This window comes from Pseudomonas sp. HY7a-MNA-CIBAN-0227 (assembly GCF_040310325.1).
In the GTDB taxonomy this organism is placed as follows: Bacteria; Pseudomonadota; Gammaproteobacteria; order Pseudomonadales; family Pseudomonadaceae; genus Aquipseudomonas.
In genome coordinates, this window is sequence record NZ_JBEOPT010000007.1 from 1 (window position 1) to 57,671 (window position 57,671).

Here is a 57,671-nt window from a genome sequence, read left to right on the forward strand (position 1 = left end):
ACTTTCGCGCTTTTCGAAAGTGAGTCGCTGTAAGAGCGAAACCGCCAGCAGCCGTTACCGCAGCAACGGATATGTACACGGCAAGCCCCCCCCTAAAACAACCCCCCTCCAGCCATCAGCAACCTCAACAGATGTGTCGATACCTATGCTGCGATAGCGATAGCGATAGCGATAGCGATAGCGATAGCCATCGACATCGACATCGACATCGACATCGACACAACGTCCACTCAATGGCCCATATGGGACATCCCCACCGGCTGCTGCAACAACGCCAAATCAATATCACCAAACCGTAACACCCTCCCGCCAGTATCCGCCGCTACTTTCTGCGCCGCGGCCTCATCAGCAAACGAGGCCAATACCACGCCCATGGCGCCCTTGAGCCCGGTGCCGAGTACATAAAACGCAATTTTGGCATCGATCAAATGAGCGTCATCTGGGGTGTCCCAGTGACTTTTGCCCATGTCATGCACGTACAGCTTGGCGTTCTGATGATGATTTTCAGGCTGCATCCACCAGCCGATCATTTCCGCCGTAGAACAGAATTTTTTCACCCCGCCCTGCTCTACCACTTCGCCCTTGGGGCCGGGAAAATCGCTGATCACCATGCCACACACGTGGCACTCATCACTGCGATGAAAACCCACTGGCCCCTCGCTGGCGGTGGCTTGTACCGGCTTGTCACAGCCCGCCAGCATCAAGCCCATCACCACGGCCAATAGCGTCGAATAAAATCTCTTCATGCTCAATTGCTCCATCAGTAAAAACCTCATGCCGCGCGCCGACGAAACAGCCCATAGGCCAGGGCCAGCGGCACTGCAACCCATGCCACCAGGCACAACCAAAGCGCGGCAACCGGCACCGCCAGGTCACCGCCCAAGGCCATCACGCCGACGGACGCCGGGCCAGACTCAAAGCCCGACAGATTGATCAGCCGGTAAACATCTGCCGGATTGAGCAGCAGCAACCAGGGCAGCAGCGTCGGGCTGAACTGGCCCTCGCTCAGTACCAGCAGGGCCAGCAACGCCAAGTCGAATACCAGAACGAAGAAGAACCACACCCCGAGCGCCAGCCCAGCCGCAGTGGATTTCTCCGCCGAGACGCTGCTGAGCACATAGGCCATGCCGAGAAACCCCCAGCCGAGCAAGGTCGAGGTCAGCATGAAGCGGCCAAAGGCCCACAGCAGCAGGCTGAATTCGACGTCATCCACCAGCACGGCGATGGCAAGCATCGCGCAGCCAAAACCAATCAAAGTGGCCAGCGCCAGAATCAAGCCGTGGCCGACAAACTTGCCCAGCAGGATATGCCCGCGTCCCAGGGGATAGGTCAACAACAGCAACAACGTGCCGCTTTCGTCCTCACCGACAATCGCGTCATAGGCCAGCAACAACGCAATCAGCGGCATCAGGAAGGTCGCCAGGCTGGCCAGGCTGGCGATGGTCGCCGGAATCGAAGTAAAACCCAGTTGCCCTGACGCCGCAGCCCCCAGCCAGGCGATGCCGATGGCGAGTACGGCGAACAACACACTGATGGCCAACAACCAGCGATTGCGCAGACCGTCGCAGAACTCCTTGCGGGCCATGTTCCAGATCGGGTTCATAGGGCACGCTCCATGGCGCTGTTCATGTAGTAGCGGTAGATGTCTTCCAGCGACGGCGGATGGATTTCCACGTCGCTGGGGCTGTCCTGCTCCAGCAACTGACGCAACAGCTCGACTTTGTTGCCGTTGAACACCTCCACTTGCAGGCCTTGCACGCCCCAGCGTTGGGTGACATGGCCCGCCTCACTCCAGCGTTTTTGCAACAGCTCCCCACGTTGCAGACCGCTGCTGCGAATCAGCGTCGGCAGCCCCGCCTCTTCGCGCAACGTCGCCAGGGTGCCGAGGGCCAGCAGGCGGCCCTGGGTCAGGATCGCAGCGCGGTTGATATGGGCTTCGACACCCGGCAGTACGTGGGAGCACAGGATGATGCTGGTGCCTTGCTCCCGCAGGCGGTCGAGCAGGCGATACAGATCCTGAGTCGCGATCGGATCGAGGCCCACGGTGGGCTCATCCAGCAGTAACAAACGCGGTTTGCCGAGCAACGCCTGAGCCAGCCCCAGGCGCTGGCGCATACCTTTTGAGTAGGTCTTGACCCGTCGCCGAGCCGCCCCTGTGAGGCCGACGTCTTCCAGCAAGGTAGCGACCTGGGCCATGGCGGCGCCCTTGAGCCGGGCAAAATGCTGCAAGGTTTCCAGGCCACTGAGCTGCGGATAAAACGTCACGTTCTCCGGCAAATAACCCAACAACTGCCGCACATGGGGGTCGCTGGGCTGGCGACCGAATACCCGCACCTGGCCGACACTGGCCTGCAACAGGCCCAATATCAACTTCATGCTGGTGGTCTTGCCGGCGCCGTTATGGCCGAACAGCCCAAGTACTTCACCGGGCGCCAGGCTCAGGTTCAAGTCATGCAATACGGTGGTGTCCCCGTAGCGCTGGCTGACGCCTTCGATCTCGACGACATTCATCATGCGGGCTCCTTGAGCAGGGAAAGCGTGGGGTCTTTCATCAGCGGATGACTGTCCATCACCCCCGGCGACTTCATCACCGGAAACGCCCGTTGCACCCAGCGCAGTAGTTCGATGCCGGGGCTGTTCATCAACAGTCGCACCTGGGGGTAAAGCCACAGCAGGCGGTCGACGTTGTCGTTGGGTTCATAGGCAACATCCCCCAGGCCATCGTTGTTGCGGTCCCAGCCCAGGTAGTCGCTCCAGTAGTTGCCGCGACCTTCCACCGACCACTCTTGCAAACGGGTGGCCACGTATTTGACCTGGCGCTGGTTGCCGACAAAAGCGTTGTCGGCAATGCGGTTGTCTTCAGAGCCCGCGGTGAGGTGAATGCCCACAGCGCTGCGTTCGAAGTGGTTGTGCTCAATGCTGTTGAACAGCGAGTTGTAGATGAACAATGCCTTGCCCTCGGCACCGGTGATCATGGTGTCGCCGGTGGAGCCGTCACGCACCTCGCTGACGAAGTTGTCCCGCAGGGTCGAATAGGTGATGTAGTTCATCAGGATGCCGTAGTTCTCATCCTGCTCGGAGCGGTTGCCGATCACTGTCAGTTTGCGGCTCTGCATCAAGGCGTAGCCGGTGCGGGTGCGGCGGGTGATATTGCCCAGTACCTGGTTGTCGTTGGCGAACATGTAGTGAATGCCGTAGCGCAGGTCTTCCAGGGTGTTGCCTTGCAGCAGGTTGCCGTTGGAGGTATCGATGTAGATGCCATCGCGAGCGTCACGTACCTGGTTGCCGATGACCTTCGCGCCGTGTACCGCGTACAAATGAATGCCGTTGCCACGGTCCTGGGAGCGAATCGTCGGGTCACCCTGGATCTGGTTGTCGATCAGGCTGACATCGGCGGTGCCATCGACCCAAATGCCGAAGCCTGGGCCTTGCAGGTGGTTGTTCTTGATCAGGGCGCCATGGGCCTTGGATTGGATGAACACGGCGGCGTTCATGGCGGTGAGGTCGTGGCCCCAGTCAAGGAAGGTGCAGCCTTGAACGGTGACGTCAGGGGCGTTTATGAGCAAGCCATTGCCCTGGCCTTGGCCTTGGAAGGTGGCGCCGGGTTCGCAGGTGAGTTGCATGGGTTGATCGATGCTGAAAGAGCCCTGGTATTGACCGGCGGGCAGGCGCCAGTGTTGCGCGCCGTCGGTTTGCAGGGGCAAGTCGGTGATGGGGAGTACCAAGGCTTGGGCGCTGGTGCATAACACCAGCAATACAAGCCCAATGAACAGGGTCCGTGATCGAGCCACAGTATTTTCCTTGTGCGCCTGTAGAGCGGTGCCCCTCTGTGGTGAGGGAGCTTGCTCCCGTTGGGCTGTGAAGCAGCCCCAGCAAGGTCACCGCACTTTTTCAGACTGAACTTATCGGCAGGCTTCAGGGCTGCTGCGCAGCCCAACGGGAGCAAGCTCCCTCGCCATAACGTCAGGCCCGTTCGACCAACATCCGCCCGACCATTTCCATATGCAGCGCATGGCAGAACCAGCTGCAGTAGTACCAATGCAGGCCGGGCTTATCAGCGATAAAGGTGATCGATGACGTCTGCTGCGGGCTGATTTCCATGCTCACGCCGTGGTTGGTCATGACAAAGCCGTGGGTCACGTCTTCAATCTGGTCGATGTTGGTGATGGTCACGGTGACTTCATCGCCGTGCTTGACGGTGAACTCCGTCAGGCCGTAGGTCGGGGCCATGGAGGTCATGTACACCCGTACTTTCTTGCCGTCGCGGATAACCTTGTTGTCGGTCTCCAGCTTGATACCGTCCTTGGCCGCGATGGCCACGGTTTCGGCGAAGAACGGGTCGTTACGGTCCCAGATTTTCTTGGTCTTGATCTGGTCACGGCGGGCCATGACGCAGTCGTGGGGTTCGGCAAAGGCCGGGCCGTCGTGGACCAGCTTCATCTCGTCGCCGGAAATATCGATCAACTGGTCATTTTCCGGGTGCAGTGGCCCGGTTGGCAGGAAGCGGTCCTTGGAGAACTTGCTGAGCACCACCAGCCATTGGCCGTCGGCATCACGGGTTTCCGTCAGCGAGGCGTGGTTGTGGCCCGGTTGGTAGTGCACATCAAGTTTCTGCTTGATGTAGTTGACCTTCTCACCACCGTAGGCGCGGATGGCTTCGGCGATGTTCCACTTGACCACCTGGCTGTCGATAAACAGCGTGGTGTAGGCAAAACCCCGCCCGTCGTAGGTGGTGTGCAACGGGCCCAGGCCCAGTTCCGGCTCGCCGACCACTACGCCGCGCGGGTCCTTGATCTTGTCGCTGAACAGGTCGTCAAGCTTGTCGATGGCGATGATGGTGCACGTCGGCGACAGCTTGCCGTTGGCGATAAAGTACTTGCCGTCCGGCGAAGTGTTGCAGCCGTGGGGGTTCTTCGGTACCGGGATGTAGCGGGTGAATTCGCTGTTCTTGCCGTCGTCGCCCTTGCGTCCGTCGACCACCGGCACCTTGACGCCATCGAGGTTGATGAACTTGCCAGCCTTGATCGCCGCTTCGATGCGCGGGATGTTGAACACCACCACCCAGTCGCGCTCGTTGCGCATCATGCCGCCCAGGTCGGAGGCTTTCTCCGAGTTGTAGCAGGTGGCGGCCGCGTACTTGCCGGTGTAGTCGGCGTCGGCGTTGTCGAGGTTGCCGTCGACGATGACTTGGAAGGCCATCTCCATTTTCTCGGCATCGATGACGTTGAACATGGTGAAGCTGTTCTTGTCCTGCAAATCGAAGGAGTGGCCGTCGTTAGGGTGCGGGATGATGAACTCGGCACTGCAGAACACGTACTTGGTGTACGGCACCTTTTGCAGGCGCAGGCCATGAATGGCCTGGGCATTGGGCACAGTGAGAATCTTGTCGCACTTCATGATGTCCAGGCGAATCCGTGCGACCCGGGTGTTGGCCTTGTCATTGATGAACAGGTATTTGCCGTCGTACTGGCCGTCAGTGGTAGACAGGTGCGGGTGGTGGCAATCGCCGTTCTGGTACTTGGCGCCCTCCCCCAGGATGCGTTTGCTTTCGTTGGTCAGGCCCCAGCCGGTGGCGGAGTCGACGTTGAATACCGGAATACGTATCAGCTCGCGCATCGACGGAACGCCCATTACGCGCACTTCGCCCTGATGGCCGCCGCTCCAGAAACCGTAGTACTGGTCCAGCTCCCCTGGCCCGACGTGGATTTTCGACTTGGCTTCCTTGGCCGCGGCGGCGAAGGACTCACGAGTAAACACTGTGCCGCCGAGCGCTGTCGCGCCCGCCAGTACCGCGCCGGTGATGGCACCAGTGCCGAGAAAACCACGCCGGCTCAGGCCTTCGGGTTCTGGGGCTTGCCCTAGTTTTTTCGATTCTGTGTCGTTCATGGGATGCTCCTTGAGAGAATAAAAACAATCACTGAGATTCGGCCGCAGGCACCTGTACCACCGGTATCAACTGCGCGCCGACGGCGGCGGCCTTGTTGCGTTTCTTGCGCTTGTTGATCAGTGGCGGGCATTTGTTGTCGTTGTGCCAGGTCATCTGGCAATCGAGACAGTAGTGGCATTCATTGGCGTTGATATGGCCGTCGGGGTGGATCGCCTGGATCTCACATTCCTTGGCGCACAGCTGGCAGGGATCGCCACATTCCTTGCGTCGTTTCAGCCAGTCGAACAAGCGGAACTTGCTCGGAATCGCCAGCGCCGCGCCCAGTGGGCAGAGGTAGCGGCAATAGACCTTGCGGGTGAATATGTTGATCACCAGCAGCGCCACGGCGTAGAGCACAAACCACCACTGGCGGTCGAACTTGAGGGTGATGGCGGTCTTGAAGGGTTCCACTTCGGCAAACATTTCGGCGCTGGACATCGACTCCAGGGAAATGCCAAACAGCAGCAACAGGATCAGGTACTTGATCGCCCACAACCGTTCATGGACAGCAAAGGGCAACTCGTATTGGCGAATCTTCAACTTGCGCGCTGCTTCGTTGATCAGCTCCTGCAAGGCGCCGAACGGGCACAACCAGCCGCAAAACACGCCACGGCCCCACAGCAGGATGCTGGCGGCGGTGAACACCCAGAGCATGAAAATCAACGGATCGGTGAGGAACAGCTCCCAGCGAAACTGCTGGAACAGCGCATGGACGAAGGTCAGTACGTTAACCACCGACAACTGTCCCAGGGCGTACCAGCCGATAAACACCACGGTGAACACCAGGTAGCCTCGGCGCACCCAGTGCAGCAAGCGGGGCCGGCGCGCCAGGCTGTCCTGCAGGAACAGGATCACTGTGAGCAGCACCAGCGCCGCGCCGAGCACCAGGATCTGGAACTGCTTCTGGTACCAGATGGTCAGCCACATCGGCCGGCTGGCTTCCTCGATGGCGGCCTGCTCGGCGGCCGTGGGCAGTGGCCGTTCCAGGTACTGCTCAGGCATCTGGTAAGACAATTCGAAACTGCTGAACGTGCCGCTGACCGGGCCAGTCTGACGCCGCACCAACAGCTCCAGGGTCCAGGGCGAACCGGGATCGAAACCGGCTTGGGGCCGCACGGTAAACACCGACATTTCGTCGAACTCAGGCATGCCTTGGGCGAACACGTCGTAGACCCGCTGGTGGTCCATGTCGCGGAAGCTGATGACGTTGCCAAACTGGCGCAATTGCACCCGATCGAAAATCCCGCCGCGCACATACCCCGAGCCCTTGAAGGAAAACAGCCCGCGCCCTAGCACAGCAATGGCCTGCTCGCCGGGCTTGAGGTCTTGCATCAGCACACGGTATTGATCATCCCCCAGCAGGTTGCGGCCGATGCTCGGCGGGTTGATGTCAGCGACGTACAGGTCAATGAACGTCTCATCGACCTGATCGCCGCTGGCAACTTCGACACCTTCGGCTTCGGTGCCCTTGAACGCGGTGTCCACCTGGCCACGAGTCAGGTTGAGGCGGCGGATGGCGCCATTGCCGGTCAGTTGCTGCCAGGTGGCGGGTTCGTAATTGTCGGTGCGTATGAGGGCGACTTTTTGCGCCGTGCTGGCCTTGTCTTCGATCAGCTTGAGGGAGACGGCTACCTCATGGGCGGCACGCATGATCACTTCGTTGACCACCATGGCCGTCACCGTTGCACCGGCGATGGCATCTACCGTCACCGCCTTCACATCACTGGAACGCCCCACCACCACGCGCTGGTTGACCTTGATGCCGGAGTAATGGGCGGTGAAATCGTGGAGTTTGGCTTCGGGAATGCCGATCAGCAGGATCGGTTCGTGGTGTTCCAGCACAAAGGCATCGCGGATCGTGCCTGTCGGGTCGAGGATGACTTGGGTGTTGATGGGTTTGCCGGAATAGGCCGGGATATCCACCACGTCCAGGCTTTGGAACACGTAGCCGATGATCTTGCCCGCGGCTGACAGCGTGCGGACGTTGAACTTGCCTTCGGGGGTGGAGACTGTGTCGACCTGGGGGAAGATCTTTTCGATGCGTTGTTGTTCGATGTCGCCGTAGGGTTTGGCCTGGGCGGGGTCGAAGGCCGTGAAGAGCAGCACCAAGAAAACCAGCCAGGTGACCGGGCTTGAAGCCACTTTACCGAATAACGAGGGTTGGAGGCTGCTCATGAACTCACTGACTTCAACGGCCGGAATGTGAGATCAATGGTAGGTGGCAGGAGGCCGGGGGCACTTGATTGAAATCAAGTTAGGGTCACTACCCGGGGATTGGCGGTGCGGCTTTTTGGCGCATGGCGGCTTGGTAGCCGACTGCCAATCAGACCCCTGTAGGAGCGAGCTTGCTCGCGAAGGTCGTGAACGCTAACGCGGGTTTGCGGGTTAACCGCGGCGCTCTCGAGTTTTTCGCGAGCAAGCTCGCTCCTACAGTAGTGGGGTTAACTGATCGGCTTTAGCCCAACTACCGGTGTTTTTCAAGGTAGCTACAAAGCCGCCAACCCCTTCCCCGCCCGCTCCAGATTGCGCCACAGCCAGGGTGGCAATACATCGGGGTCCAGACTGTCGATAAGGTTCTTGAGCCCCAACCCCAACTCCGTATCCCCCTCAATCACCAACCGCCGCCGGAAAAACAGCGTATCCGGATCCTCCTGCCGACTGGCCAGCAACAAAAACTCCCGCCAGTTGCCACTGATCGTGACCTGGGCCTCAGCCCGTTCGGCAATGCGCAATCCGTCGTGTCCCAGGGTCAGGTACCAGCACAACCCCAGGTCAGGAATGCGCAGGCACATCCAGCGCCCGCGCAACAGCTCAAAACCACCGTCACGCAACGGCTCCGCCAGGCAACGATTAAGACCCTGCTGCAACGCCAACCGCTGCACCGCAAACGGTACCTTGCGTATCAGCGGCAATATCCGGTCGGCGCCTTTGAGCAGCCATTGTTTGCGACTCAACACAGGCCTACCTCCTCAACCCGCAACATTCCGGCCTGGCCATGCCAATAGCCATTGCAGCCTTCGACAAACAGCGGCGGCGTGGCGCCCTGACGTACCTGGTCAAACGCCTCGACGATACCCACCATGCCCTGGGCCCTGGGACTCAAACGCAGCATGTCGGCACCACCACTCACCAGCCCCGGATAGTCCGCCAGCAGGTTGGTCACCTCTGCCGACATGGTTTGAATGCCATTGAGGGTAAACAGCGCCTGCCCTTCCTGGCTGGTCAACGCCATGCCGTCCGGGTAATTGATGCAGCAGAACAGGCAGTCATCCTTGGGCCGGTTTTCCGCACGTGCAGTGAAGCAGCGCGCCGAATAGGCCAGGGGCAAATGCCCGTAGGCGAAGATTTCCACTTCAGGCAGCGGGCGCCCCAGTTCGCTGACTTGTGCCAACACGTCGCGGATCAAGTCCCGGGAGCATTCCACTGGCGGCACCCAACGCACCATGCCGGCATCCAGCAACTGCACCAGCGCATGGCCGTTATACAAATTGAGCGCGGGGCCGCCCACGAAGGGCAGCTTGCGGTCAGCAAGAAATTGCACTGCGCCCATGTCGTTGGCTTCCACCAGCAACTGGCCGTTGTCGCACAGGCGACGCAGGCTCGACAGCTCCGAAGCCGCCTCAATCAACGTCAGGCTCGACAGCACGATTTGCGCCGAGCCTGCGGCCTGTAGCTCTCGCCCCAGGCCCAGCCATTGATCCAGGTTGAATGCCCGGCGCTTGGAGCACACGGTTTCCCCCAGGTAGATCACGTCCAGAGGCAGCTCAGCCATCTCGCTGTAGAACTGCCCCAGCTGTTGCTTATCCCAATAAAACAGCACCGGTCCCAGGCTGAGTTTCATGTCTGTGCCCTCATTGCCACGATCGATGATAGGCGCCCAGGGTGGTCTGGCTGCCTTCGGATAAACCCGCCAGCACCTGGCGCCACTGGTCCTTGACCACAAAGTTGGCGGGCGCGCTGCGGTGGGCGTCCAGCGCGGCGCGCCAGACTCGGGTGACTTGCTCGACGTAGGCCGGGCTGCGTTGTCGGCCTTCGATTTTTATCGCCTGGACGCCGATGGCGGTGAGTTCCGGCAACAGGTCCAGGGTGTCGAGGCTGGTGGGTTCTTCCAGGGCGTGGAAGCGCTTGCCGCCCACCATGAAGCGGCCCTTGCACAGGGTCGGATAACCGGCGGGTTCGTCCGGCGTGTAGCGGTCGATCAGCACTTCACTGAGGCGCGCCGTCAGGCCCTCCGCATCGTCGCTCCAGCGCACGGCCTTGGCCGGCGAGCACACGCCACACAGGTTTGGTGACTCCCCGGTGATGTACGAAGACAAGTGGCAACGCCCCTCGGCCATGATGCACAGGCTGCCAAAACCGAACACTTCAATGGGCACCGAGCTGCTGGCGGCCACTTGTTTGACCTGGGCCAGGGACAACACCCGAGGCAGCACCGCGCGTCGAATACCGTAGCGCTCGGCGTAGAACTGCAACGCGGCGGCATGGGTTGCCGAACCCTGGACCGACAGGTGCAAGGCCATCTGCGGATGCCGTTTGCTGGCGTAGTTGAGCACCCCAGGGTCGCCGGCAATCAGCGCGTCGACGCCATGGTCCGCCGCCCGGTCCACCGCCCGTTGCCATCGCTCCCAGCCCTTGGGTTGCGGGTAGGTGTTGACCGCGACATACAGCTTGCGCTGGTGCTCGCGGATATGAGCGACGGCACCGTCGAACTGTTTGTCGTCCATGTTCAGCCCGGCGAAATGCCGAGCGTTGGTGTCGTCGCGAAAACCGACATACACCGCATCGGCACCTTGGCGTACCGCCGCTTTAAGCGCAGGCAGATTCCCTGCCGGGCAGACCAGTTGCATGGTTACTCCTCATCGAAAAATTCATCGTATAGCCCATGTAGGAGCAAGCTCGCTCCTACATCATCAATTCGGCGAAGGACATGAATCGCACCAGCGCCCCCTTGTCGATCAACTGCTCGCGCTCCACCACCGCCAGGCCATCGGCCCAGCAAGCGGCGCTCAACATGGCCGAACTTTGCCTTGGATGCAGCGTCACCTGTGCCTGGCCATCTGTGCCCGGACTCAGCCGCGCGCGCAGGTATTGCCGGCGCTTGTTGCGTTGGGTCCACTCGAAATCGGCTGGCAACAGCAGCGGCAGCGGCGTGACGTCAGTCACCCCTTGGGTCCGCAGCAGAAACGGACGTACCACCACCAACGCGGTGATCAGCGCTGCCGACGGATTACCTGGCAAGCCGATCCACGGCTTGCCGGCGACGTCACCAAAGGCCAGGGGTTTGCCGGGCTGGATTGCCAGGCGCCAGAAGTCCACGCGGCCCAATTCCTTGATCGCCTGTTTCAGATGGTCTTCCTCACCCACCGAAACGCCGCCAGAGGTCAGCAGCAGGTCGCATTCCGATGAGGCCAGGCTCAGGGCGTCGCGGCTGGCGGCCAGTTCGTCGGCCATGACGCCGTAGTCATGCACTTCCACGCCCCAGCCCTTCAACAACGCCGCCAGACAATAACGATTGCTGTTGTAAATCTGCCCCGGTGCCAGATGATCGCCGGGGTCGCGCAGTTCGTCGCCGCTGCTCAGCAGGCACACCCGCAAGGGCCGGTAGACCTTGATATGGCCCAATCCAGCCGCCGCCAGCAGGCCCAACTCCTGTGCCCGCAGACGCTTGCCGGTTGCCAACAGCAACTGGCCCTGATGCACCTCTTCGCCCTGTTTGCGCACATGCTCACCGGCACGCATCGGCGGGCACCAGATGCGCTGGCCGTAGACTCGGCAGCGCTCTTGAGGTACCACGGTGTCGGCGCCGACCGGCAATGGCGCGCCGGTAAAAATGCGCATGGTTTGCCCGCTGGACAATCCCGTGGCCGCTTCCGTTCCGGCGGCAATGCGCCCGGCCAGGCATAGATAGCCGCCCTCGGCCGGCAGATCAGCGGCGCACAGGGCGTAACCGTCCATGGCGCTGTTGTCCCAGGCCGGCAGGTTCACCGGGGAAAAAATATCGCAGGCCAATACCCGGCCCAACGCCTGGTCCAGCTTTATTTGTTGAGTCGAAGGCGCCAGCGGCGCCAGGGTCAACAACCGTTCGATGGCGTCGTCCACCGGGGTCAACTCACCGCTTTCACACACAGATGTGCTCATGGTCGCGTCTCACAGGGTTCAAGCTGCTGCTGTGCCTGGATTTTGAGGTGCGGGGCGAAATTGCACGGCCCGGTGCGGCTGTCCAATTGCCCCGAGAGGATTTTGTCCCATGCCGTACGGCAGGCACCCGGCGAACCCGGTATGCAGCACACCAACACGCCATTGCTCATACCCGCCAGGGCGCGGGACTGCAGGGTCGACATGCCGATCTCCGCCAGGGAAACCTGACGGAACAGTTCACCAAAACCGTCGACGTGCTTGTCCAGCAGCGGCAGTACCGCTTGCGGGGTGTTGTCTCGGGCAGTGAAACCGGTGCCGCCGGTGGTGAGGATTACCTGCACCTGCGGGTCGGCGATCCATTGTGAGATACGCGCGCGAATCTGGTAGATATCGTCCACCACCAAGGCCCGGTCGATCAGTTCATGACCTGCACCTTGCAGCCGATCACACAGGGTCTGCCCGGAGGTGTCGGTGTCGACGGTGCGGGTATCGCTGATGGTGAGTACTGCGATGTTCAGTGAAGCAAAGTCGCGTTGGGTCAAATGTGCCATGGTCAAAATCTCGGGATAAATGAGCAATGGGACCAGCCTGCACTGCATCCGCGTACGGGCCTATTCCTCCAAGGAGGTACCTCCGCTGGGTTCAGGGTGCCAATCGCGTGCGCTGCCATGCGCCTTGTTGCAGGCGATAGTCGAGGCGGTCGTGGAGGCGGTCGGCGCGTCCTTGCCAGAACTCCACCCGCTCGGGGTGCAGGCACCAGCCGCCCCACGCCTCGGGACGCGGCGGCTGGTGCCCGGCAAAGCGTTGGGTCACTTCTCGAAGGCGGCTTTCCAGCTCGGTACGATGGGTCAGAGGCTGGCTTTGCGGTGAGGCCCAGGCGCCTAGCTGACTGGCCATCGGGCGGGCGTGGAAGTAGTCATCGGACAGCTCCGGCGCCAGGCGCGAGATCGTGCCTTCGATGCGCACCTGGCGCTCCAGGCCGGGCCAGAAGAAGGTCATGGCGGCGCTGGGGTTGCTCGCCAGCTCAAAGCCCTTGGCACTCAGGTAATTGCCGAAGAAGGTAAAACCCTGGTCACTGAAGCCCTTGAGCAAGAGGATTCGGCAATGGGCGCGGCCTTCGCTGTCCACCGTGGCCAGGGCCATGCTGTTGGCTTCCACCGGGGCTGCTTCAGTTGTGCGTGCCTGCTCCAGCCACTGGCCAAACAAGGTGATGGGATCGTCCTGCGCCAACTCGTCCCGCAAGCCATACAGGGTGTAGTTGCGGCGCATTTGTGCGAGGGAAAGGGGCATGGGGCGAACCTCCAAAAAGTTCACCGCAGTCTGATCAGCCCACGTGCGCAGCACCTTGACCGCGATCAACTGCGCGCTGCGTCATGGGGTCGCAGGAAGCTACTTGAGCCCCAGGCGCCGGGCCAGTTTGTGCAGGTTACTTGAGTCCAGCCCCAACAACCGCGCGGCACTGGCCCAGTTGTCGCCGGACAGGCCCAGGGCCTGGCGGATTTTCTGGCGCTGGCATTCGTCCACCGCCTCTCCCAGGGATTGAAAGGCTTGCGGCGGCGCCTGCTGAACCAGGGCCTGAGGCGCTCCAGCAGTGCTGTCGAGGTCCAGCAGGCCGGCTTCCAGGGTCATGATCTCGCTGCGATTGCCACCACGGCTCAGTTGTTTGAGGGCAGCACGGCTGATCACATGCTCAAGCTCACGCACATTGCCCGGCCAGCCATAACTGAGCAGCGCCTGTTCGGCTGCCGGCGACAGGCGCAGGCCGCGCAGGCCAAGCCGGGCACGATTGAGCTCGAGGAAATGCCCGGCCAGCAGCAACACGTCGTGGCCGCGCTCACGCAGCAGCGGAATCGGTACCGGGTACACCGAGAGCCGGTGGTACAGGTCGGCGCGAAACAGCCCGCTGCGGATACTGTCAGGCAGATGGCGGTTGGTAGCGGCGATGATGCGCACGTCCACATGCAACGGCTTATCGGCCCCCAGGCGCTGGATCTCGCCATTTTGCAAGGTACGCAACAGCTTGGCCTGGACACTGAGGGGCAACTCGCCGACCTCATCGAGAAACAACGTGCCGCCATTGGCCGCATCAAAACGTCCGGCGCGGTCGCTGGTGGCACCAGAAAAGGCACCTTTGACGTGACCGAACAGCTCGCTCTCGGCCAATGATTCCGGCAGTGCCGCGCAATTGACCTGGATCAGCGGCTTGTGGCTGCGCCGCGACAACCGATGCAGGCGGCGGGCGAACAGCTCCTTGCCCACTCCGGTTTCCCCCAGCAACAGCACCGGCAAGTCGGAATCGGCGAGCACATCCAGTTCGTTGAGCAACTGGTGCAGGATCGGGCTTTGCCCGAGGATTTCGCCGTCTTCGACGTCGGGCAAGCCCTCGCCGAGGTCGCTGCGAGACAGGCGCAGGCTGCGGTTTTCCTGCTCCAGGCGCGTGACCCGCACCGCCGCTTCGATCTGCAGGGTGCAGCGCTTGAGCTGGTCGCGGGCACTGGCGTCGAATGTGCCGGCGTGCAGCGCATCGAGGGTGATCGCGCCCCAGGGCCGGCCTTCGACAAACAGGCTCACGCCCATGCAGTCATGCACCGGCAGCGGCTCGCCGACCAGGGTGTCCAGCAGGCCGTCGTAGGGGTCAGGCAGGCGGCTGTCGGGTTCAAACCAAGTGGGCTCGCGGGACGCCATGATCGCCGCCAATCGTGGATGCTGGGCGATCACAAAACGCCGGCCAAGGGCTTCATGGACCAGGCCGACGGTGGCCACCGGGCGCAGGCTGTCGTCGCCATCCAGGCGCAGCAGGCCGACGGCGCCGCTGTTGAAGTATTCACGCAGGGTCTGCACCAGCCGTTGCAGGCGCACGGCATTGGGCAGTTCGACAATCAGGTCGGCCGACAGACTTTCACGCAGCATGGTCATAATTACCCTTGTGTGGTCGGTTCTACCCTGCAGCATCAGGGTGATCCTGACCACCACAAAAAAATAAGCGCTAATTTTCAATAGGTTGGAGGTGGCACAGAGGATGCAATAACGGACTCATTAGTCCACATTCATGAGGAAGCCTGATGAACCCGACCACCCTGCCCCAGGAACAATTGATCGAGCATCTGCTGGAGCGTTATCACACCCGCCACCGTGAGCAACTGCCGGAACTGATCCGTCTGGCCTGCCGCGTCGAACAGGTCCACGGTGAGCACAGCCATTGCCCCAACGGTTTGGCCGACCTGCTGCGCGACATCCTGCAGGAACTAGAGGGCCATATGCTCAAGGAGGAACAGGTGCTGTTCCCGATGCTGAAAATGGGCATGGGGGCCCAGGCCGCGCCGCCGATTCAGGTGATGCGTTATGAGCATGAGCAACATGGCCAGGCCCTGGAGCAACTGCTGGCACTGACCGACCAGATCAAGCCGCCGACCGGTGCCTGCAATACCTGGCGCACCTTGTATCAAGGGCTCGAGGTGTTTCACGGCGACCTGCTGGAGCATATTCATCTGGAAAATGATGTGTTGTTTGTTCGGGCGTTGAATCCAAGCATATGAGCCACCCGTGGCGAGCGAGCTCGCCACAATATGCCCGCGCTCAGCGCATCATCATCTTCGCCAGGATAACGATCAGCAGCATATGCCCCAGGATACTGCGGCGTATCCACATCGCCCGCGCGGGGCTTAGATGATCGCGCCCCAGCCAGTAAGCCAGCAGCAGGTAATGCCCGATGATGCTCACCGCCAGCACAATCTTGAGGCTCAACAGCGCCGCAAAATGACTGGCCCACGGCAAGCTCAACACCCCGCGGTATTGCCACGCCATTGCAATCCCGGCGCCGTATAACAGCATCACAACCCCGTGCAGCACCCGCCGCGAACGCCGGGCAATGGCCTGGTCCGAGGTCAGTTGCGCCGACCAGGCCAGTTCCTTACGGGCGCTATGCCAGATAAACACTTCGAAAAACAGCGTGCCAATAAAGGCAATCGCCGCCAGCAGATGCAAAATCAGTAACCCCGAATACAGCATTGTCGATCTCCTAGCCCGGATGGCCGTCAACCCGCGCGCGCCACAGCATCGGGCCGTAGCGCCATACATAGAGGCCAAGGCCTGCGGCCCAGCACAGGCCGGCCAGCCACAGCGCGGCGTAGGGCCAGAACAGCACCAGCACGACCCGGCTCAGACACGCAACGTTGAGCAGCACAAACGCCAGGGTCATGCCCGAGGGCGGCGTCAGGGCGCGGCCGGTATGGCCCAGGCTGACCCGGGCGATCATCGCCAGAATCAAGCCACCCATCGCGCCGATCGTCAGTGCATGCACCGCCAGGCTGGGATTGAGCGGCACACCCACATGCCACAGCGCCATGCCCAGGCACGCCACCGCCAGCCAGGCATAGGCCAGGTGCAATGACCAGAGCAGCGGTACACGCCATAGGCCCCGGTCATGCCAGCGCACCAAGCGCAGCAGGTGGCCCAGACCCAGCAGCGCGAACAATATGCCTATCCAGACACTGGCAACCGACGCTAGCCCGACGGCATACAGCAGCGCTACCAGGGCTGAGCCTATTAACAACAGATGATCGAGCCAGGGCCAGGGTTTTACCGCGTCGGTACGACCCAGGCCACGCTTGGTGAAAAACGGAATCACCCGCCCGCCGATCAAGCCCATCATCGCCGCCACCAGCCACAAGCCGGTTAACACTGACTGGCGCTGCCAGCCTTCATCGCCGCGCAGCAAGCCATACAGGGACAAGCCGTCGGCCAGGGTCAGCAACAGCAATACCAACACAATCGGGTAGTTGCGCTGTTGCCGAACCTGCCACAGGGTCCAGCCCATCAACCCGGCGACCGCCAGGGGGAACGTCAATTCCAGCACCGCCAGCAGCGGCCACGGCAGGTTGAACAGCCAGGCCAGCCGTGCGGCCAGCCATATCGCCGCCAGCAGGCCCAGGGGCGTGCCGCTCAGGCCGGGACGACCGGTCCAGGTCTGCACGGCAGTCAGCAGGAAGCCGGCGATGATCGCCAGGGCGAAGCCGAACAACAGCTCGTGACGGTGCCAGGCCAGCCAGCCACCCGCCGGTTGCCAGGCGCCGGTAGTGCCGGCCAGGGCCAGCAGCCACAACGGGATTGCCAGCAACGCCAACAGGCAGCCACCAAGGAAAAATGGCCGAAAGGCCAGACGAAATAACGGGGTAATCGACATTGCCTTGCGCCGATCCAGCACTTGCATACAGCCACTCCTCAATTCGTTGCCGGCCCGATCATCCGGTATTGCCCGCGCATGGCCCTTGTCGCAGATCAAGCTGGGTCAAGAGCGCAGGGATTAACCTTGGGGCCGTTGCCTGATGAGGTAGCAAGGGCTGGGCCACCCTGATCGGTATCGCTCCTGCTACGCGCGTTAAGGTTCAGGCTACGCTGATTAGGGTAAAAATGACCATAAAATGGTTATAAAAACCATAAACATCAAGGTCATTTTTACCCTAGTTCCGCTGCAGCCCTCCAATTACAAGGCTCGCCCCCTGGCCCGCCTCTTGCTCTACCCGGTTATCCCGTTAATACCTTGCCTCTCGGAGTTTCCATGAAAAAAGTCATCCAGCCCCTGGCCTGGTTCGTGATCCTCGGTTCGATGATGGCGGCGGCCAGTGGCCTGTCGTTGTTGCTCGTATGATCCCGTCCCTGTCGTGCCCCAAGGATGCGCCCATGGTCCTGCACCGCGTCCATCACCAGATCCTGCGCAGCCATCACCTGTTCGAGCCGTTGAACGAGGAACAGATGGATGAGTTGATGTCCACCAGTCACTTGCTGAGCATAGACAAGGGCGAGCCGCTATTTCGCCAGGGTGAACCAGCCGACTCGTTCTACTTCGTGATTGCCGGCGCGGTGAAGATCTACCGCTTGACCCCGGATGGCCAGGAGAAGGTCTTCGAAGTGATTGGCGAACGGCATACTTTCGCCGAAGCGATGATGCTGATGGACACCCCAAACTACGTGGCCTGCGCCGAAGCGGTGTGCCCCACGCAGTTGTATCGCCTGTCCAACGCCACCTACATGCGCCTGCTGCACAGCAACAGCCGCCTGACCTTCGCCCTGCTGGGCAAGTTGTGCGTGCGCCTGCACCAGCGGGTCAACGAGATCGAAACCCTGTCGCTGAAAAACGCCACGCACCGGGTGGTTCGCTACCTGCTCACGCAATTGGTGCGCCTGCACAGCGTCGACAGCAGTTTCGAATTGCCCATGGCCAAGCAGTTAATCGCTGGGCACCTGTCGATCCAGCCAGAAACCTTCTCGCGGATCATTCGCCGGTTGATTGATGAAAAGATCATCACCCAGGACGGTCGGCAGATTGCCATTCTCGATCGCCCACGCTTGGAGCAATTTGAGTGAACGCAGTGCGCGTCTGCCTGTATTGCCAACATCCCAATGCGGTTGACGGTGAGCAGTGCGAGCGTTGCTCCATGGCCCTGCCCGCCTGCGAGGCCAGCGTCCAGGCCCGTAAACTCAAGCGTTTCCAATGGTTTTGCCTGGGCCTGACGCTGTTTTGCATCGTCATGTTCTTCTGGCTGCCTCGGGACTTCTACTGACGCTCGGTTAACTGTCGATAGAGTTGAGGCAAGCGCAACGGCAACTGTTCCGGCTGACGGATCAGGGTGTAGCCGTGGGCGCCGAACATGTACGGCAAGTAATCCCCAGCCTGTTTGTCGATGGTGATGCAGAACGGAGTCAAGCCCTGACGCCGCGCTTCCACCACCGCCTGACGGGTGTCCTCGACGCCGTAACGGCCCTCATACAAATCCAGGTCATTGGGCTTGCCATCGGTGAGTATCAGCAACAGTTTGCGCCGCTGCTTGCAGCCGCCCAGCAGTTGGGTGGCCTGGCGAATCGCCGCGCCCATGCGAGTGTAGTAGCCCGGTTTCAGCCCCTGGATACTGCCGCGCGTGCGGTCGTCGTAAGGCTGCTGGAATGACTTGAGTTGTTGCAGGCGCACTTGGTGCCGACGCAGGGAAGAAAAGCCATACAGGGCAAACGCATCCCCCAGGCCGGACAGGCTCTCACCAAACAGCAACAGGCTGTCGCGAATCACGTCGATGACCTTTTGCTCATCGTTCAAATGGGCGTCGGTGGACATCGACACGTCCGCCAGCAGCAGGCACGCCAAGTCGCGCCGGGTATGGCGCTGCTCCATGAACAGGCCACGGTCGGCACAGGGGCCGTGTTGACGCTCCACATGAAAATCCAGCCATGCCTGCAGGTCCAGTTCCGAGCCCTGGGGTTGTTGGCGCAGCCATTGGCGGTCGGTGCGCAGTTGTTGAAACTGGCGGCGCAAACGCTGGGCCTGGGGTAGCAAACGCGCCGGCAATGGCTGGGGTTCGCTATCCCTGGGCTGCATCAGTTGCAGGTTGACGAAGCCTTCCTGCAAGCGTTGCTGTCGGTAATCCCATTCGGGCAGCTTGATGCCTTCGCCCAAGGGAATGTCATCGACGTCGGCGGGCGGCAGGTCCAGATGCAGCTTCAAGCCGCCGCTCTTGCGCACGCGCTGGCGGGACAGGCTGAGCTGATCCAGGTCTTCGGCGACCCGTGCCGCATCCGGGTCCTGGCTGTCGTCGGACCAGCGATCGAGGTCGACGTGTTCGGTCCAACTGAACAGGTTTTCCAGGCGCACCACCAGCAGGCCACCGTCGCGGGTATTGTCGTCGACGCGGGTGGCGCGCTTGGGCGCGCCCTGCTGTTCGCCGGGGCTGGTGGCCAGGTCGTCGCCATCATCTTCAAGGTCGCCGGCCTGGGGGCTGTTGAGGTGCAAGGGTGGATACAGCCACAAGGGCAATGGCCAGGCGGCCCGCTCGCTGCGAGGCAGATCGCGGATACTGCCGGGTTCATGCAGGGCCTTGCGCAGCGCCTTTTCCAGGGCGGCTTCACCGGGGTTGAGGCTGGCCGGATCGGGACGCAGTTGAATGTGCGCGTCCACCAGCCGATGGTAGCTGGGGAGCATGGCCGGGTAGCGTTGCAGCAGCAGCCAGGTCCAGCGTTGATTGTCTCGCGCCCAATGGGTCATGGGGCCCGATTGCGCTGCCAGCAATGCCAGCCAGCGGTACAACTCGCGGTTCAGCGATGCATCAGGGAACACCGCCAGGCTCGCTGGCAGGCGCAGGCGACTACCGTCGCAGGACGCCAGCGGCGCTTGCTTGCAGGTACCGGCAATGCGCATCAACAGGTTACGGCGCAGTAACAGATCACGCTCGCTGGCGGCTTCCAGGGTAATCCCGCTGGCGCCGCCCAGGGCGCGGAACAACAGGGCCAGGCTGCGTTGACGGTCGACCAGGTCAACCCGCGCTTCGGGGAAATCGGCACTGGCGTGCCGGGTGATAAAGCGGTGCCAGACACTGCCGACCCACTCTTCCAACTCAAGGGTAAAGGCCATGTGACGTGCTCCAGACGTAAAACGGCCCGCTGTATCAGCCGGACCGCCCTCTTGGGGATTAACGTTCAGCGATCAATAGACAATCGGCTCCGGTGCGCCCGCCACCTTGACCCGGCCCCGCTGACGGAAGCTGTACAGGTAGCAGAGCAGCCCCAGCAGGAACACCACGCCACTGGCCAGTCGCGCCCAGAACAACAGAGTCAGATGATCCATCGTGGCCATGAACGGCAAGGCCACACCGTCTACCTGCCAGCGCTGCAACCAGACCTGCACTGCACCGGCGGCGGTGAGGAACAGGGTGATCATCACCATGGACAGGACCATCATCCAGAAGCCCCAGATTTCGATGGTCTGGGAACGCTGGTCCGGCGCTTCACCCAGGCCACGCAAGCGAGGCATGGCGTAGCTGATCAGCGTCATGACGATCATTGCGTAAGCACCGAAGAACGCCAGGTGCCCGTGGGCCGCAGTCAATTGCGTGCCGTGGGTGTAGAAGTTGACCGGTGCCAGGGTGTGCAGGAAACCCCAGACCCCTGCGCCGAAAAACGCCGTGACGGTAGTGCCCTTGGCCCACAACGTAGCCGCACGATTGGGGTGCTGGCGCCGACGCTGTTTGACCATGGTGAAGGCAAACATCACCATCGCCAGGAACGGCAGCGGTTCAAGCGCGGAGAAGATCGAACCGACCCACAACCACACCTCGGGTGCGCCAATCCAGAAGAAGTGGTGACCGGTGCCAATGATCCCGGTAATCAGGGCCATGGCGATAATCACGTACAGCCATTTCTCTACTACTTCACGGTCGACACCGGTGACCTTGATCAGCACGAAGGCCAGCATCGAGCCCATGATCAGCTCCCACACGCCTTCCACCCAAAGATGCACCACCCACCACCAGTAGAACTTGTCACGCGCCAGGTTGCCGGGGTTGTAGAAGGAGAACAGGAAGAACACCGCTAGACCGATCAGGCCGGTCATCATCACCATGCTGATGGTGGTCTTGCGGCCCTTGAGCAGGGTCATGCCGATGTTGTAGAGAAAGCCCAGGCAGACGACAACGATGCCCATCTTGGTAATCGTCGGCTGCTCCAGGAATTCGCGGCCCATGGTCGGCAGCAGTTCGTTGTGGGTCAGCTTGGCCAGGGCCGCATAGGGCACCAGCAAGTAACCGAGGATGGTTAACACGCCGGCGGCGGCAAACACCCAGAACAGGATAATTGCCAGTTTCGGGCTGTGCAGTTCGCGGTCAGCCTCCTCGGGAATCAAGTAGTAGGCTGCGCCCATAAAGCCGAACAGCAGCCAGACGATCAGCAGGTTAGTGTGGACCATCCGCGCCACGTTGAAGGGAATCAACGGGAACAGAAAGTCGCCCACCACGTATTGCAGGCCCATGATCAAACCGAACAGCACCTGGCCGAGAAACAAAATCAGCGCGAAGACGAAATAGGGTTTGGCCACGGCCTGGGATTGGAATTTCAGATATGGATTGACAGTGCGCATTCCTCAGCCCTCCTTGTTTGGCGGCCAGCCGTTGGTGTTGATCTTCGAGCTCCATTTGAGGAACTCGGCCATATCGTCCACCTCCTGCTCGCTCAAGTTGAATTGCGGCATGGCGCGCCGCCCGGGTACGCCCAACGGTTGCATTTTCATCCAGGCGTGCAGGAAGGGTTTGAACGCTTCGTCACCACCCCGGCGGTTGAACACATTGCCCAGCTCCGGCGCAAAGTAAGCACCCTCGCCCAGCAGGGTGTGGCAGCCGACGCAGTTATTGCGCTCCCAGACACCTTTGCCGCGAACGACTGACTCGGTGAGCTGGTCCTGGTTACTGCGGGCGGGAAAGGTTTGTTCGGTGTGGTAGGTCAGTGCCAGGAATATCAGGAAGAAGAACACGCTTCCTCCGAAGTAGATATTCCTGGCCATGCCCTTGGTGAAGGTCTCTGACATGGTCGCTTCCTCATTGCTTGGCAGGGACCATGATAAGAAGTGAGGGGGTAAAAGCTGCTTGATGGCGATCAAGAAATGCCGATGGTTTTAGTCGGGTATCGGCCTGGCGGCGGATAGAGGGGGAGATACGTCGATCCTATGTGGGAGCGGGTTTGTTTGCGATGGTGGCCTGATCATGTCGTGACGAGCGTCGCCGGTTTACTATCCTCACCGACCTGGAAACAGCCCTGGCCTTGAATCACTAACCCTATTGCCCATTCGACACGGAGAAAGCCTCGCATGACTTCCAAGCTGCAACAGCTCAAAGAGTTCACCAGCGTGGTCTGCGACACAGGCGACCTCGACGCCATCACCCGCCTGCGCCCGGTCGACGCCACCACCAACCCTTCCCTGCTGCCTATCCTTCGACGAAGAGGCGCTGTGGGCCAAGGCCAACCAGTTGATCGCCCTTTACGATCAGGCTGGCGTGAGCCGCGATCGCGTCCTGATCAAGCTGGCCTCTACCTGGGAAGGCATCCGCACCGCTGAGCGCCTGGAAAAAGCCGGCATCCAGACCAACCTGACCCTACTGTTCTCCTTCGCCCAGGCCGCAGCCTGCGCCGATGCTGGGGTGTTCCTGATCTCGCCATTCGTTGGCCGCATCTACGACTGGTACCGCAAGAGCACCGGCCTGGATTACACCGGCGCCGAAGACCCGGGCGTGCAGTCAGTGACGCGCATCTACAACTACTACAAGGCCAATGACATCCAGGCCGTGGTCATGGGCGCCAGCTTTCGCACCTTGAGCCAGATCGAACAGTTGGCCGGTTGTGACCGACTGACCATCAGCCCTGAGCTGCTGCAAAAGCTCGGTGAAGACCAGGGGCCACTGGAGCGTTTATTGGTTCCGGGAAATGCCGGGGAAGCTCGCCAGCACCTCAACGAAGCGCAATTTCGCTGGGCGTCCAATGAAGATGCGATGGCCACGGAGAAGTTGGCGGAAGGGATTCGCCAATTCGCGCGCGATCAGGAAAAGCTGGAGAGTGTTCTGGCTGCGCTATAACGGGCGCTGGTAGGCCGATTAATGGCTGCCGATCTGCTGATCCCGGTGGCAAAAACTCAAACCAATACTGGTCACATGTGAAAGCTGGCTTGCCTGTGATAGCGGTCTATCAGTCAATATCTAGGTAGCTGCCCCACCGCTATCGCGGCATAGGTATCTACACAATGTCTGATGGCTGGCGGACTCCCTGTGGCAAGCGGGCTTGCCAACTCTCCCACACTAAATTTTCTGCACTTTATAGACCGTATGACTCAGCGAGCCATACCCTGGCCAAACCGGTAGATCGCCAGGCAGTAAAGCCCCAACGCCACCGCCGCCAGCAATCCCCCCACCGAGCCGATATAGGCGAAGCCAAACTGCACGCCCACCCAGCTCCCCAGCAATGCCCCGCCGCCGATGCCGATGTTGTAGATCCCTGAAAACATCGCCATCGCCACATCGGTGGCATCCGGCGCCAGCACCAGAACCTTGGATTGCAGCGCCAGGCCGAAAGCCATGATCGCCATCCCCCAGAACACACTCAGCGTCACCAGGTACGAGACCTCGCCGCTCAACGGCAGCAACAAGGCCAGGCACAAGGCGAGCACGGTCACGGCCGCGATAAGAAAACGGTAGGGATTGAGGCGGTGCACCAGGCTGAACAGCAGCGAGCCAATGATGCCCGCGCCGCCGAATACCAGCAGGATCAGCGTCACTGAATTGCCACTCAGGCCAGCGACGCCTTCGACGAAGGGTTCAATGTAGCTGTAGGCGGTGAACTGGGCGGTCACCACCAGGGCCGTCAGCACATAGAGCGCCACCAGCGCCGGGCGCTTGAACAGCATCGGCAGGCTGCGCAGGGAACCCGAGTTCTGGCTGGGCAGCAGTGGCAAGGTTCGCGCCAGCCAGAACACCAGGGCGGCAGCGAACGCGGCGATCACCAGGAAGGTGGTGCGCCAACCCATGGCTTCGCCCAGCAAGCGTCCCAGCGGAATACCCAGCACCATCGCCAATGATGTGCCAGTTGCCAGCAGCCCCAACGCCTGGACCTGCTTGCCCTCCGGCGCCAGGCGCACCGCAAGGGATGCGGTAATGGACCAGAACAACGCATGGGACAGTGCAATGCCGATGCGACTGACCATCAGCAGGCCAAAACTGGTGGCCACGCTGGAAAGGATATGGCTGACGATAAACATGCCGAACAGCACGATCAACAGCTTGCGCCGCTCGACGTTGCGGGTCAGCAACATCACCGGCAGCGAAGTCAGGGACACCACCCAGGCATAAATGGTGAGCATCAAGCCAACGCGCGCGGTGGGCAGGTCGAAGCTGGCGCCGATGGCACTGAGCAGGCCGACTGGGACAAATTCGGTGGTATTGAAGACAAAGGCCGCCAGCGCGAGGGCGATGACCGGTTGCCAGTTGGCTTGAGGTGTTGCTGAAGAAAGGCTCATTTACAGGTCGTCGTACTCGTTGCGCGCATATCTTGCCGGCCCGATGCCGGCCCTTGAGCTGCGCGCAAAAATAGTAACACGATGGTTCAGGGGTCCACTTGCCCCATTAACTCCGCGATTGTCTCCGGCCGTTTGGCATAACGCTGGGCCAGGGCCGCGCAGACCATTAACTGGATCTGATGAAACAGCATCAACGGCAGGATCAGCACGCCTATGGTGCTGCCGGCGAACAGCACCTGGGCCATCGGCACGCCAGTGGCCAGGCTTTTCTTCGAGCCACAGAACAGGATGGTGATGCGGTCTTCCTGATTAAAACCGAACGCCTTGCCCAGCACCGTGGACGCTACCAGCACCAGCGCCAGCAACACACAGCAAGCGACGACCAGGCCACCCAGTTCCCACAGCGGAATCTGGTGCCAGATACCTTCGTTGACCGCTTCGCTGAATGCGCCATAGACCACCAGTAGGATCGAACCCTGGTCGACGAACTTCAGCCAGACCTTGTTACGCGCCACCCAGGCGCCGATCCAGCGGCGGGCGATTTGCCCGGCTACAAAGGGCAGTAACAACTGCACACTGATCTTGAGGATGGCATCGACGGTGGAACTGCCTTCGCCGTGGACATTGAGCAACAACGCCACCAGCAACGGCGTAAGAAAGATGCCAAACAGGCTGGACGCCGCCGCACTGCAAATCGCCGCTGGGATATTGCCCCGGGCCAGGGACGTGAAGGCAATCGCCGACTGCACGGTGGCCGGCAACGCACACAGGTAGAGCATGCCCATGTACAAGTCTTTGCCGATCATTGGCGACAGCAGCGGCTTGAGTGCCAGGCCCAACAGCGGGAACAGCACGAACGTCAGGCTGAACACCAGCAGGTGCAGGCGCCAGTGGCCGGCACCGGCGACGATGGCCTGTTGCGACAGCTTGGCGCCGTGGAGGAAAAACAACAGGGCGATGGCAGCGTTGGTCAGCCAGCCGAAGGCCACGCCAGCCTGGCCACTGACGGGCAGCAGCGAGGCGAGGATCACCGTAGCGATCAGCGTCAGGGTGAAGTTGTCAGGCAAAAAGCGTGGGCGGGTCATAAGCAGGATCTTCCAGGGGTTGCCAAGAGCATCGAAGCGACTCTAACGTAACGGCTTGTTACCGACTAACGCCAATGAGCCAGTAAATGCCGCCTAAAGGACATGAAAAAACCGTCCGCCGCAGCGTGCCTGGGCTTTCCAGCCTGCCACGACCGGTGTATGGCCGCACCGAATCCCTGCCCAACCGCGCCCTGACCCACCGCCATAGTCATCCGTGGGTGCAGTTGTCCTACGCGATTTGCGGGGTGTTGGAGATCCAGACCAGCGCCGGGCGCTTTGTCGCGCCGCCGCAACGGGCGGTGTGGATACCCGCTGGGATGCCGCACCGGGTGTTCAGTTCGCCCCATACCGAGATGCGCAGCCTGTACCTCGATTGCAGCGTCACCGCCTGGGCGGCCGAGCGTTGCCAAGTGCTGGCGGTGAGCAGTTTGTTGCGCGAATTGATCCGCAGCTTCAGCGAGTTGCCGGTGGAATATGCCGAGGATGGTCCGCACGGGCGGCTGGCCCAGGTGGTGCTGGACCAGTTGGCCGCTGCACCCCAGGTGGACTTGATGTTGCCATTGCCCCTTGACGGTCGTCTGCGGCAGATCTACCGCAGCTTGAATCTGCACCCGGAACAGCAGACTACCCTGGGGCAGTGGAGCCAGAAGCTGGGAGTCAGCGAGAAAACCCTGAGTCGATTGTTTTTGAGAGATACCGGTTTGACGTTTCGGGCGTGGCGCCAGCGGTTACGGTTGTTGAGCGCCCTGCCCGCGCTGGAACAGGGTGATCGGGTGACCGATGTGGCACTGGCGTGTGGATACGAGTCGACTTCGGCGTTTATTGCGGCTTTCCGCCAGCAGTTTGATGCGACGCCGGGGGAGTTCTTCCACTAATGACCAGGCATAGCCTCAACTGCCCTCGCCGCCAGGGTCAAGGTGGAACGTTTGAGTGTCATGAGGAATCTGCCGCGACATGAAGAATGGCAGCGAACGTAACGGTGATTGCTAAGACCAGAAAAGAATATCTGAATCTATTTTTATTCATATAAGACAGGGCTTGCGGGTAATACCGATAAGTTAAGGAAATGGCGCGCCTAACATTACCTTGTGGCGAGCGGGCTTGCCCGCGCTGGAGTGCGAAGCGCTCCCAGGCCGGTCGCTATGATCGTCAGAAAGACCGCAGTGATTGGTTTTAGGGCCGCTGCGCAGCCCAACGCGGGCAAGCCCGCTCGCCACAGGTTATGAGTTGTCCGTTTTATTTCTTAACTTACCGGCATTGGGGCCTGCGGGTCGTCCCTTGGCAAAAAACACCCACACACTCCATCCGACTGGTATTGTGCCGCGCTCCTAAAAAACCAGCCGTAGACCTGCAAGGAAATGGACGTTGAGCACTGACGAAAAAATGACCGGAGACCTGTTCGAAGTCGATAAGCGCCTGGCGCTCAAGCCCGTGGTGGACTTCAATACCTATCTGCTCGCGGCCTTTGGCGATGGCCCCTGCACGTGCGTGCGTTGTGTGGCCAGCGCAGGCGACGAGACCGGTTATGAATTCCAGCACACCTTCAATCTGCAAGGCCAACAGGCCAACCGCCGCTTCGCCTCCACCGCCGGCAGCGATGTCCTGTTAATGCTGAAAAAAGCCTGGCTGTCCTACACCAAGACCGAACTGCCCGGCAGCGGCAACCTGGCGCTGGACACGGTGAAGGACTTTGTCGAGCCGCAGTTGCACAAACGCTTGCTGGCGCTGTTTTTGGCCAGTGGGCTGGTCAAGGATATGGACGGGGAGTTGCGGATTCAGGCGCAAGCGATGGTCTGACCGGGCTACTTCACCCGGACCTGATACCAGAACAAGGAGTTCCCGATGGCCGAACCGAGCAAGAAGATGGGCCTCATGGGCCTCACCACTCTGGTGGCGATCAACATGATGGGCTCGGGCATTATCATGTTGCCGGCCAGCATGGCGCAGTTGGGCGCGGTGTCGTTGCTCTCGTGGGTAATCACCGCGGTCGGCTCCATGGCCATCGCCTATTGCTTTGCCCAATGCGGGATTTTCTGTACCCGCACCGGCGGCATGTCGGCCTACTCCGAAGAAGCCCATGGCAAGTCCGGGTTTTTCCTGTGTTCGTTTCTGTACTTTCTGTCGCTGGTGATTGCCAATGTGGCGATTGCCATTTCGGCGGTGGGTTATCTGTCCTCGTTCATCCCCTGGCTGGGCAATGGGCCTATCCCGTTGTTTATCGGTACGGTCGGCCTGATCTGGCTGACTACCGTGGCGAACTTCGGCGGCCCACGAATTACCGGCAAAATCGGTGTATTTACGGTCTGGGGGGTGATTATTCCTGTCGCGGGGCTGAGTGTGATCGGCTGGCTCTACTTCAAGGTCGAGGTGTTTACCGCTGCCTGGAACCCCAACCAGTTGCAACTCGCCGACGCCATCAGCGCCAGCATCCCGCTGACTTTGTGGGCGTTCCTCGGCATGGAATCAGCCGCCCAGGGTTATGACGCAGTGGAAGACCCCAAGCGCACCGTGCCCCTGGCCTGCCTACTGGGCACGCTGGGCGCGGCGCTGGTGTATGTGCTGTCGACCACGGTAATCCAGGGCATCGTACCCAATGCCGAACTTGCCAGTTCCTCTGCGCCTTTCGCGCTGGTCTACGCACGGATATTCAGCCCGCTGGTGGGCGACATCATCATGGCGTTGGCTGTTATCGCCTGTATCGGCTCGCTATTGGGCTGGCAGTTCACCCTGGCGCAAACCGCCAAGATGACCGCTGACCATCGGATGTTCCCGGCGTTTTTCAGCCGCCTCAGCCGTGCCCAGGCGCCGGTATTCGGGATGCTGGCGTGTGCCGTGCTTCAGACGTTGATGGCCTTGTCGACCATATCGCCGACGGCCAGCGCACAGTTCAGCAAACTGGTGAGTCTGGCGGTGGTGACTAACCTGATTCCCTACATCACGGCCCTCACCGGCCTGCTGGTGATGATGCACAAGGCAGGGGTCACACCGGCGATCTACGCTCGTAACACCACGGTGTTGCTGATTGCGGTGGGCTATTCGCTGTATGCGATTTACGCCTCTGGTGAGGAAGCGGTGTTTGGCGCGACGCTGGTGCTTGCTTTGGGTTATCTTTTTTATGGGTTTCTGGCCGGGCGTTTTAGCGGCGATATCAGTGCTCGGGGTGTTTGAGCGCGTACGCAAGGCCCCCATCCCAGCAGCGCAGCGATCCACCAGGGCTGCTCCCAAACGAGACCTGCGTTGTTCTTCAACGCTTACTCCGCATACGCCCAGGTCATCCGAAACGAGGCCCCACCCCACTCCGAATCCAGCACCTCGACCTGCCCTCCGTGCCACTGACAAACCCGCCGCACCAGCGCCAAGCCCAAACCAAAGCCACCGGTGCGACGATCACGGCTGGCATCCAGGCGCAGGAAGGGTTCGAAAATCTTCGCTCGGCCTTCCATCGGAACGCCGGGGCCATCGTCATTGACCCGCACTTCATAGCCCGCGCCAAACTTGACCAACGACACCTCGACCCGCCGATCGGCATACCGAATGGCGTTGCGCAACAGGTTGATCAGCGCCCTCGCCATAAAGCGCGGTTCGATGCGGATATAGTCGACTTCACAGGTGCGCAGCAACAACTGCACCCCCGCCGCCTCGGCTTCAAGGGCCACGCTGCCAATCACACTGTCGAGCCAACTGTGGGCCTCAATGCTTTCCCGGGTGATTTGCGTAGCGCCCCGCTCCAGGCTGGCGTAGGTCAACAGCTCCGAGACCATCTCTTCCAGCTCGCCTAGGTCGGCGTACATGTCGTTGATCAACGCGCGGCTCTGCCTTGGATCGGCTTCCTGCTTGAGCTGGTCGAGCTCAAAGGACAAGCGCGCAATCGGTGTACGCAGCTCGTGGGAGACAGCGTTGGTCAACTCGCGCTGGTTGGCGATCAGGCTTTCGATGCGCTCGGCCATCTGGTTGAAGTGCCCGGCCAGCTCACGCACGGTGGAACGGCGTGGCAACAGGATTCGCGAACCCAAGTCGTTGTCACCAAAACGCTGGGCGGCCAGGCGAATATGCTCCAGGTCGCGCCAATGGGGCCGTACCCAAAAATACAGGACCACCGCCAGGCACAAGCCAAGCAACGAATAGGCCCACAAGTACAGCCACCTTGGCTCTTCTGGCAGCTTGATATTGAGCAGTTGCCGGCCGCCGTCGATATCGGCCACGAACTCCATGAAGTCGCCGCGCACCACCACCTGGCCGTCAGCCAGCAGTTTTTGCTCGCGCTCGGTCAGCTCTGCGGCATCACGCTGCATCAAGGCCAGGCGTAAGCCGTAATGGGGTTGCAGTTCAGCCAGGCGGGCATCGCGGGCCTCACCGAGCAGTGGTCGCAATTGCTCCACCAAGGCATAGGCCGGGCCGCGCATGGCTTCACGGTTATACGTTTCGTTGGCTTCGGGCAGTAATTCATCGAAGGTGAAATTCACCAGCCAGATCGCCCCGGCCAGCCCCAGGGCCAGGATCACATACAGACGTAGAAACAGCCGTAGCATCTAGACCTCCCAGGCAAACGGGTTGAACAGATAGCCCTTGCCCCAGATGGTCTTGATGCACACCGGCTCCCTGGGGTTGTCGTTGAGCTTGCCGCGCAGCTTGCTGATATAGACGTCGACGCTGCGGTTGAGCCCATCAAAGGCGATCCCGCGCATGCGGTTGAGGATGTCGTCCCTGGAGAGGATTTTCCCGGCGGCGCTGGCCAGCAGCCATAGCAGTTCGAATTCCATGGTAGTGAGGTCGATCTTCTCGCCGCCCAGGCTCACCCCACGGCAACTACGATCAATGGCCAGCCGGCCAAACGCCAGGGCGCCGCGCACCGTCGGCTCCGGCACCTGGCGCCGCTGCAGGGCGCGCAGGCGTGCCAGCAGCACGGGCGGCTTGATGGGTTTGATCACGTAATCGTCGGCGCCGGATTCAAGGCCGAGGATATGGTCCAGGTCGTCCTCCTTGGCGGTGAGGATCACGATGGGGGTGTCGGACACATTGCGAATCTCGCGGCATACATGCAGGCCGCTTTGGCCCGGCAGCATCAGGTCGAGCACGACGATCTTGGGCTTGAACTCAAGGAAGGCTGCCAATGCCTCGTCGCCACGGTGCACCGCCAGCACCTCGAAACCATGCTGGGAGAGGAAATGCGCGATCAGCCCTGCCAGCTTCTGATCATCCTCAACGAGCAAGACCTTGCCAAGACCCAGATTTTCCATAAATTCCCAGTATGCGAACGCGGATTGAAGGTGCGTATTATAGGTGGCAATGATTGCCAACAAGAGCACGTTGCCATCATTGAGCAGCGGTTTTCGAAGAAGCTTCATGCTTTTAAGAGTTTTTAACAAATAGCTCGCAATCTTTAACGGGACGTTTTTTGTCAGAGCATGGCGGGCAACTTACAGGGAGTTTTATGCGCAAGGATTACTTGGCGTTTTTCATTTCGCTGTTCCTGTCGCGGCTGGCGGATCAGATCCTGCTGTTCATCGTGCCGCTGATCGTGTTCCAGACCACCAACAGTGTGTCCTGGGCCGGGCTGGCGTTTTTTGTCGAGTCGCTGCCGCGCTATTTGTCATTCCCGGTGTGCGGCGCATTGTGCGACAGGTTTTCCCCGGTGCGCATCCTGCATATCAGCCAGGTTTACCGCGCCGCAGCCTGTGTAGTGGCAGTAGTGTTGTACGGGATGTTCGACGGCATCTACTGGATCGTCGGCCTCTCGGCACTGTGCGGGGTATTGACCACCCAAGGCATCATGGCCCGTGAGGTGCTAATGCCGCATATCTTCAAGCAGTACACCTACGCCAAGACCCTCTCCTACTCGCAAATTGCCGACCAGAGCGGCCTGGTACTGGGCCCGCTGGTGGCCGCGCTGATGCTGCAAGTTTGGGCCTGGCACTGGGTGGTGCTGGGGATTGCCGGGCTGTTCCTGCTGGTCGACCTGGCGATGCTGATCTGGCAGCGCAGCACCACCGTGAACCTGGAAACCTTCGAACAACACAACGATATCTGGCTGCAACCGCTGCGCATCGCCTTCGGTCATATCCGCAACCTGACGGAACTGAAAAAAATCATCGCCCTGGCCGTTGGCGTCAACCTGATCATCGGCGTGACCCTGGCTACCTCAGCGGCCATGGTGATCGGTCAATATGCAGCCGGCAAGGATACCTACGCCGGCTTGCAGGCAGCGGGGGCAGTGGTGACGATAGCCATTCTGTTTTTTCTGGCCCGGGCGACCTTGCCGTTGAAAGTCCTCGGGAGCCTGTCATATACGATGATTGCCGTGGGGGCACTGATCACCGCGCTGAGCCCGAATATCTGGGCTTACACCGCAGGGTTTCTGCTGATCAGCGGTTTCGACAAGATGTTCAACGTGTACATCCGCAGCATCCGCCAACGAGTGATCCCCGCTCGGGACTTTGGCAAGACAGTGGGAGTCTTGACCTTGCTCAACAATCTGTCCCAGCCTTTGGCCGGGTTATTGATCGCGCTTCTGGCGGCGCCGCTGGGCACGCAGACGGTGATCCTGCTGCTGGCCGGGATCACCGTCTTGATAGGTGGGTTGGTTTACGCAGTTTCAGGCAGGCACACCGCTGTGAAACCGGAACTCGATGTCCGGTGACTCGATCAACTCCTGCTCGGCAGCCCGTACCCGGTCGATAACCTGGGCAATGTCCTTGGCATCACCGTACTGATAAGCCAGCTTCAGATAACCCTGGAAGTGCCGGGCCTCGCTTTTCAGCAATCCGAAGTAGAACTTGCCGAGTTCTTCGTCCAAATGCGGCACCAGCGCTTCGAAACGCTCGCAACTGCGGGCCTCGATAAAGGCGCCGACCACCAGGGTATCCACCAGTTTCACCGGTTCATGGTTACGCACCACCTTGCGCAAGCCCGAGGCATAACGCCCGGCGGACAGCTGGCGCAGCTCGATCTTGCGCTTTTTCAGCAGGCGCATGACTTGCTCGTGGTGCACCAGTTCTTCCCGGGCCAGGCGCGACATAAGGCCGATCAGGTCGACGTGGGAGTGATACTTGGCGATCAGGCTCAAGGCAGTGCTGGCAGCCTTGAATTCGCAATTCTTGTGGTCGATCAGCAGGGTTTCCTGATCTGCCAGCGCGGCCTGGACCCAGCCGTCTGGCGTGCGGCAGCCGAGAAACTCATGAATTTGCGGCAGGTTCATCGGGTCACTTCCGGCACAATGGCAAGGGTCAGGAACATTTGGCTCACGGGTAAGGATTCACAGCAAAGGGCGCCGATTATACCGACCGCGCCGCAGACCACCAGTCACGGGGCTTGATGTACATCAACATGACGTCTGGCGGGCAGCAACTATAGTTGTTGCAAGCCTCGGCCCTTACTCACTGCTTCCCTTCCCTGGAGATCCCGATCATGCAAGCCATTCGCAGCATTTTGGTGGTTATCGAGCCCGAGCATTCGGAAAGTCTGGCACTCAAGCGCGCCAAGCTGATCGCCGGGGTGACCGACGCGCACCTGCATTTGCTGGTGTGCGACAAGAAACATGAGCATTCTGCGCTGTTGAGCCTGCTCAAGTCTGGCCTTCAGGAGGATGGCTACAGCGTCACCACCGAACAGGCGTGGAATGAAAGCCTGCACGAAACCATCATCAATGTGCAGCAGGCCGAAGGTTGTGGCCTGGTGATCAAGCAGCATTTCTCCGACAGCCCGCTGAAAAAAGCCTTGCTGACCCCGGCGGACTGGAAGCTGCTGCGCTACTGCCCAGCCCCGGTATTACTGGTCAAGCACAACCGGCCATGGACCGGCGGGGTTATTCTGGCCGCGATTGACGTCGGCAACATCGACGGCGAGCACAAGACCCTGCACGCCGCCATCATCGATCACGGCTTCGATATCGCCAGCCTGGCCAAGGCCCAACTGCATGTGATCAGCGCCCATCCGTCGCCCATGCTGTCGGCGGCCGACCCGGTGTTCCAGCTCAAGGAAACCATCGAGGCTCGCTATCGCGAGCAGTGCAAGGCGTTTCAGGCGGAATTCGATATTGATAACCACCGCCTGCACATCGAAGAAGGCCCGGCCGATGTGCTGATCCCTCATATGGCCCACAAACTGCTGGCAGCGGTGACGATCATTGGCACCGTGGCTCGCACCGGGATTTCCGGGGCGCTGATCGGCAATACGGCGGAAGTGGTGCTGGATGCGCTGGAAAGTGATGTGCTGGTGCTCAAGCCGGTGGACATCATGGATCATCTGGAAGAAGTTATTTGCCAGCATTGATGCTCAGGCGCCAAAGGCATCCTTCAAGAACCCCGGCGCGATATAGCGCTGGTAGTGGGCTTCGGAGAGGATGAAGAACTCCCGATCAATGGCATCGCGCAGCTGTGGCAGGTTCCACTCACGAAACTCCGGCAGCAGCACCATGCCATAGGCCTCCAGATGGGTGATCACCCGTGCGCCACGGGCGATCAACTGGTAGGCCCAGCAATATTCGGACTGATGGGGCACAAAGCGGATTTTTCGCTGTTCCAGCTGCCAGCGCAGCTTTTTCGGGTCGAACACCTCAAGTTTTCCCGCCATCACCTGCACCAGCAGTTGCTCAAGCCTGAGCCACACTGCGCGCTTTTCTTCCTCGTTGTAACCGTTCCACTGGATCACTTCGTGGTGAAAGCGCTTGCAGCCCCGGCACACGAGATCGCCGTAAACCGTGGAGCACAGGCCTACGCAGGGGGTCTTGATGGTTTGGTTGGACATGGGCAGCAACACGCAAATCAGCGAAACAGTGGGACATATTAGCCCTTTGTCTAACCTTCATCACCCTGCAAACTTGCCGTGGCAACTTACCTTTAGAAATTTTTTGCCGTAGAATTAGCCAGCCTTTTAAGGCACCAATAGTCCGTTGGAAGCTGTTTTCAAAGCGTCACGAGCACAGTCGTTCCTAAAGAACGGTGTTGGCGATTGTTATTTACCCGGTAAATAGCCGCCGCCAACCCTCATCAGCTCCGTTCTGCAGGCGTAAAACTTTGAAAGCAGCTTCTGTGAGGAATGCCGGCAGCGCTGGCTTTGCGGCCCAAAAGGCCTGCGAGCGCATGCGTGCCACGCATTTCTGGATGAGCGTCCCGGACACCCATTTGGGACCACTGATGAGGGTAATAACTGTGCTTGAAGCCTACCGCAAACATATCGAAGAGCGTGCAGCCCTGGGTATTGTTCCCCAGCCGCTTAACGCCGAACAAACTGCAGGCCTGGTTGAGCTGCTGAAAAATCCCCCGGCTGGCGAAGAAGCTTTCCTCGTTGACCTGATCACCAACCGCATTCCACCAGGCGTTGACGAAGCTGCCTACGTCAAGGCCGGTTTCCTGTCTGCCCTGGCCAAGGGCGAAGTCACTTCTCCCTTGATCGACAAAAAACGCGCTGTTGAACTGCTTGGCACCATGCAAGGCGGCTACAACATCGTGACCCTGGTCGATCTGCTGGACGACGCGACCCTGGCACCGGTGGCAGCAAAGCAACTCAAGCACACCCTGCTGATGTTCGATGCGTTCCACGACGTCGCCGAAAAAGCCAAGAACGGCAACCAGCACGCCAAAGACGTGATCCAGTCCTGGGCCGACGGCGAGTGGTTCCAAAACCGTGCGACCCTGGCCGACAAGATCAGCCTGCGGGTCTTCAAGGTCACCGGCGAAACCAACACCGATGACCTGTCCCCTGCCCCGGATGCCTGGTCACGCCCTGACATCCCGCTGCACGCCCTGGCCATGCTGAAAATGGCCCGTGAAGGCATCGTACCGGACGTGCAAGGCACCACCGGCCCGATGAAGCAGATCGAAGAAATGCGCGGCCAAGGCTTCCCGATCGCCTACGTCGGTGACGTGGTCGGTACCGGTTCGTCCCGCAAATCGGCGACCAACTCGGTACTGTGGTTCTTCGGCGACGACGTTCCTTACGTGCCGAACAAGCGCGCAGGCGGCTTCTGCTTCGGCAGCAAGATCGCTCCAATCTTCTACAACACCATGGAAGATGCCGGCGCACTGCCAATCGAATTCGACGTCACCAACATGAACATGGGCGACGTGATCGACCTGTACCCGCATGCTGGCAAAGTCTGCAAACACGGCACCGATGAAGTCCTGACCACCTTCGAAATGAAGACTCCGGTACTGTTGGACGAAGTTCGTGCCGGCGGTCGTATCCCGCTGATCATCGGCCGCGGCCTGACCGAGAAGGCGCGCACCGAGCTGGGCCTGCCACCTTCGACGCTGTTCAAACTGCCGGAAACTCCGGCTGAAAGCGACAAGGGCTACACCCTGGCGCAGAAAATGGTCGGCAAGGCTTGCGGCGTGGCTGGCGTTCGTCCAGGCACCTACTGCGAACCGAAGATGACCACCGTCGGCTCCCAGGACACCACCGGTCCAATGACCCGTGATGAACTCAAAGACCTGGCGTGCCTGGGCTTCTCCACCGATCTGGTAATGCAGTCGTTCTGCCACACCGCGGCGTATCCAAAGCCGATCGACGTGACCACCCACCACACCCTGCCTGACTTCATCATGACCCGTGGCGGCGTGTCCCTGCGTCCGGGCGACGGCATCATCCACAGCTGGCTGAACCGCATGCTGCTGCCGGACACCGTCGGCACCGGTGGTGACTCCCACACCCGTTTCCCGATGGGCATCTCGTTCCCGGCCGGTTCCGGCCTGGTAGCGTTCGCAGCAGCCACTGGTGTTATGCCACTGGACATGCCGGAATCGATCCTGGTGCGCTTCAAAGGCGAAATGCAACCGGGCATCACCCTGCGTGACCTGGTTCACTCCATTCCTTACTACGCGATCCAGGCTGGCCTGTTGACCGTAGAAAAGAAAGGCAAGAAAAACGCCTTCTCCGGCCGCATCCTGGAAATCGAAGGCCTGGACAACCTGAGCATCGAACAGGCTTTCGAGCTGTCCGACGCCTCGGCCGAACGTTCGGCTGCCGGTTGCACCATCAAGCTGTCGAAAGAGTCGATCACCGAATACCTGAACTCCAACATCACCCTGCTGCGCTGGATGATCGGCGAAGGCTACGGCGATGCGCGCACCCTGGAACGTCGCGCCCAAGCGATGGAAGCCTGGGTTGCCAACCCTGAGTTGATGGTTGCCGATGCCGACGCCGAATACGCCGAAATCATCGAAATCGACCTGGCCGACATCAAGGAGCCTGTGCTCTGCGCACCAAACGACCCGGATGACGCCCGTCTGCTGTCCAGCGTTGCTGGCGAGAAGATCGACGAAGTGTTCATCGGTTCGTGCATGACCAACATCGGTCACTTCCGCGCTGCCGGCAAACTGCTGGAAAAGGTCAAGGGTCAGCTGCCAACCCGTCTGTGGCTGTCGCCGCCGACCAAGATGGACGCTCACCAACTGACCGAAGAAGGCTACTACGGCATCTATGGCAAGGCTGGCGCGCGCATGGAAATGCCGGGCTGCTCGCTGTGCATGGGTAACCAGGCACGGGTTGAACCGAACGCCACCGTGGTGTCGACGTCGACCCGTAACTTCCCGAACCGTCTGGGTGACGGCGCGAACGTCTACCTGGCTTCGGCTGAGCTGGCGTCCGTTGCATCCATCCTGGGTCGCCTGCCGACCGTCGAGGAGTACATGGCCTATGCGAAGGAAATCAACACCATGGCCAGCGATGTCTATCGCTACCTGAGTTTTGACCAGATCGCTGAGTTCCGTGAAGCTGCAGCGAACGCCAATATCCCGGTCGTTCAAGCCTAAGGCTTACACGTTGTAGCTATACCCAGTAAAAAAAACGCCGCGTATCGCAAGATGCGCGGCGTTTTTTATGCCTGGGCGTTGGCGGCAAGGGCCTGCTGCACCGCCCCATCCACACTCAAGCCGCTGAGCAGCACCCCAGACGCCAGGGCTTCGGGCAGCCCCTGCAGCACCATGCGCGCATCATGCCGCACGCGAGCCAGTACCAGACGCCTGCCTTCCACCCGCACCCGAACAAAAAACGCCTCCAGCGCCTCGATACTGGTGCCATCCAGGTCCGGCGACTCTTCCAGGCTGAGCACCACCGTGTGTACCGGCAACGGCGCGTGACGCATCAAGCGCAACGCGGCACCGAGGATGCGTTCGGCATTGGCGAAAAACAGCGCTTCGCCGGGACGCACGATCAGCACGCCCGTTATCTCCTCGGCGTCTGGATGGTGCGCAAGGTCGACAAAATCGTGGCCGACGCCCATTCGCCCGAGCACCTGAACATCCGCCGACGACATCTGGCGCAACATCAGCACCACGCTGATCGCCACCGCCACCAGCAAACCGTCCAGCACCCCCAATACCAACACCGCCGACACGGCACAGATCACCAATACCCGGTCGCGGCGCCAGATGAAATAGCGGCCCAAGGGTTGCAGGCTCAGGCCACGAGCTAGGGCATGGATGACGATGGCCGCCAGCACCGGCTCCGGGGTCAACGCCACCAGCGGCAACACCGTCAGCACAATCAGCAACACCACCAACGCCGCGATCCCACCCGCCAGGCGTGAATATGCACCAGCAGCCTCGTTGGCCGACGTCGCGGAAAACCCCGCCCCCACCGGCATGCCGTGAAACAACCCGGACATCAGATTGGCGGCACCCAGCGCCAGCAAATCACGGTTGGATGACACTCGGTCGCCATGCTTGAGGGCGAACGAGCTGATCGAGCCATAAGACTCGGCATACAGGATCATCACCATGGCAAACGCCAACTCCCCCAGGCGCAGCCAGTCGGAGAACGGCAACACCGGCAGGTGGACGATTTCCAGGCGCAGGTCGATCACCCCGATCAGGGCTACGCCGTGGGCTTGCAAGTCGAGCCATTGCCCGGCGGCGATACCCAGCACCACCACCAGCAAGCCTCCCGGCAAACGGCGCAACCGTGCAAACACGCAGAGCAATGCCAGGGCGCTTGCCGCCACCACCGCTGCCAGCCAGTTCCAGTGGGGCAACTGTTCGAACAACTGTGGCAGGAAGCGAATCAGGTTGTTGTCTGCCAGGTGTACGCCAACCACGCCGGCCAGTTGCTTAAGGATGATGGTCAACGCCAGGCCGAAGGCAAAGCCGCGCAACACCGGCTTGGCGATAAAGGAGGTCACGCCACCGAGCTTGAGCAGCCCAGCCAACAGGAAAAACAGCCCGGTGATCAGCACCAGGCCTACCGCCAACGTCAGGCGCAGTGCCGGGTCATCACCGGCCAGGCTTGCCGTGGCTGCCGCCAGCACCGCAGCCGAGGACGACGTAGCCGACACAATGGCAAAACGGCTGGTACCCAACAGTCCATAACACAGCAGCCCGGCGAACAAGGCGATGACCCCAGCCTGGGGCGGCAAGGCGGCAATACTCGAATAGGCCACGGCCTCAGGCAGCAGCAAGCCTGCGATTGATAGCCCGGCGAGCAGGTCTTGCAGGCGGTTGCGCAGCAAAGGTGCGGCGGCACGAGCCATCATCGTTGATCTCCAGATCAAATAGCCCGTCAAGATGGCCCCGGGCAAGCTTACTCCCACCTGCAAAAAGGGTGTTGATATCCATCAACCCGCGACAAGACTCGCGCTGCGCGCAAAAAAAAGCCGATTCGCGTCAAGCACGAATCGGCCATTGTCACTTCACGACGTGTATCAGGCGATAAACGAATAGACCAGCGCAGTGATCGCCACCAGGCCTACCGCCGTGACAAATACATTCGACGCCTGCCCACGGTACTTGGCCATGGCCGGCACCTTGTGAATGGCATACATCGGCATCAGGAACAGGATCGACGCAATGATCGGCCCGCCCAACGTCTCAATCATCCCCAGGATGCTCGGGTTCAGCGTGGCAACGATCCAGCACACCACCAGCATGAAGGCTGCGGTCATGCGGTCCAGCGCCTTGGGCGACGGACGACGGCCACTCTTGACGACCAGGCCCTTGAGGCCCTCGCTGGCGCCGATGTAGTGGCCCAGGAACGACTTGGTAATCGCCACGAACGCAATCAACGGTGCGGCGAAAGCGATGGTCGGGTTGCTGAAGTGGTTGGCCAGGTACGACAGGATCGACAGGTTCTGCGCCTTTGCCTCGGCCAGTTGCGCCGGGGTCAGGGTCAGTACGCAGCTGAACACGAAGAACAGCACCATCACCACCATCAGCAAATGGGCGCGGGAGAGGATCTGCGAGCTGCGCTCTTCGGCGTGGTCGCCGTAACGGCGCTTCTGGTCAACCGCGAAGGCCGAGATGATCGGGGAATGGTTGAACGAGAACACCATCACCGGAATCGCCAGCCACAGGGTGTGCAGCAACGCCGACGGCTCGGGCAGCGTGCTGGCGGTGCTGAGGATGCCGCCATTCCAGTGGGGAATCAGGAACACCGCGAGAAACAGCAAGGCTACGATGAATGGATAAACCATCAGGCTCATGGCCTTGACGATCACCTGCTCACCGCAGCGCACTACGGCCAGCAGGCCAAGGATCAGCACAAACGACAGAATCACCCGTGGTGGCGGCGTGATGTGCAATTGGTGTTCAAGGAAACTGCCGACGGTGTTGGTCAGGGCAACGCTGTAGATCAGCAGGATCGGAAAGATCGCCAAGAAATACAGCAAGGTGATCAACGCACCGGCCTTGATCCCGAAATGCTCTTCGACCACTTCGGTGATATCAGAACCCTCTCGGCCCGAGAGCACAAAGCGCGTCAGCCCTCGGTGGGCATAGAAGGTCATCGGGAAGGCCAGGACCGCCAGGATCAGCAGCGGCCAGAAACCGCCGAGGCCGGCGTTGATAGGCAAAAACAAGGTACCGGCGCCGATGGCCGTGCCGAACAAGCCGAGCATCCAGGTGGTGTCCTGGCGGCCCCAGCTTGCGAGGGTTGCAGGTGTCGTTGCGTAGCGTTCGTCGACGCTATTGGCCTGATCATTCATCCGGTCGGATCTCCCCATTGACACAGTCGGGACGAGTCAGAAAAACCTGACAGGCAGCGCCCGACCATAATAGGGGCGCGATTGTCCGGGATTCTCCTGAATAAGCAAAGGCTTAGCTTAGGAGTCGTTGTGCGGCGCAGAGGGTTTGAGCAAGGTTTGTATAAGGCTACAGCCTTGATAAACCGGGCTGCTAGCCAGGTAAAAACGATTTGGTATAACAACCCTGGCTCTCAAAAAATCCGACTAACGCGTTGACACTCGCGAGTCGCTCCCAGCAATGGACGGGGCATTTGTGCGGCGAGTAAAAGCTGCTGACATTCAATTTTAAGGTGGCACTATTAACGGCCCCCTCCTGAAGCGAGGGGTCTGTCTTACAAAAAATCCCGCATAATCCGTCTCTCAAGCCCTCAGGAAGAGCCCTCACATGCCCATCACTGTTCTGGTCCTGGTTGAAACCATCAACGACTACCTGTCGATCATCGAAAGTAATGATCTCCATGTGATCCTCGCGCCCACACCTGCTGAACGCAGCCAGGCGATCAAGACCCATGGCGAGCAGATCCAGGCCGTCCTGACCCGTGGCCCGCTGGGTTTGTATGCCGAGGAAATCGCCGCCCTGCCGTTGCTGGAGATCATCTGTGTGATCGGCGCTGGCTACGAGCATGTGGACCTACAGGCCGCCAGCAATCGTGGGATCGTTGTGACCAACGGTGCCGGGGTGAACTCGCCATCGGTGGCGGACCATGCCATGGCACTGCTGCTGTCGCTGGTGCGCGATATTCCCCGGTCGGACGCGGCGGTGCGCCGCAGCGAATGGCCCAAGGTCATGCGCCCTTCCCTGGCTGGCAAACAACTTGGCATTCTTGGCCTGGGCGCGGTGGGCATGGCCATCGCCAAGCGCGCGGCCCTGGGCTTCGATATGGACATCAGCTACCACAGCCGCCAGCCCCGCACTGATGTGGACTACACCTACTGCTCGACTCCCGTGGAGCTAGCGCGCACCGTGGACTTCCTGATCATCGCCACCCCAGGTGGCGCAGGCACCCGCCATCTGGTCGACCGCCAGGTCCTGGATGCCCTTGGCCCCAACGGTTTTTTGGTAAACATTGCCCGCGGCAGTGTGATCGTTACTGCCGACCTGATCACCGCCCTTGAGCAACGCCGCATCGGTGGTGCTGCCTTGGATGTGTTCGACGACGAGCCCAACGTGCCCGACGCCCTCAAGCTGCTGAGCAACACGGTGCTGACGCCCCATGTGGCGGGCCTGTCGCCGGAAGCGGCCCACGACACCGTGCAGCGCGTGGCAGACAACCTGCTGGAATACTTCGCCGGCCGGCCGGTGCTGACCCCGGTAGCCTTGCCGCCGCGCAGTTGAAGCCATGGGCGCACTGCCTATCAGGAACACTGATCATCGGCCAACACGCTAACCTATTAAGCCGCCCCGGCCTTGTGGCTGAGCGGCTGCGCGCATTAGATTAGCCAATAGTCCAAGGCCTCAAGAATAAGCAGAAGGGATAAGCATGGCACTCAATGACCAATCCACCCAGATTCGCCCAGGCGAAGAACTTGATGCCAGCCTGATCGACCCCTACCTCAAGGCCCATATTGCGGACTTGAGCGGCACACCGAAGATCAGCCAGTTCCCGGGGGGCGCTTCCAACCTGACCTACCTGCTGGAATACCCGAACCAGGAATTCGTCCTGCGCCGCCCGCCGTTTGGCCACAAGGCCAAGTCCGCCCATGACATGGGCCGCGAATTTCGCATTCTCAATCAACTCAAGGACGGCTTCCCGTACTGCCCCAAGGCCTACGTGCACTGCACCGATGAATCAGTGATCGGCGCCGAGTTCTATGTGATGGAGCGGGTCAACGGCATCATCCTGCGTTCGGACCTGCCGCCGGAACTGGGCCTGGACGCGGCGGCTACCGGCGCCCTGTGCAAAAGCTTTATCGACAAGTTCGTCGAGCTGCATCAGGTGGATTACACCGCCTGCGGCCTGGCGGACCTGGGCAAGCCCGAAGGTTACGTCCAGCGGCAGATTCGCGGCTGGAGCGACCGCTACGAAAAAGCCCTGACCCCCGACGCCCCCAGCTGGGAAACCGTGCGCGCCTGGCTCAACGACAAGATGCCGGCCGATCACCCAACGTCGAGCATCGTCCACAACGACTACCGCTTCGACAACGTGATCCTCGACCCGCACAACCCGATGCAGATCATCGGCGTGCTGGACTGGGAGCTGACCACCCTCGGCGATCCGCTGATGGATTTGGGCAACACCCTCGCCTACTGGATCGAGGCCGCAGACCCTGCGCCCGTGCAATTGATGCGCCGCCAGCCAAGCAACGCCCCCGGCATGCTCACCCGCCGCCAGTTCGTCGACTACTACGCCGAACGTTCGGGAATCCAGATCGACAATTACGACTTCTACTACACCTATGGCCTGTTCCGCCTGGCCGGCATCGTGCAGCAGATCTACTACCGCTTCTTCCATGGCCAGACCCAGGACAAACGCTTTGCGCAGTTCATTCACATGAACAAGCTGCTGGAGCAGATGAGCCTGAACGTCATCGGCAAATCCGTACTCTGATAGTCCGAGCTCTGACCCCACAAGGAACAACCATGTCCAAGACCCAATTGTTCGACCTCGACGGCAAGATCGCTTTCGTCTCCGGCGCCAGCCGCGGTATCGGTGAGGCCATCGCCAAGCTGCTGGCCCAGCAAGGCGCCCACGTCATTGTTTCCAGCCGCAAGCTCGAAGGCTGCCAGCACGTGGCCGACGCAATCATCGAAGCAGGCGGCAAGGCTACAGCCATTGCCTGCCATATTGGCGAGATGGAGCAGATCACCCAGGTCTTCGCCAACATTCGCGAGCAGTTCGGGCGCCTGGACATCCTGGTCAACAACGCGGCCACCAACCCGCAGTTCTGCAACGTGCTGGACACCGACCTGGGCGCGTTCCAGAAAACCGTCGACGTGAACATTCGCGGCTACTTTTTCATGTCGGTGGAAGCCGGCAAGCTGATGCGCGAGAACGGCGGCGGCAGCATCATCAATGTGGCGTCGATCAACGGTATTTCCCCAGGGCATTTCCAGGGCATCTACTCGGTGACCAAAGCCGCGGTGATCAACATGACCAAGGTCTTCGCCAAGGAGTGCGCGCAGTTCGGTATTCGCTGCAACGCCTTGTTGCCGGGGCTGACCGACACCAAGTTTGCCTCGGCATTGGTGCAAAACGATTCGATCCTGAAAGTGGCCCTGCAACAGATTCCGCTCAAGCGTGTCGCGGCGCCGAGCGAAATGGCCGGTGCAGTGTTGTACCTGGCCAGTGATGCGTCGAGCTACACCACCGGGGTATCGCTGAATGTGGATGGTGGTTTCCTGTCCTGACTCGGCGAGTGGCCCGCGCCTACAGCGGCGGCTTGCGGTAATCTTGCAGGTGTTGCCCGCCTCAGGATGAAACATGGAACTGCACGTTATTATCAAGGGCCGCAAGGACCTGGCCGAACAGCTTTACCAGCAACTGCGCACGGCCATTGAGTCGGGACAACTGGCGGCCGGCGCCCAACTGCCTCCCAGCCGTCTGCTGGCCGAGCAATTGGGCGTGTCGCGCAAGACCGTATCCGATACTTACGCCTTGCTCACCTACGAAGGCCTTCTGGTCGGCAAGGTCGGTCGAGGCACCTTTGTCAATGCCTGGGCGACTCGTTCCGAGCACGTGCAAGGCGCGGCCGACCTGGCCTGCGCCGCCAACCTGGCCAAATGGCAGGCACTGCCTTCGCCCATGCACCACCCGACCCGGGACGGTACCTTGCGCTGTGAATTCATCGGCGGCGCCACCACCCGCAGCCAGTTTCCCCAGGATGAATGGCGACGCTGCACCCAGGACGCCCTGCGCCGTATCGCCCACAACAGCGGTTTCTACAGCCAGCCCGAAGGTTTGCCCGCCTTGCGCAGCGCGATTGCCGGGCACATCGCCTTTTCCCGTGGGGTCAAATGCCGGGACGACGACATTGTGGTCACCAACGGCGCCCAACAGGCCCTGGACCTGATCGCCCGCGTGGTGCTGGAACCGGGGACCATCGTCGCCATGGAAAACCCCGGCTATACCCCGGCGCGACTACTGTTCGATGCCATGGGCGCGACCGTGGTGGGCGTGCCGGTGGACGAGCACGGCATCCAGGTCGAGTTGATTCCTGACGGCACACGGCTTATCTACGTGACGCCCTCCCACCAGTTCCCCCTCGGCATGCCCATGAGCATGCCGCGTCGTGAAGCGCTGCTGGCGCGGGCCTTCGAGCTGGGTGCAATCGTCATCGAAGACGACTACGACAGCGAGTTCCGCTACGAAGGCCGCCCCACCGACTCCCTGCAAAGCATGGACACCCGAGGCGTTGTGACCTATGTCGGCACCTTCTCGAAAACCCTGCTGCCCGAGCTGCGCCTGGGCTATGCGGTGCTGCCGCCAGCGATCCACGGCGCGGTGCTCAAGGCCAAGCAACTGACCGACCAGCACACCTCGACCCTGCCGCAATGGGCCCTGGCCAAGTTCATCAGCGAAGGCTACCTGCTCAAACACATTCGCCGCTGCCATACGGTGTATGCCGGGCGCCGGGAGCGCATTCTCAACCGCCTGGCCGGCGACCTGTCACCGTGGTTTGAAGCCGTGCCCACGGTGGCCGGCTTCCACCTAGCGGCGCTGTGCAAAGTGCCGGTGAACATTGCGCTGCTGATCGAATTGGCGCGAAAGGTGGAAGTGGGACTGTATCCATTGGATGTGTTTTTTCATGAAGCGCCGGTGCGCAGCGGTTTGATCCTGGGTTTCGGGGCCATTGAAACCCTGGACATCGACCCGTCCCTGGACAAGGTGCGCAATATTCTGCAGAAGATTGGCTAAGGGATTTTGTGCCGGATTGGCTATTGGTCAGGCACGCCATGGGGCTTAGTGTGACTCAGGCCCAGAACAACCTGAAAGGATCGTCATGAAAGCACTCCTCGGCACCGCCCTACTGCTCGTATCCCTGGGCGCCTTCGCCCACGAACCGGTGTACAACAAAGAGACAATCAACGTCCTGCAAGAGCATGCCTTGACCAACGTCCCCGGCAAAAAAACCATCATGCTCACCGTGGACTACAAACCTGGCGAAGCCACCGTACCCCATAGCCACACCGGCACCGCCGTGGCCTACGTGCTGGAAGGCGAAATCACCTCACGGGTCAACGATGAGAAGGCTATTACCTACACCGTTGGCCAGTCGTTCTACGAACCGGCAGGCTCCCGACACTTTGAGTCCAGCAATGCCAGCCAGACCAAGCCCGCCAAATTACTGGTGGTGATGGTGATGGATGACAAGGCCGAGGTGCTCACGCCCCTGGCGCATTAAGGGCGCTCGAACTGTCGGCGACGCTCTTCGATCTGCTGCCGGCAGAGGCACCCTTCCAGATGATCATTGACCATGCCCATCGCCTGCATGAAGGCATACATCGTGGTCGGCCCCACAAAGGTCCAACCGCGTTTCTTCAAGGCCTTGGACAAACGCAGGGACGCAGCCGATGTCGGATTGGCTGTCCAGTACGCCAGGTCGACCGTCTCCGGACGCTCATCGGCGCCGGGTTCGAATGACCATAACCAGCTCGCCAGTGACCTGGTTTCATCCACCAATTCACAGGCACGCCGGGCATTGTTGATGGTCGAGACGATTTTGGCGCGGTTGCGCACGATGCCCGGATCAGCCATCAGTCGCTCGATATCCTCTTCGGTGTACCGCGCCACCCTTTGATAATCAAAACCCTCGAACGCCCGCCGAAAGTGCTCGCGCTTGCGCAGGATCGTGATCCACGCCATGCCCGCCTGGAACCCTTCCAGGCAGATCTTCTCGTACAACGCACGATCATCGGCAACCGGCACCCCCCACTCGTGGTCATGGTAATGCGGGTATTCAGGAGCCGCCGTGCGCCATGTACAGCGGGTCAGCCCCGTTTCGTCCGTTGTCAGTCCCGGGTTGTCCATAGGTCACCTTGCTTGCCAGACGGCGGATGATAAGCGAAAAGATTTCCAGCTCGCCAACCGCTCAAGAACCACCCTTGCGAACCAACTGGTCATACCGGAGCTATCAATTTTCGATAATTTGCTTGCGATTTAAAAAAACCTCTGTGTAGACTGCGCCTAATCTGGACTTACCGGTAAGACCACAACAATTAAGCCCTGGACCCACCAGGGCACCGAATAGAGATCCTTCCCATGCTCAGATGGTGCTCGCGTTCGATTTTCCTGCAAGTCGTGATTGGCCTGATCCTTGGCATCGTCTGCGGCCTGGCCCTTCCCGAATTCTCCTCGCAACTCAAACCCCTGGGTGACGGCTTTATCAAGCTGATCAAAATGCTGATTGGCCTGATCGTGTTCTGCGTGGTGGTCAGCGGTATTTCCGGTGCCGGCGACTTGAAGAAAGTCGGGCGCATCGGCCTCAAATCGGTGATCTACTTTGAAGTGCTGACCACCATCGCCCTGGTGATCGGCCTGGTCCTGGCGTTCAGCACCGGGATCGGCAGCGGCGCCAATATCCATCTGGATCAGCTGTCTTCCGCCGGCCTCAATGAACTGGCCGACCGTGGCCAGCACATCAAGGGTACCAGCCAGTTCCTGATGGAGCTGATTCCCAACTCGGTGATTGGCGCCTTCGCCGACAACAACGTGCTGCAAGTGCTGTTGTTCTCCGTACTGTTCGGCAGCGCCTTGAACCTGGTGGGTGAAGCCGCTTCCGGCATCTCGCGGCTGATCAATGAACTGAGTCACGTGATATTCCGCATCATGGGTATGATCGTGCGCCTGGCGCCCATCGGCGTGTTCGGTGCCATCGCCTTTACCACCAGCACCTACGGCCTGGACTCCCTGCAACACCTGGGCAGCCTGGTGGGCCTGTTCTACCTGACCTGCACCGTGTTCGTCACGCTGATCCTCGGCCTGGTGATGCGCCTGTCAGGCCTGCGTATGCTGCCGTTTCTCAAGTACCTGCGTGAAGAGCTACTGATCGTCATGGGCACCGCCTCCTCCGATGCGGTGTTGCCACAGATCATGCGTAAACTGGAGCACTTGGGCATTGGCAGTTCCACGGTGGGCCTGGTGATTCCGACGGGTTACTCATTCAACCTCGACGGTTTCTCGATCTACCTGACCCTAGCCATCGTGTTTATCGCCAACGCCACCGGCACGCCGCTGTCGATGACCGACCTGATGACGATTTTGCTGGTGTCTCTGATCACCTCCAAGGGCGCCCACGGGATTCCTGGTTCGGCGCTGGTGATTCTGGCGGCCACCCTCACCGCGATCCCGGCGATTCCGGTGGTGGGCCTGGTGCTGGTATTGGCGGTGGACTGGTTCATGGGGATTGGCCGAGCGCTGACTAACCTAATCGGAAACTGCGTCGCCACCGTGGCCATTGCACGCTGGGAAAAAGACATTGATATCCAGCGTGCCAACAAGGTACTGGACGGGCAACAAGGGTATGCGTTCCAGGCGAAAAAGCCGGTACTGCCCGCCCACCAAGAGTTCTGACGGTCCCCAAAATACCTCCTGTGGCGAGCGGGCAAGCCCGCTCGCCACGATAAGCACCGTTCACCACAGAAGATTGACTGTACATAGTTAAAAGGAGCCATACGTGATCACCCCATCAACCGTCGTCAATTCAGTGGTAGAAAAACTGCGCGCCGCCCTGGCGCGGGGTCAGTGGCGGCGCGGAGAAATGCTGCCGGGCCAGCGCGAACTGGCCGAACAGCTGGGCATCAGCCGCCCAAGCCTGCGCGAAGCCGTCATCGTCCTAGAAACCCTCGGCCTGGTACGCTCCATGCCAGGCAAAGGTGTGGTGGTGCTGGAAGCCACCTTGAGCGAACCTCAGGCCCAGGACAACGCCGTGGCCGACGCCAGCCTCGAAGACATCCTGCAACTGCGCTACACCCTTGAGCCGTTTATCGTCGGTCTGGTGGCCCAAACCATCAGCAGCAAGGAAGTCGGGCAACTGCGCCTGACCCTGATGGACATGCGCGAAGCCCTGGACGCCAACGACAGCGAAGCCGGGATGAACGCCTACATCGCCTTCCACGAAGAACTGTTCGCCCTGACCTCTAACCCGATCTTCCAGAACGTGGTGCAGCAAACCAGTAACGCCCTCAAGCAAAGCGCTCAGGTACTGCGCAACTCCCCCGAGCACCTGGCGGAACGCTTGCAGGAAAACGACGCTGTGGTGCGCGCCATCCGTAACAAGAACAGCGCCCTGGCCAGCGCCGAAATGCGCCGGCATATCCTCCAGGAAGGCTTGCGCATGGGCATTCACTTGAATATCCCGGACGATCATCTGGGCAGTTGATATTTCGGAGACAGGCCATGACCGCTCACGCCGTACATACCCCTTTCCCGTTCACGCCCTTGCGCCTGATGGCCAAGCCTAAACTGTCGGTGGACGACATCTACCCCGCCTTGTTCGATGCCATTCTCGAACAGCGTATCGTCCCGGCCAGTCGTTTCACCGAAGAAAGCCTGGCGCAGGATTTTGGCGTCAGCCGCAGGGTCATTCGCCGGGTGCTGGCACGGCTGTCCCAGCAGCAAGTAATCATCCTGCGGCCCAACCATCGGGCCCAGGTGGCGGCGCCGAATGCCCAGGACACACGACAGATTCTCGAAGCGCGGCGGTTGACGGAAGCGACCGTGGTGCAGTTAGTCTGCGCTCGGGCCAAATCTGCCGAGGTACGACAGTTGCGGGAGCTGATTGCCAGGGCGCGCGAATGCCTCGATCGCAACCAGCGTGGGTCGGCGATTCGTCTCTCAGGGGAGTTTCATCTGCAACTGGCGGCCATTGCCGGGAATGCTCCGTTGGCGCAGTTTCTTAACAGCCTGGTGCCGTTGACTTCGTTGATTATTACGCAATATAAGGGCAGCTATTGTGCATGGCAGGAGCATGCAGGGATTGTGGCGGCGGTGGAGCGTGGCGATGAGGGCAATGCAGTCAGCCTTATGATCCAACACCTGGATCACCTCAAAGCCAAGTTACTACACTAGATCCGTCACTACACTTGGCATTTCACACTAGGCCCTCACTGCAAAAAGCCCCATATCGCAAGATACGGGGCTTTCTGTTTACCGCTCGATCAGCCTGTTACAGCACCGACTGACCGCTCAACGCCAGGTCCAACAACTCACGGTTGGCCACCGCGTACATGGCGTAGTCCGTGCCAACCGCAGCACGAATCTCCACCATCATCGCGCGCCAGCGCTCGACCATGCTCGCGTTCTGCTCAAGCCACAGGGCCACGCGGGCTTCCATGTCTTCTGGCGCATCGGCCATTTGCAGAACCTTGATGGTGATCGCCCGTTGCTGCCAGTCCACGTCGTCGCGGAAGGCTTCGCGGGCCTGGGCCTGCCAGTTGTTACCCACCGGCAGATCGCTGATCTGCTGCAGGTACCATGGCAAGTCCAGGGCGCTGCCGACGGCGAAGTAGGCCTTGGCCACATCTGCAGCGCTCTGGCCGGTGACGTCAGCGGCTTCGATGATCGGCAGCAAGGTGTACAGGTGCGTGGTGCCTGCAACCATGCGCGCCAACAACTCCGGCACACCGGCTTCGACGTACTTCTGATAGCGGTTCTGCCAGCCTTCGCGGGTCGGGCCTTCCAGCAGTTCGTCGAGCTTGAGGCCCAACGCCGCCAGGTGCGGACCGAAGTGCGCGACGTCACGAGCCGCATCCTGCTCGTTGCGACGGCTACGCAGGAACCAGCGTGTGGCACGACGGCCCAGGCGCATCAGCTCGTCCATCAGCGCCAGTTGCACTTCAGCGGAAACCTGGTGATCCAGGGCTTCAATCTGACGGAACCAGTGCGGGAGATGGAAGATGTCACGCACGATCACATAAGCGCCCGCCACGTTCGCCGGGCTCATGCCGGTGGACTCTTTGAGCCTTTGAACGAAGGTGATGCCCATGTGGTTGACCAGGTCGTTGGCGATCTGGGTGCTGACGATCTCGCGCTTGAGACGATGGCGACGCATGGCTTCGGAGAATTTGGCCACCAGGGTCGGCGGGAACGCGGTCTCCATGTCACGGGTCAGGTAGTCATCATCCGGCACCTGGGATTTGAGCAGTGCCTCCTTGAGGTCGATCTTGCTGTAGGAGATCAACACCGACAGCTCCGGACGGGTCAGGCCCTTACCGACGGCAGCGCGCTCGATGAGCTGGTCTTCCGAAGGCAGGTACTCAATGGCGCGGTCCAGCTTGCCCCGGCCTTCTAGGTCGCTCATCAGGCGCTTGTACTCGGCAATACGGTCGAAGGCTCGACGCGCCGCCAGGGATAGGGCCTGGGTCTGCTTGTAGTTGTTGCCCAACACCAGGCTGCCGACTTCGTCGGTCATGCTCGCCAGCAACTGGTTACGTTGCTTGTCGGTCATGTCGCCAGCCTGCACCACTTCGTTGAGCAGGATCTTGATGTTTACTTCGTGGTCGGAGCAATCCACGCCACCGGCGTTGTCGATGAAGTCGGTGTTGGAACCGCCGCCATTGAGGCCGAATTCCACACGACCCAGTTGGGTCATGCCCAGGTTACCGCCCTCGCCCACTACCTTGCAGCGCAACTCGTTGCCGTTGACGCGCAGGGCATCGTTGGCCTTGTCGCCGACGTCAGCGTGGCTTTCGGTGCTGGCCTTGACGTAAGTACCGATGCCGCCGTTCCACAACAGGTCCACCGGCGCCTTGAGCAAGGCGTTCAGCAGTTCGGTCGGGGTCAGCTTGTCGGCCTTGATGTCGAAGCGTTCTTTCATCTGCGCCGAGATAGCGATGCTTTTCGCGCTGCGCGAGAAGATACCGCCGCCTTCGGACATGATGCTGGTGTCGTAGTCGGTCCAGGCCGAGCGCGGCAGGTCGAACAGGCGCTGACGCTCAACGAAACTGTTAGCCGGGGTCGGGTTTGGATCGATAAATATGTGCAGGTGGTTGAAGGCCGCGACCAGTTGCAGCTTGTCAGACATCAACAGGCCGTTACCGAACACGTCGCCGGCCATATCGCCGACGCCGACCACGGTGATGCTGTCTTCCTGAACGTTGATGTCACGCTCGCGGAAGTGACGCTGCACACCGACCCACGCGCCCTTGGCGGTGATGCCCATTTTCTTGTGGTCGTAACCGGCCGAACCACCGGAAGCGAACGCATCGCCGAGCCAGAAGCCGTAGTCGATGGCAATGCCGTTGGCGATGTCGGAGAAGGTCGCGGTGCCTTTGTCGGCGGCCACTACCAGGTACGGGTCATCGTCGTCGTGGCGGACCACGTTCAACGGTGGCACCAGGGCGCCGTCTTTCAGGTTGTCGGTAATGTCCAACAGGCCGGAAATGAAGATGCGGTAGCAGGCAATGCCCTCAGCCGCGATCTCGTCCCGACCGCCGCCCAATGGCAGGCGACGGGGCAGGAAGCCGCCCTTGGCGCCCACCGGCACGATCACCGAGTTTTTCACTTGCTGGGCTTTTACCAGGCCCAGCACTTCGGTACGGAAGTCTTCTTCACGGTCCGACCAGCGCAGGCCACCGCGCGCAACGTTGCCAAAGCGCAGGTGCACGCCTTCGACACGAGGCGAGTAAACGAAGATTTCAAACTTCGGCACGGGCTTGGGCAGTTCAGGAATCGCATGCGGGTTGAACTTGAAACTGAAGTACGACTTGTTCTGACCGTTGGCGTCAGTCTGGTAGAAGTTGGTACGCAAAGTGGCCTTGATCAGGTCCAAGTAGCGACGCAGGATGCGGTCTTCGTTGAGCACCTGAACATCGTCCAGGGCCGCCAGAATCGCTTGTTCCAGACGTTGCTGCTTGTCTTCCAGGTCGTCGCTGGTGAGTTTGCGCGCCAGGTAGAAGCGGGTTTTGAACAACCGGGTCAGCTCGCGAGCGATATCGGTGTGGTTGTTCAGGGTGCTGGCGATGTAACCCAGGTCAAAGCCCAGGCGAATCTGCTTCAGGTAACGGGCATAGGCACGCAGCAGCGCGACATCGCGCCATGGCAGGCCGGCGGTCAGCACCAGGCGGTTGAACGCATCGTTCTCGGCATCGCCGTTGACGATGTGCACAAACGCGTCCTGCAGGGTGTCGTTCAGTTGCTGGATGTCGAGGTTCAGGCCTTCGGCGGCGGTGAACGCGAAATCATGAATCCAGAACTCGCGACCGTTGGCGTGGCGCAGGCGGTACGGGAATTCACCCAGCACGCGCAGGCCGAGGTTTTCCAGGATCGGCAGCACGTCGGACAACGCCAGCGGCGTGTCAGCGTGATAGAGCTTGCAGTGCAGCTCTTGCTGGCCCGTCACGTGGCCCAGCGGCTGATAGAAGCTCATCACCAGCGGCTTGGCTTCGGTCAGGTTAAGCAAATGCTGCATATCGACCACGGCCGAGTGCGCGGCAAAGCGTTCACGGTAGCCCGCGGGGAAGCCTTTGGGGAAGTCTGTCAGCACGTTTGTGCCGTGGGCTTCGCCAAAGCTTTCAACCACCAGGCTGGCGTAGTCGTCCTGCCAGCTGCGGCAGGCCTGCACCACTTCTTTTTCCAGCAGCAGCGGGTCGATGTCCAGGCGGTTTTTTGGATCAACCCGCAGAATCAGTTGTACACGGGCCAGAACGGACTCGGAGAAGAAGGTCCAGAACTCGCAGTCCGAGGCTTTCAGGCGATCCATCAGCACTTGCTGGATCTTCTGGCGCACTTCGGTGGAATAAATGTCACGCGGCACGTAGGCCAGGCAGTAGCAGAAGCGACCGTAGGGATCTTTGCGCAGGAACACGCGAATCTTGTTACGCTCCTGGATCTGCACAATCGACATCACAGTGCTGAACAGTTCGTCTACCGGGGTCTGGAACAGGTCATCGCGGGGCAGGACTTCGACCACTTGGGTCAGTTCCTTGCCCAAATGCGCCTTGGCCTGGAAGCCGGAACGACGTTCGATTTCCGCGACCTTGCGACGGATATACGGGATCACCCGCACGCTTTCGCCGTACACCGAAGAGGTGTAGAGGCCCATGAAGCGGCATTCCTTGATGACCTTGCCGTCGGCGTTGATCTGGCGGATCGACACGTAGTCCGGGTAGGCCGGGCGGTGCACGCGGCTTGGGTGTGCTGCCTTGGCGAACGACAGGACGGCCGGTTCACGCAGGTAATTGACAGCGTAGTCTTCGATGCGCAGGTCGTCGGCGGTGAGGCCGGAGCGCAGCAATTTGGTCAGACCGAGGAAGGAGTCGGCGTCATATTCGATATGACCGCCATCTGCCTCGTCACGTACCACAAACTCTTCATAGCCCAGGAAGGTGAAGTGGTTGCCCACCAGCCATTCGAGGAAGCTCTTGATCTCGGCTTTTTCTTCGCCTTCGATGGCGAAGGCGCTGGAGTCGATACCGGCCAGCAGTTCCTGGACCTTGTCCTTCATCGGTTCAAAATCGGCGACGGCGACGCGTACTTCGCCCAGCACCTGCTCAAGTTCCTTGCTCAGGATACTCAGCTCGGCAGCGTTGGCGCAGCGGTCGATTTCCAGGTACATCAACGATTCTTGCAGGACATCGTCGCCCTGTGTGCCCTTGGGCAGGACTTCCAACAACTCGCCCTTCTTGCCACGACGCACGCTGAGCACGGTGGTTTGCAGGGTGTGGATGCTGTAGCCACGGCGGTTCAGTTCGGTGCGCACCGAGTCCACCAGAAATGGCAGGTCGTGGTGCAGCACTTCGACCGCGGTGTGAGTCGATTGCCAGCCGTGACGTTCGTAATCGGGGTTGTAGACGCGCACTTGCGGTTGGGTGTGATCAAAGCGCTCAAGCAGGCGCCAGGCAGACAGGGTGCAACCGGCCAGGTCGGACATGCGACGCTGGGTCAGCTCATCCAGGGAAATAATGCCGAAAAATTGTTCAGCGAACAGCGCCACTTGTGGCAGTGCCTGTTCACTGATGTGCTGGGCCAGTGCCGCTTGCAGTTGGTGCTGGAAGTCGGCTTTGCTGGCTGCGGTGAAGAACGCCATCTGTGGTACTCCGCTTGGGCTTGTTATTAATGGAAGCGTCGCGTGTTATCCCCTTGCGGGGAGACCGTCAGCTCTGATCGGGGTCTACCATAACGAATTCAGAGTGACAGGTGGGTGAAGCTGGACAAGACAGTGAGGTCACATTCAACTGTCTATCCACGAACATAAAATGAGCCGCTTTCCAGACGACGGTACGACGGGCAGGTCGGAGTCCTGGCAGGCGCTCATCCGTTGCGCAGCTTAACGAGTGTAGGAAGACCGCTGCTTGCGATGCTGCGACATATTCGGTCATCGGCACGCAGCTGGCGGGTTGCGACTTGGGCAACCTGGCATTTTCAGACAAATCCTGACCCTCCGAGTACCGGAAATGACTGATACAGCCCGCCAGGTCATGCCACAACTACTGACACAGGATGCAGCACAAAATTCGCCGCAATGGCACAATTGCCCTGCTGCACCCTCCCCCAGACAGGATTTGACATGCAACTGACCACCGCCCACCTGATCGTCAACCCGTGCGATGACGAAGAAGACAACATGGCCATGCTCTGCTGCCACGGCGACAAGGGCGAGATGTTCATGCTGACCCGTTATCCGGATGAGGACGAGGTGGAGGTCACCTGGGATTACGAGCCGTCGACCCTGGATGGGCTGAAAATCACCCTGAGCGCCACGCGATTGCTGGTGGAGATTGCGGCGGCCGATGCGGATGCATTGGGCGGCAGTGATCATCTGGAGATCACCCACGGCACCGATGCCTCGGACTTGGCTGAAGTGGAAGAAACCTTGCAGAACATTCTCAAGGGTACCGGGACCTATATCCGAATCTAGCCGCCAAAACCGCTCAATGTGGCGAGGGAGCTTGCTCGCTCGCCACAAAGGTCTGTGCCAGCCTGCAAAAACCTCGGATATTTCCCACAATTCCCAAAAATACCCCCGCGCAGTTAGTCGCCGCACCCTCTGATGCATTAAAGTAAGGCCCCCAAGCCCCGGTGTTTTTCCAAGCACCCAGGCTCACCTTTCCAGGAACCGTCAACGATGGAACATCGTGAAGCGCTGCTCGCGCTGCGAACCTTTCTTTCTACGCAGATTCTCGGCCAGGAAAAACTCATCGAGCGCCTGCTCATTGCCCTGCTCGCCGACGGCCATATGCTGGTTGAGGGCGCACCGGGCCTGGCCAAGACCAAGGCAATCAAAGAGCTTGCCGAAGGGATCGAAGCGCAGTTCCATCGCATCCAGTTCACCCCCGACCTGCTGCCCGCCGACATCACCGGCACCGAGATCTATCGTCCGGAAACCGGCAGTTTCGTGTTCCAGCAAGGGCCGATCTTCCACAACCTGGTGCTGGCGGACGAAATCAACCGTGCCCCGGCCAAGGTTCAATCGGCGTTGCTCGAAGCCATGGCTGAGCGTCAGGTCAGTGTCGGGCGCAGTACTTATGAGCTGTCGCCGCTGTTTCTGGTAATGGCCACGCAAAACCCCATCGAGCAGGAAGGCACCTATCCCCTGCCCGAAGCCCAACTCGATCGCTTCCTGATGCACGTCAAGATCGGCTTCCCCGATGCCGCCGTCGAACGGCGCATCCTGCAGCAGGCCCGCGGCGAAGCCCTCAACGGTGAAACCAAGCCCGAGCGCCGGGTCAGCCAGCAAGCAATCTTCGCTGCGCGCAAGGAAATCCTTGGCCTGTACATGGCCGACGCCGTGGAGGAGTACCTGGTGCAACTGGTGATGGCCACCCGAACCCCGGCCAAGTTCGACCCGGAAATGGCCGAATGGATTGCCTATGGCGCCAGCCCCCGGGGCTCGATTGCCCTCGACCGTTGCGCTCGGGCCCACGCCTGGCTGGCCGGTCGCGACTTTGTCAGCCCCGAAGATATCCAGGCGGTGCTCTTCGACGTGCTGCGCCACCGGATCATTCTGTCGTTCGAGGCCGAAGCGGCCGGCATTGACCAGGACCGTGTGGTGCAACGCATTCTCGACGTCGTTGCCGTCGCTTGACCCCCATGAGCACTGGCGATGGTACCCGCGTCACCCTGAGCGAATTGATCGAGATGCGTCATCGCGTGCGGGAAGTGCAACTGTTTTCCACGCCGAGCCAGCGCAGCCCGTTGATCGGCTTACACCACTCGAAACTGCGGGGTCGCGGTGTCGACTTCGATCAGGTGCGGGTCTACCAGGCCGGGGACGATGTGCGCACCATTGACTGGCGCGTCACCGCCCGCACCCAGGAACCCCACACCAAGCTGTTCCACGAAGAGCGGGAGCGGCCGATCTTTATCATGGTGGAGCAAAGCTGCCGGTTGTTCTTCGGCTCGGGGCTGATGTTCAAGTCGGTGCTGGCGGCCCAGGCGGCGAGCCTGATCGGTTGGGCGGCACTGGGGCATAACGACCGTGTTGGCGGGCTGGTGTTCGGCGACAACGAGCATTACGAAATCAAGCCGCGGCGCAGCAAGCAAAGCCTGCTGCAACTGCTCAACCGTCTGGTGCGGGTCAACCAGAGCCTGAACACCGAAAGCCTGCCGGACCACGATGCCCTCGGCATGGCCTTGCGCCGTGGCAGGGAAGTTTTGCGCCCCGGTAGCCTGGTAATCGTAATCTGCGACGAACGCGCCCTCACCGAAGGCGCCGAGCAACAGCTTAGCCTGCTGTCACGGCACTGCGACCTGCTGCTGTTGCCGGTCTCTGACCCGCTGGACCATGCCCTGCCCGCCGCTGGGCTGCTGCGGTTTGCCGAACGCGGCGCACAGTTGGAAATCGACACCCTGAATTTCGACCTGCGCCAGGCCTACAAGG

General features: G+C 60.6%; 47 protein-coding genes and 2 pseudogenes (1 of these 49 running past the window's edge). 21 read left to right on the plus strand and 28 right to left on the minus strand.

What is annotated here, in order from left to right; translation table 11 throughout:
* Window positions 1–230: 230 nt before the first annotated feature.
* From AAEZ06_RS13585 to norR, 13 genes are all read right to left on the minus strand, one after another.
* Window positions 231–746, minus strand: coding sequence for a nitrous oxide reductase accessory protein NosL (locus AAEZ06_RS13585; RefSeq protein ID WP_149414692.1), 516 nt, complete (start codon window positions 744–746; stop codon window positions 231–233).
* Window positions 747–772: 26 nt separating this feature from the next.
* Window positions 773–1,603: an ABC transporter permease gene (locus tag AAEZ06_RS13590; protein WP_133100999.1), complete on the minus strand. Its 831-nt coding sequence runs from the start codon at window positions 1,601–1,603 to the stop codon at window positions 773–775.
* Window positions 1,600–2,511 (minus strand): ABC transporter ATP-binding protein, encoded by a 912-nt coding sequence (locus AAEZ06_RS13595; RefSeq protein WP_149414694.1) that lies wholly within the window; start codon window positions 2,509–2,511, stop codon window positions 1,600–1,602. The genes AAEZ06_RS13590 and AAEZ06_RS13595 overlap by 4 nt, the downstream gene beginning before the upstream one ends.
* Window positions 2,511–3,773 carry a nitrous oxide reductase family maturation protein NosD gene (locus AAEZ06_RS13600; protein WP_256666359.1) on the minus strand — a complete coding sequence of 421 codons (1,263 nt, stop codon included), beginning with the start codon at window positions 3,771–3,773 and terminating at the stop codon, window positions 2,511–2,513. Before AAEZ06_RS13600 ends, AAEZ06_RS13595 begins: the two co-directional genes overlap by 1 nt.
* A 190-nt stretch (window positions 3,774–3,963) precedes the next feature.
* Complete coding sequence (gene nosZ / locus AAEZ06_RS13605) at window positions 3,964–5,886, minus strand: TAT-dependent nitrous-oxide reductase (protein WP_350614767.1); 1,923 nt, start codon at window positions 5,884–5,886, stop codon at window positions 3,964–3,966.
* Between the two features lie 28 nt (window positions 5,887–5,914).
* On the minus strand, window positions 5,915–8,101 hold the full coding sequence (nosR, locus tag AAEZ06_RS13610; protein WP_350614769.1) for a transcriptional regulator NosR: 2,187 nt from the start codon (window positions 8,099–8,101) through the stop codon (window positions 5,915–5,917).
* 311 nt (window positions 8,102–8,412) lie between these two features.
* Window positions 8,413–8,883, minus strand: coding sequence for a ubiquinone anaerobic biosynthesis accessory factor UbiT (gene ubiT, locus AAEZ06_RS13615; protein ID WP_149414688.1), 471 nt, complete (start codon window positions 8,881–8,883; stop codon window positions 8,413–8,415).
* A complete protein-coding gene (locus tag AAEZ06_RS13620; RefSeq protein WP_149414687.1) occupies window positions 8,877–9,767 on the minus strand; it encodes a U32 family peptidase in 891 nt (296 codons plus the stop codon). Before AAEZ06_RS13620 ends, ubiT begins: the two co-directional genes overlap by 7 nt.
* 10 nt (window positions 9,768–9,777) lie before the next feature.
* On the minus strand, window positions 9,778–10,773 hold the full coding sequence (gene ubiU, locus AAEZ06_RS13625) for a ubiquinone anaerobic biosynthesis protein UbiU (protein WP_149414686.1): 996 nt from the start codon (window positions 10,771–10,773) through the stop codon (window positions 9,778–9,780).
* 55 nt (window positions 10,774–10,828) lie between these two features.
* Window positions 10,829–12,064 (minus strand): molybdopterin molybdotransferase MoeA, encoded by a 1,236-nt coding sequence (locus AAEZ06_RS13630; protein WP_350614772.1) that lies wholly within the window; start codon window positions 12,062–12,064, stop codon window positions 10,829–10,831.
* Window positions 12,061–12,615: a molybdenum cofactor biosynthesis protein B gene (gene moaB, locus AAEZ06_RS13635; protein WP_133101008.1), complete on the minus strand. Its 555-nt coding sequence runs from the start codon at window positions 12,613–12,615 to the stop codon at window positions 12,061–12,063. Before moaB ends, AAEZ06_RS13630 begins: the two co-directional genes overlap by 4 nt.
* 91 nt (window positions 12,616–12,706) lie before the next feature.
* Window positions 12,707–13,354, minus strand: a complete 648-nt coding sequence (gene pdxH, locus AAEZ06_RS13640; protein WP_149414684.1) for a pyridoxamine 5'-phosphate oxidase — start codon at window positions 13,352–13,354, stop codon at window positions 12,707–12,709.
* Window positions 13,355–13,453: 99 nt separating this feature from the next.
* Window positions 13,454–14,974 carry a nitric oxide reductase transcriptional regulator NorR gene (gene norR, locus AAEZ06_RS13645; protein WP_350614972.1) on the minus strand — a complete coding sequence of 507 codons (1,521 nt, stop codon included), beginning with the start codon at window positions 14,972–14,974 and terminating at the stop codon, window positions 13,454–13,456.
* 170 nt (window positions 14,975–15,144) lie between these two features.
* Here norR and AAEZ06_RS13650 point away from each other — a divergent pair.
* Window positions 15,145–15,600, plus strand: a pseudogene (locus tag AAEZ06_RS13650) (hemerythrin domain-containing protein); the annotation flags it as partial.
* A 40-nt stretch (window positions 15,601–15,640) separates the two neighbouring features.
* Here the strand turns inward: AAEZ06_RS13650 and AAEZ06_RS13655 are convergent.
* Both AAEZ06_RS13655 and AAEZ06_RS13660 read right to left on the minus strand, forming a co-directional pair.
* Complete coding sequence (locus AAEZ06_RS13655; RefSeq protein WP_350614775.1) at window positions 15,641–16,072, minus strand: hypothetical protein; 432 nt, start codon at window positions 16,070–16,072, stop codon at window positions 15,641–15,643.
* 10 nt (window positions 16,073–16,082) lie between these two features.
* A complete protein-coding gene (locus tag AAEZ06_RS13660) occupies window positions 16,083–17,273 on the minus strand; it encodes an NnrS family protein (RefSeq protein WP_350614777.1) in 1,191 nt (396 codons plus the stop codon).
* Between the two features lie 470 nt (window positions 17,274–17,743).
* Here AAEZ06_RS13660 and AAEZ06_RS13665 point away from each other — a divergent pair, with 470 nt between their 5' ends.
* Window positions 17,744–18,427 carry a Crp/Fnr family transcriptional regulator gene (locus AAEZ06_RS13665; protein ID WP_133101014.1) on the plus strand — a complete coding sequence of 228 codons (684 nt, stop codon included), beginning with the start codon at window positions 17,744–17,746 and terminating at the stop codon, window positions 18,425–18,427.
* 5 nt (window positions 18,428–18,432) lie between these two features.
* A complete protein-coding gene (locus tag AAEZ06_RS13670; RefSeq protein ID WP_133101228.1) occupies window positions 18,433–18,624 on the plus strand; it encodes a protein DnrP in 192 nt (63 codons plus the stop codon).
* On the opposite strand, the gene AAEZ06_RS13675 is transcribed toward AAEZ06_RS13670, so the two are convergent.
* The 3 genes from AAEZ06_RS13675 to AAEZ06_RS13685 form a co-directional block, all read right to left on the minus strand.
* Window positions 18,618–20,459 (minus strand): nitric oxide reductase activation protein NorD, encoded by a 1,842-nt coding sequence (locus AAEZ06_RS13675; protein ID WP_149414680.1) that lies wholly within the window; start codon window positions 20,457–20,459, stop codon window positions 18,618–18,620. The two genes, AAEZ06_RS13670 and AAEZ06_RS13675, sit on opposite strands and share 7 nt — an antisense overlap.
* 72 nt (window positions 20,460–20,531) lie before the next feature.
* Window positions 20,532–21,959 (minus strand): cbb3-type cytochrome c oxidase subunit I, encoded by a 1,428-nt coding sequence (locus tag AAEZ06_RS13680; protein ID WP_149414679.1) that lies wholly within the window; start codon window positions 21,957–21,959, stop codon window positions 20,532–20,534.
* Between the two features lie 3 nt (window positions 21,960–21,962).
* Window positions 21,963–22,403, minus strand: coding sequence for a c-type cytochrome (locus AAEZ06_RS13685; protein ID WP_133101017.1), 441 nt, complete (start codon window positions 22,401–22,403; stop codon window positions 21,963–21,965).
* 279 nt (window positions 22,404–22,682) lie between these two features.
* Between AAEZ06_RS13685 and AAEZ06_RS13690 the strand changes: the two are divergent.
* A pseudogene (locus tag AAEZ06_RS13690) lies at window positions 22,683–23,445 on the plus strand (transaldolase family protein).
* Window positions 23,446–23,696: 251 nt separating this feature from the next.
* Here AAEZ06_RS13690 and AAEZ06_RS13695 read toward each other — a convergent pair.
* Window positions 23,697–24,878, minus strand: a complete 1,182-nt coding sequence (locus AAEZ06_RS13695) for a sugar transporter (protein WP_149414678.1) — start codon at window positions 24,876–24,878, stop codon at window positions 23,697–23,699.
* Between the two features lie 86 nt (window positions 24,879–24,964).
* Window positions 24,965–25,963, minus strand: coding sequence for a bile acid:sodium symporter family protein (locus tag AAEZ06_RS13700; protein WP_350614779.1), 999 nt, complete (start codon window positions 25,961–25,963; stop codon window positions 24,965–24,967).
* A gap of 86 nt (window positions 25,964–26,049) precedes the next feature.
* On the opposite strand from AAEZ06_RS13700, the gene AAEZ06_RS13705 reads away from it, so the two are divergent.
* The 3 genes from AAEZ06_RS13705 (at window position 26,050) to potE (ending at window position 29,131) form a co-directional block, all read left to right on the plus strand.
* The gene (locus AAEZ06_RS13705; RefSeq protein ID WP_350614780.1) at window positions 26,050–26,838 is read left to right on the plus strand and encodes an AraC family transcriptional regulator; all 789 of its coding nucleotides are present in this window, start codon (window positions 26,050–26,052) and stop codon (window positions 26,836–26,838) included.
* Between the two features lie 490 nt (window positions 26,839–27,328).
* Window positions 27,329–27,760, plus strand: coding sequence for a hypothetical protein (locus tag AAEZ06_RS13710; protein ID WP_149414675.1), 432 nt, complete (start codon window positions 27,329–27,331; stop codon window positions 27,758–27,760).
* A gap of 45 nt (window positions 27,761–27,805) precedes the next feature.
* Entirely contained in the window at window positions 27,806–29,131 is a 1,326-nt protein-coding gene (potE, locus tag AAEZ06_RS13715) for a putrescine-ornithine antiporter (RefSeq protein WP_149414674.1), read from the plus strand.
* A gap of 83 nt (window positions 29,132–29,214) precedes the next feature.
* Here potE and AAEZ06_RS13720 read toward each other — a convergent pair whose 3' ends face one another.
* Both AAEZ06_RS13720 and AAEZ06_RS13725 read right to left on the minus strand, forming a co-directional pair.
* Window positions 29,215–30,492 (minus strand): ATP-binding protein, encoded by a 1,278-nt coding sequence (locus AAEZ06_RS13720; RefSeq protein ID WP_350614781.1) that lies wholly within the window; start codon window positions 30,490–30,492, stop codon window positions 29,215–29,217.
* Window positions 30,493–31,200 (minus strand): response regulator, encoded by a 708-nt coding sequence (locus AAEZ06_RS13725; RefSeq protein ID WP_350614783.1) that lies wholly within the window; start codon window positions 31,198–31,200, stop codon window positions 30,493–30,495.
* A 194-nt stretch (window positions 31,201–31,394) separates the two neighbouring features.
* On the opposite strand from AAEZ06_RS13725, the gene AAEZ06_RS13730 reads away from it, so the two are divergent.
* Window positions 31,395–32,600 carry an MFS transporter gene (locus tag AAEZ06_RS13730; protein WP_350614785.1) on the plus strand — a complete coding sequence of 402 codons (1,206 nt, stop codon included), beginning with the start codon at window positions 31,395–31,397 and terminating at the stop codon, window positions 32,598–32,600.
* On the opposite strand, the gene AAEZ06_RS13735 is transcribed toward AAEZ06_RS13730, so the two are convergent.
* Window positions 32,556–33,158, minus strand: coding sequence for a MiaE family protein (locus tag AAEZ06_RS13735; RefSeq protein ID WP_350614787.1), 603 nt, complete (start codon window positions 33,156–33,158; stop codon window positions 32,556–32,558). The two genes, AAEZ06_RS13730 and AAEZ06_RS13735, sit on opposite strands and share 45 nt — an antisense overlap.
* Before the next feature lie 209 nt (window positions 33,159–33,367).
* Here AAEZ06_RS13735 and uspL point away from each other — a divergent pair, with 209 nt between their 5' ends.
* Window positions 33,368–34,231 (plus strand): universal stress protein UspL, encoded by an 864-nt coding sequence (gene uspL, locus AAEZ06_RS13740; protein WP_149414662.1) that lies wholly within the window; start codon window positions 33,368–33,370, stop codon window positions 34,229–34,231.
* A 3-nt stretch (window positions 34,232–34,234) separates the two neighbouring features.
* Here the strand turns inward: uspL and AAEZ06_RS13745 are convergent, their stop codons facing one another.
* Complete coding sequence (locus AAEZ06_RS13745; protein WP_149493980.1) at window positions 34,235–34,705, minus strand: DUF1289 domain-containing protein; 471 nt, start codon at window positions 34,703–34,705, stop codon at window positions 34,235–34,237.
* A gap of 404 nt (window positions 34,706–35,109) precedes the next feature.
* Between AAEZ06_RS13745 and acnB the strand changes: the two genes are divergently transcribed.
* On the plus strand, window positions 35,110–37,710 hold the full coding sequence (gene acnB, locus AAEZ06_RS13750) for a bifunctional aconitate hydratase 2/2-methylisocitrate dehydratase (protein WP_178114420.1): 2,601 nt from the start codon (window positions 35,110–35,112) through the stop codon (window positions 37,708–37,710).
* Between the two features lie 65 nt (window positions 37,711–37,775).
* Here acnB and AAEZ06_RS13755 read toward each other — a convergent pair whose 3' ends face one another.
* Both AAEZ06_RS13755 and AAEZ06_RS13760 read right to left on the minus strand, forming a co-directional pair.
* Window positions 37,776–39,428: a SulP family inorganic anion transporter gene (locus AAEZ06_RS13755; RefSeq protein ID WP_149412599.1), complete on the minus strand. Its 1,653-nt coding sequence runs from the start codon at window positions 39,426–39,428 to the stop codon at window positions 37,776–37,778.
* Between the two features lie 168 nt (window positions 39,429–39,596).
* Window positions 39,597–40,874 carry an HAAAP family serine/threonine permease gene (locus tag AAEZ06_RS13760; protein WP_149412600.1) on the minus strand — a complete coding sequence of 426 codons (1,278 nt, stop codon included), beginning with the start codon at window positions 40,872–40,874 and terminating at the stop codon, window positions 39,597–39,599.
* A 424-nt stretch (window positions 40,875–41,298) separates the two neighbouring features.
* Between AAEZ06_RS13760 and AAEZ06_RS13765 the strand changes: the two genes are divergently transcribed.
* The 5 genes from AAEZ06_RS13765 (at window position 41,299) to AAEZ06_RS13785 (ending at window position 46,256) form a co-directional block, all read left to right on the plus strand.
* Window positions 41,299–42,249: a 2-hydroxyacid dehydrogenase gene (locus AAEZ06_RS13765; RefSeq protein WP_149412601.1), complete on the plus strand. Its 951-nt coding sequence runs from the start codon at window positions 41,299–41,301 to the stop codon at window positions 42,247–42,249.
* A gap of 145 nt (window positions 42,250–42,394) precedes the next feature.
* Window positions 42,395–43,462 (plus strand): phosphotransferase family protein, encoded by a 1,068-nt coding sequence (locus tag AAEZ06_RS13770; protein ID WP_350614791.1) that lies wholly within the window; start codon window positions 42,395–42,397, stop codon window positions 43,460–43,462.
* Between the two features lie 32 nt (window positions 43,463–43,494).
* Complete coding sequence (locus AAEZ06_RS13775; RefSeq protein ID WP_350614793.1) at window positions 43,495–44,262, plus strand: SDR family oxidoreductase; 768 nt, start codon at window positions 43,495–43,497, stop codon at window positions 44,260–44,262.
* A 73-nt stretch (window positions 44,263–44,335) separates the two neighbouring features.
* On the plus strand, window positions 44,336–45,769 hold the full coding sequence (gene pdxR, locus AAEZ06_RS13780) for a MocR-like pyridoxine biosynthesis transcription factor PdxR (protein WP_350614795.1): 1,434 nt from the start codon (window positions 44,336–44,338) through the stop codon (window positions 45,767–45,769).
* A gap of 85 nt (window positions 45,770–45,854) precedes the next feature.
* On the plus strand, window positions 45,855–46,256 hold the full coding sequence (locus AAEZ06_RS13785) for a cupin domain-containing protein (protein ID WP_149412605.1): 402 nt from the start codon (window positions 45,855–45,857) through the stop codon (window positions 46,254–46,256).
* On the opposite strand, the gene AAEZ06_RS13790 is transcribed toward AAEZ06_RS13785, so the two are convergent.
* On the minus strand, window positions 46,253–46,882 hold the full coding sequence (locus tag AAEZ06_RS13790; protein ID WP_350614798.1) for a DNA-3-methyladenine glycosylase I: 630 nt from the start codon (window positions 46,880–46,882) through the stop codon (window positions 46,253–46,255). The two genes, AAEZ06_RS13785 and AAEZ06_RS13790, sit on opposite strands and share 4 nt — an antisense overlap.
* A gap of 231 nt (window positions 46,883–47,113) precedes the next feature.
* Here AAEZ06_RS13790 and AAEZ06_RS13795 point away from each other — a divergent pair, with 231 nt between their 5' ends.
* The 3 genes from AAEZ06_RS13795 (at window position 47,114) to AAEZ06_RS13805 (ending at window position 49,921) form a co-directional block, all read left to right on the plus strand.
* The gene (locus AAEZ06_RS13795) at window positions 47,114–48,424 is read left to right on the plus strand and encodes a C4-dicarboxylate transporter DctA (protein WP_149412607.1); all 1,311 of its coding nucleotides are present in this window, start codon (window positions 47,114–47,116) and stop codon (window positions 48,422–48,424) included.
* A 103-nt stretch (window positions 48,425–48,527) separates the two neighbouring features.
* Window positions 48,528–49,232, plus strand: a complete 705-nt coding sequence (locus tag AAEZ06_RS13800; protein WP_149412608.1) for a FadR/GntR family transcriptional regulator — start codon at window positions 48,528–48,530, stop codon at window positions 49,230–49,232.
* 17 nt (window positions 49,233–49,249) lie between these two features.
* Window positions 49,250–49,921: a GntR family transcriptional regulator gene (locus tag AAEZ06_RS13805; protein ID WP_350614801.1), complete on the plus strand. Its 672-nt coding sequence runs from the start codon at window positions 49,250–49,252 to the stop codon at window positions 49,919–49,921.
* 97 nt (window positions 49,922–50,018) lie between these two features.
* Here AAEZ06_RS13805 and AAEZ06_RS13810 read toward each other — a convergent pair whose 3' ends face one another.
* Complete coding sequence (locus tag AAEZ06_RS13810) at window positions 50,019–54,878, minus strand: NAD-glutamate dehydrogenase (RefSeq protein WP_149412610.1); 4,860 nt, start codon at window positions 54,876–54,878, stop codon at window positions 50,019–50,021.
* 480 nt (window positions 54,879–55,358) lie between these two features.
* Between AAEZ06_RS13810 and AAEZ06_RS13815 the strand changes: the two genes are divergently transcribed.
* The 3 genes from AAEZ06_RS13815 to AAEZ06_RS13825 all read left to right on the plus strand — a co-directional run.
* Window positions 55,359–55,709, plus strand: a complete 351-nt coding sequence (locus AAEZ06_RS13815) for a hypothetical protein (RefSeq protein WP_149412611.1) — start codon at window positions 55,359–55,361, stop codon at window positions 55,707–55,709.
* Window positions 55,710–55,916: 207 nt separating this feature from the next.
* On the plus strand, window positions 55,917–56,876 hold the full coding sequence (locus AAEZ06_RS13820) for an AAA family ATPase (RefSeq protein ID WP_003218556.1): 960 nt from the start codon (window positions 55,917–55,919) through the stop codon (window positions 56,874–56,876).
* Between the two features lie 5 nt (window positions 56,877–56,881).
* On the plus strand, window positions 56,882–57,671 hold the 5' portion of the coding sequence (locus AAEZ06_RS13825) for a DUF58 domain-containing protein (RefSeq protein WP_149412612.1). It continues 143 nt past the right edge of the window; 790 of the gene's 933 nt are visible here — the first part of the coding sequence; the start codon lies at window positions 56,882–56,884; the stop codon falls past the right edge of the window.

What these genes read in the sequence shown, in the direction of transcription:
- AAEZ06_RS13590 (WP_133100999.1), bottom strand. Translation starts at nt 1,603, where the DNA reads ATGAACCCGATCTGGAACATGGCCCGCAAGGAGTTCTGCGACGGTCTG.
- AAEZ06_RS13655 (WP_350614775.1), bottom strand. Translation starts at nt 16,072, where the DNA reads ATGCTGTATTCGGGGTTACTGATTTTGCATCTGCTGGCGGCGATTGCC.
- moaB (WP_133101008.1), bottom strand. Translation starts at nt 12,615, where the DNA reads ATGGCACATTTGACCCAACGCGACTTTGCTTCACTGAACATCGCAGTA.
- AAEZ06_RS13630 (WP_350614772.1), bottom strand. Translation starts at nt 12,064, where the DNA reads ATGAGCACATCTGTGTGTGAAAGCGGTGAGTTGACCCCGGTGGACGAC.
- AAEZ06_RS13760 (WP_149412600.1), bottom strand. Translation starts at nt 40,874, where the DNA reads ATGAATGATCAGGCCAATAGCGTCGACGAACGCTACGCAACGACACCT.
- AAEZ06_RS13745 (WP_149493980.1), bottom strand. Translation starts at nt 34,705, where the DNA reads ATGTCCAACCAAACCATCAAGACCCCCTGCGTAGGCCTGTGCTCCACG.
- norR (WP_350614972.1), bottom strand. Translation starts at nt 14,974, where the DNA reads ATGCTGCGTGAAAGTCTGTCGGCCGACCTGATTGTCGAACTGCCCAAT.
- AAEZ06_RS13805 (WP_350614801.1), top strand. Translation starts at nt 49,250, where the DNA reads ATGACCGCTCACGCCGTACATACCCCTTTCCCGTTCACGCCCTTGCGC.
- pdxH (WP_149414684.1), bottom strand. Translation starts at nt 13,354, where the DNA reads ATGCCCCTTTCCCTCGCACAAATGCGCCGCAACTACACCCTGTATGGC.
- AAEZ06_RS13810 (WP_149412610.1), bottom strand. Translation starts at nt 54,878, where the DNA reads ATGGCGTTCTTCACCGCAGCCAGCAAAGCCGACTTCCAGCACCAACTG.
- AAEZ06_RS13700 (WP_350614779.1), bottom strand. Translation starts at nt 25,963, where the DNA reads ATGACCCGCCCACGCTTTTTGCCTGACAACTTCACCCTGACGCTGATC.
- AAEZ06_RS13720 (WP_350614781.1), bottom strand. Translation starts at nt 30,492, where the DNA reads ATGCTACGGCTGTTTCTACGTCTGTATGTGATCCTGGCCCTGGGGCTG.
- AAEZ06_RS13705 (WP_350614780.1), top strand. Translation starts at nt 26,050, where the DNA reads ATGCCGCCTAAAGGACATGAAAAAACCGTCCGCCGCAGCGTGCCTGGG.
- AAEZ06_RS13770 (WP_350614791.1), top strand. Translation starts at nt 42,395, where the DNA reads ATGGCACTCAATGACCAATCCACCCAGATTCGCCCAGGCGAAGAACTT.
- nosZ (WP_350614767.1), bottom strand. Translation starts at nt 5,886, where the DNA reads ATGAACGACACAGAATCGAAAAAACTAGGGCAAGCCCCAGAACCCGAA.
- pdxR (WP_350614795.1), top strand. Translation starts at nt 44,336, where the DNA reads ATGGAACTGCACGTTATTATCAAGGGCCGCAAGGACCTGGCCGAACAG.
- AAEZ06_RS13665 (WP_133101014.1), top strand. Translation starts at nt 17,744, where the DNA reads ATGGTCCTGCACCGCGTCCATCACCAGATCCTGCGCAGCCATCACCTG.
- AAEZ06_RS13820 (WP_003218556.1), top strand. Translation starts at nt 55,917, where the DNA reads ATGGAACATCGTGAAGCGCTGCTCGCGCTGCGAACCTTTCTTTCTACG.
- AAEZ06_RS13735 (WP_350614787.1), bottom strand. Translation starts at nt 33,158, where the DNA reads ATGAACCTGCCGCAAATTCATGAGTTTCTCGGCTGCCGCACGCCAGAC.
- AAEZ06_RS13815 (WP_149412611.1), top strand. Translation starts at nt 55,359, where the DNA reads ATGCAACTGACCACCGCCCACCTGATCGTCAACCCGTGCGATGACGAA.
- AAEZ06_RS13795 (WP_149412607.1), top strand. Translation starts at nt 47,114, where the DNA reads ATGCTCAGATGGTGCTCGCGTTCGATTTTCCTGCAAGTCGTGATTGGC.
- AAEZ06_RS13675 (WP_149414680.1), bottom strand. Translation starts at nt 20,459, where the DNA reads ATGGCCTTTACCCTTGAGTTGGAAGAGTGGGTCGGCAGTGTCTGGCAC.
- AAEZ06_RS13660 (WP_350614777.1), bottom strand. Translation starts at nt 17,273, where the DNA reads ATGCAAGTGCTGGATCGGCGCAAGGCAATGTCGATTACCCCGTTATTT.
- AAEZ06_RS13680 (WP_149414679.1), bottom strand. Translation starts at nt 21,959, where the DNA reads ATGCGCACTGTCAATCCATATCTGAAATTCCAATCCCAGGCCGTGGCC.
- AAEZ06_RS13790 (WP_350614798.1), bottom strand. Translation starts at nt 46,882, where the DNA reads ATGGACAACCCGGGACTGACAACGGACGAAACGGGGCTGACCCGCTGT.
- AAEZ06_RS13595 (WP_149414694.1), bottom strand. Translation starts at nt 2,511, where the DNA reads ATGAATGTCGTCGAGATCGAAGGCGTCAGCCAGCGCTACGGGGACACC.
- nosR (WP_350614769.1), bottom strand. Translation starts at nt 8,101, where the DNA reads ATGAGCAGCCTCCAACCCTCGTTATTCGGTAAAGTGGCTTCAAGCCCG.
- AAEZ06_RS13695 (WP_149414678.1), bottom strand. Translation starts at nt 24,878, where the DNA reads ATGAGCCTTTCTTCAGCAACACCTCAAGCCAACTGGCAACCGGTCATC.
- AAEZ06_RS13765 (WP_149412601.1), top strand. Translation starts at nt 41,299, where the DNA reads ATGCCCATCACTGTTCTGGTCCTGGTTGAAACCATCAACGACTACCTG.
- AAEZ06_RS13775 (WP_350614793.1), top strand. Translation starts at nt 43,495, where the DNA reads ATGTCCAAGACCCAATTGTTCGACCTCGACGGCAAGATCGCTTTCGTC.
- AAEZ06_RS13685 (WP_133101017.1), bottom strand. Translation starts at nt 22,403, where the DNA reads ATGTCAGAGACCTTCACCAAGGGCATGGCCAGGAATATCTACTTCGGA.
- AAEZ06_RS13730 (WP_350614785.1), top strand. Translation starts at nt 31,395, where the DNA reads ATGCGCAAGGATTACTTGGCGTTTTTCATTTCGCTGTTCCTGTCGCGG.
- potE (WP_149414674.1), top strand. Translation starts at nt 27,806, where the DNA reads ATGGCCGAACCGAGCAAGAAGATGGGCCTCATGGGCCTCACCACTCTG.
- AAEZ06_RS13725 (WP_350614783.1), bottom strand. Translation starts at nt 31,200, where the DNA reads ATGGAAAATCTGGGTCTTGGCAAGGTCTTGCTCGTTGAGGATGATCAG.
- AAEZ06_RS13785 (WP_149412605.1), top strand. Translation starts at nt 45,855, where the DNA reads ATGAAAGCACTCCTCGGCACCGCCCTACTGCTCGTATCCCTGGGCGCC.
- uspL (WP_149414662.1), top strand. Translation starts at nt 33,368, where the DNA reads ATGCAAGCCATTCGCAGCATTTTGGTGGTTATCGAGCCCGAGCATTCG.
- AAEZ06_RS13585 (WP_149414692.1), bottom strand. Translation starts at nt 746, where the DNA reads ATGAAGAGATTTTATTCGACGCTATTGGCCGTGGTGATGGGCTTGATG.
- ubiU (WP_149414686.1), bottom strand. Translation starts at nt 10,773, where the DNA reads ATGCAACTGGTCTGCCCGGCAGGGAATCTGCCTGCGCTTAAAGCGGCG.
- AAEZ06_RS13620 (WP_149414687.1), bottom strand. Translation starts at nt 9,767, where the DNA reads ATGAAACTCAGCCTGGGACCGGTGCTGTTTTATTGGGATAAGCAACAG.
- AAEZ06_RS13755 (WP_149412599.1), bottom strand. Translation starts at nt 39,428, where the DNA reads ATGATGGCTCGTGCCGCCGCACCTTTGCTGCGCAACCGCCTGCAAGAC.